At 37.1% G+C, this 57,671-nt stretch carries 57 protein-coding genes (1 of these 57 cut by a window edge); 21 read left to right on the top strand and 36 right to left on the bottom strand.

The window, feature by feature from the left end:
- Window positions 1-12: 12 nt before the first annotated feature.
- The 4 genes from A1704_RS14745 to A1704_RS14730 are packed head-to-tail and all read right to left on the bottom strand — an operon-like array spanning window position 13 to window position 2,765.
- On the bottom strand, window positions 13-693 hold the full coding sequence (locus A1704_RS14745; protein WP_062674641.1) for a response regulator transcription factor: 681 nt from the start codon (window positions 691-693) through the stop codon (window positions 13-15).
- Between the two features lie 8 nt (window positions 694-701).
- Window positions 702-1,451, bottom strand: a complete 750-nt coding sequence (locus A1704_RS14740) for a sensor histidine kinase (RefSeq protein WP_062674640.1) — start codon at window positions 1,449-1,451, stop codon at window positions 702-704.
- Window positions 1,421-2,026 carry a hypothetical protein gene (locus A1704_RS14735; RefSeq protein WP_062674638.1) on the bottom strand — a complete coding sequence of 202 codons (606 nt, stop codon included), beginning with the start codon at window positions 2,024-2,026 and terminating at the stop codon, window positions 1,421-1,423. The genes A1704_RS14740 and A1704_RS14735 overlap by 31 nt, the downstream gene beginning before the upstream one ends.
- A 25-nt stretch (window positions 2,027-2,051) precedes the next feature.
- Window positions 2,052-2,765 (bottom strand): hypothetical protein, encoded by a 714-nt coding sequence (locus A1704_RS14730; RefSeq protein WP_062674636.1) that lies wholly within the window; start codon window positions 2,763-2,765, stop codon window positions 2,052-2,054.
- 201 nt (window positions 2,766-2,966) lie between these two features.
- Here A1704_RS14730 and A1704_RS14725 point away from each other — a divergent pair, with 201 nt between their 5' ends.
- From A1704_RS14725 to A1704_RS14715, 3 genes are all read left to right on the top strand, one after another.
- On the top strand, window positions 2,967-3,602 hold the full coding sequence (locus A1704_RS14725; RefSeq protein WP_062674634.1) for a LysE family translocator: 636 nt from the start codon (window positions 2,967-2,969) through the stop codon (window positions 3,600-3,602).
- A gap of 175 nt (window positions 3,603-3,777) precedes the next feature.
- Window positions 3,778-4,641 carry a helix-turn-helix domain-containing protein gene (locus tag A1704_RS14720; protein WP_062674631.1) on the top strand — a complete coding sequence of 288 codons (864 nt, stop codon included), beginning with the start codon at window positions 3,778-3,780 and terminating at the stop codon, window positions 4,639-4,641.
- Window positions 4,642-4,731: 90 nt separating this feature from the next.
- Window positions 4,732-5,454 (top strand): siderophore-interacting protein, encoded by a 723-nt coding sequence (locus A1704_RS14715; RefSeq protein ID WP_062674630.1) that lies wholly within the window; start codon window positions 4,732-4,734, stop codon window positions 5,452-5,454.
- A 112-nt stretch (window positions 5,455-5,566) separates the two neighbouring features.
- Here the strand turns inward: A1704_RS14715 and A1704_RS14710 are convergent, their stop codons facing one another.
- The 4 genes from A1704_RS14710 to A1704_RS14695 all read right to left on the bottom strand — a co-directional run bounded on the left by A1704_RS14710 (window position 5,567) and on the right by A1704_RS14695 (window position 10,092).
- Complete coding sequence (locus tag A1704_RS14710; protein ID WP_062674627.1) at window positions 5,567-6,145, bottom strand: NAD(P)H-dependent oxidoreductase; 579 nt, start codon at window positions 6,143-6,145, stop codon at window positions 5,567-5,569.
- Window positions 6,142-7,164 (bottom strand): saccharopine dehydrogenase, encoded by a 1,023-nt coding sequence (locus A1704_RS14705; protein WP_062674626.1) that lies wholly within the window; start codon window positions 7,162-7,164, stop codon window positions 6,142-6,144. Before A1704_RS14705 ends, A1704_RS14710 begins: the two co-directional genes overlap by 4 nt.
- A gap of 53 nt (window positions 7,165-7,217) precedes the next feature.
- Window positions 7,218-7,784, bottom strand: coding sequence for a Crp/Fnr family transcriptional regulator (locus A1704_RS14700; protein ID WP_062674624.1), 567 nt, complete (start codon window positions 7,782-7,784; stop codon window positions 7,218-7,220).
- A gap of 538 nt (window positions 7,785-8,322) precedes the next feature.
- Window positions 8,323-10,092 carry an aminopeptidase P family protein gene (locus A1704_RS14695; RefSeq protein WP_062674622.1) on the bottom strand — a complete coding sequence of 590 codons (1,770 nt, stop codon included), beginning with the start codon at window positions 10,090-10,092 and terminating at the stop codon, window positions 8,323-8,325.
- Between the two features lie 215 nt (window positions 10,093-10,307).
- On the opposite strand from A1704_RS14695, the gene A1704_RS14690 reads away from it, so the two are divergent.
- Together A1704_RS14690 and A1704_RS14685 are read left to right on the top strand one after the other, a co-directional pair.
- On the top strand, window positions 10,308-10,745 hold the full coding sequence (locus A1704_RS14690; protein ID WP_062674619.1) for a DUF6526 family protein: 438 nt from the start codon (window positions 10,308-10,310) through the stop codon (window positions 10,743-10,745).
- Window positions 10,746-10,946: 201 nt separating this feature from the next.
- A complete protein-coding gene (locus tag A1704_RS14685; RefSeq protein WP_062674618.1) occupies window positions 10,947-12,053 on the top strand; it encodes a DNA topoisomerase IB in 1,107 nt (368 codons plus the stop codon).
- A gap of 131 nt (window positions 12,054-12,184) precedes the next feature.
- Here A1704_RS14685 and A1704_RS14680 read toward each other — a convergent pair whose 3' ends face one another.
- From A1704_RS14680 to A1704_RS14615, 13 genes are all read right to left on the bottom strand, one after another.
- A complete protein-coding gene (locus A1704_RS14680) occupies window positions 12,185-13,075 on the bottom strand; it encodes an AraC family transcriptional regulator (RefSeq protein WP_062674616.1) in 891 nt (296 codons plus the stop codon).
- Window positions 13,076-13,268: 193 nt separating this feature from the next.
- Window positions 13,269-15,515, bottom strand: coding sequence for a TonB-dependent receptor (locus A1704_RS14675; RefSeq protein ID WP_062674614.1), 2,247 nt, complete (start codon window positions 15,513-15,515; stop codon window positions 13,269-13,271).
- Between the two features lie 159 nt (window positions 15,516-15,674).
- Complete coding sequence (locus tag A1704_RS14670; protein WP_062674612.1) at window positions 15,675-16,562, bottom strand: urea transporter; 888 nt, start codon at window positions 16,560-16,562, stop codon at window positions 15,675-15,677.
- Between the two features lie 160 nt (window positions 16,563-16,722).
- Window positions 16,723-17,424 (bottom strand): hypothetical protein, encoded by a 702-nt coding sequence (locus tag A1704_RS14660; protein WP_062674608.1) that lies wholly within the window; start codon window positions 17,422-17,424, stop codon window positions 16,723-16,725.
- Window positions 17,425-17,587: 163 nt separating this feature from the next.
- A complete protein-coding gene (locus A1704_RS14655) occupies window positions 17,588-18,376 on the bottom strand; it encodes an urease accessory protein UreD (RefSeq protein WP_062674606.1) in 789 nt (262 codons plus the stop codon).
- Window positions 18,377-19,015 (bottom strand): urease accessory protein UreG, encoded by a 639-nt coding sequence (ureG, locus tag A1704_RS14650; RefSeq protein ID WP_047094673.1) that lies wholly within the window; start codon window positions 19,013-19,015, stop codon window positions 18,377-18,379.
- Between the two features lie 136 nt (window positions 19,016-19,151).
- Window positions 19,152-19,844, bottom strand: a complete 693-nt coding sequence (locus A1704_RS14645; protein WP_062674604.1) for an urease accessory protein UreF — start codon at window positions 19,842-19,844, stop codon at window positions 19,152-19,154.
- A complete protein-coding gene (gene ureE / locus A1704_RS14640; RefSeq protein WP_062674602.1) occupies window positions 19,837-20,346 on the bottom strand; it encodes an urease accessory protein UreE in 510 nt (169 codons plus the stop codon). The genes A1704_RS14645 and ureE overlap by 8 nt, the downstream gene beginning before the upstream one ends.
- Window positions 20,336-20,983 carry a hypothetical protein gene (locus A1704_RS14635; protein ID WP_062674600.1) on the bottom strand — a complete coding sequence of 216 codons (648 nt, stop codon included), beginning with the start codon at window positions 20,981-20,983 and terminating at the stop codon, window positions 20,336-20,338. Before A1704_RS14635 ends, ureE begins: the two co-directional genes overlap by 11 nt.
- 112 nt (window positions 20,984-21,095) lie before the next feature.
- Window positions 21,096-22,817 (bottom strand): urease subunit alpha, encoded by a 1,722-nt coding sequence (gene ureC, locus A1704_RS14630; protein WP_062674599.1) that lies wholly within the window; start codon window positions 22,815-22,817, stop codon window positions 21,096-21,098.
- Between the two features lies 1 nt (window position 22,818).
- Window positions 22,819-23,187 carry an urease subunit beta gene (gene ureB / locus A1704_RS14625; protein WP_034697259.1) on the bottom strand — a complete coding sequence of 123 codons (369 nt, stop codon included), beginning with the start codon at window positions 23,185-23,187 and terminating at the stop codon, window positions 22,819-22,821.
- Between the two features lie 11 nt (window positions 23,188-23,198).
- A complete protein-coding gene (gene ureA / locus A1704_RS14620; protein WP_034697260.1) occupies window positions 23,199-23,501 on the bottom strand; it encodes an urease subunit gamma in 303 nt (100 codons plus the stop codon).
- A 153-nt stretch (window positions 23,502-23,654) separates the two neighbouring features.
- Window positions 23,655-24,020, bottom strand: coding sequence for a hypothetical protein (locus tag A1704_RS14615; protein WP_062674597.1), 366 nt, complete (start codon window positions 24,018-24,020; stop codon window positions 23,655-23,657).
- A gap of 406 nt (window positions 24,021-24,426) precedes the next feature.
- Between A1704_RS14615 and pruA the strand changes: the two genes are divergently transcribed.
- The 3 genes from pruA to A1704_RS14600 all read left to right on the top strand — a co-directional run bounded on the left by pruA (window position 24,427) and on the right by A1704_RS14600 (window position 27,080).
- Window positions 24,427-26,052: an L-glutamate gamma-semialdehyde dehydrogenase gene (gene pruA, locus A1704_RS14610; RefSeq protein ID WP_062674595.1), complete on the top strand. Its 1,626-nt coding sequence runs from the start codon at window positions 24,427-24,429 to the stop codon at window positions 26,050-26,052.
- 365 nt (window positions 26,053-26,417) lie between these two features.
- Window positions 26,418-26,567 carry a hypothetical protein gene (locus tag A1704_RS14605; RefSeq protein WP_238590620.1) on the top strand — a complete coding sequence of 50 codons (150 nt, stop codon included), beginning with the start codon at window positions 26,418-26,420 and terminating at the stop codon, window positions 26,565-26,567.
- A 303-nt stretch (window positions 26,568-26,870) separates the two neighbouring features.
- On the top strand, window positions 26,871-27,080 hold the full coding sequence (locus A1704_RS14600) for a hypothetical protein (RefSeq protein WP_062674591.1): 210 nt from the start codon (window positions 26,871-26,873) through the stop codon (window positions 27,078-27,080).
- A gap of 317 nt (window positions 27,081-27,397) precedes the next feature.
- Here the strand turns inward: A1704_RS14600 and A1704_RS14595 are convergent, their stop codons facing one another.
- On the bottom strand, window positions 27,398-29,026 hold the full coding sequence (locus A1704_RS14595; protein ID WP_162268226.1) for an AraC family transcriptional regulator: 1,629 nt from the start codon (window positions 29,024-29,026) through the stop codon (window positions 27,398-27,400).
- Between the two features lie 301 nt (window positions 29,027-29,327).
- On the opposite strand from A1704_RS14595, the gene A1704_RS14590 reads away from it, so the two are divergent.
- Window positions 29,328-30,488: a thioredoxin family protein gene (locus tag A1704_RS14590; RefSeq protein ID WP_062674587.1), complete on the top strand. Its 1,161-nt coding sequence runs from the start codon at window positions 29,328-29,330 to the stop codon at window positions 30,486-30,488.
- 70 nt (window positions 30,489-30,558) lie between these two features.
- Here A1704_RS14590 and A1704_RS14585 read toward each other — a convergent pair whose 3' ends face one another.
- The 4 genes from A1704_RS14585 to A1704_RS14570 all read right to left on the bottom strand — a co-directional run bounded on the left by A1704_RS14585 (window position 30,559) and on the right by A1704_RS14570 (window position 34,297).
- Entirely contained in the window at window positions 30,559-31,251 is a 693-nt protein-coding gene (locus A1704_RS14585; protein ID WP_131797515.1) for a hypothetical protein, read from the bottom strand.
- 192 nt (window positions 31,252-31,443) lie between these two features.
- Window positions 31,444-32,136, bottom strand: coding sequence for a hypothetical protein (locus A1704_RS14580; protein WP_062674582.1), 693 nt, complete (start codon window positions 32,134-32,136; stop codon window positions 31,444-31,446).
- A 260-nt stretch (window positions 32,137-32,396) separates the two neighbouring features.
- Window positions 32,397-33,092, bottom strand: a complete 696-nt coding sequence (locus tag A1704_RS14575) for a hypothetical protein (protein WP_131797514.1) — start codon at window positions 33,090-33,092, stop codon at window positions 32,397-32,399.
- 182 nt (window positions 33,093-33,274) lie between these two features.
- The gene (locus A1704_RS14570; RefSeq protein WP_062674578.1) at window positions 33,275-34,297 is read right to left on the bottom strand and encodes a 3-oxoacyl-ACP synthase III family protein; all 1,023 of its coding nucleotides are present in this window, start codon (window positions 34,295-34,297) and stop codon (window positions 33,275-33,277) included.
- A gap of 73 nt (window positions 34,298-34,370) precedes the next feature.
- Here A1704_RS14570 and A1704_RS14565 point away from each other — a divergent pair, with 73 nt between their 5' ends.
- Together A1704_RS14565 and A1704_RS14560 are read left to right on the top strand one after the other, a co-directional pair.
- Window positions 34,371-35,270 (top strand): magnesium transporter CorA family protein, encoded by a 900-nt coding sequence (locus tag A1704_RS14565; RefSeq protein WP_062674576.1) that lies wholly within the window; start codon window positions 34,371-34,373, stop codon window positions 35,268-35,270.
- A 92-nt stretch (window positions 35,271-35,362) separates the two neighbouring features.
- Entirely contained in the window at window positions 35,363-36,949 is a 1,587-nt protein-coding gene (locus tag A1704_RS14560) for a patatin-like phospholipase family protein (protein ID WP_062674574.1), read from the top strand.
- Window positions 36,950-37,047: 98 nt separating this feature from the next.
- Here A1704_RS14560 and A1704_RS14555 read toward each other — a convergent pair whose 3' ends face one another.
- Window positions 37,048-37,578 (bottom strand): NAD(P)H-dependent oxidoreductase, encoded by a 531-nt coding sequence (locus A1704_RS14555; protein ID WP_062674572.1) that lies wholly within the window; start codon window positions 37,576-37,578, stop codon window positions 37,048-37,050.
- Window positions 37,579-37,669: 91 nt separating this feature from the next.
- Here A1704_RS14555 and A1704_RS14550 point away from each other — a divergent pair, with 91 nt between their 5' ends.
- Window positions 37,670-38,047 carry a winged helix-turn-helix transcriptional regulator gene (locus tag A1704_RS14550; protein WP_062674569.1) on the top strand — a complete coding sequence of 126 codons (378 nt, stop codon included), beginning with the start codon at window positions 37,670-37,672 and terminating at the stop codon, window positions 38,045-38,047.
- An 87-nt stretch (window positions 38,048-38,134) separates the two neighbouring features.
- On the opposite strand, the gene A1704_RS14545 is transcribed toward A1704_RS14550, so the two are convergent.
- On the bottom strand, window positions 38,135-38,689 hold the full coding sequence (locus A1704_RS14545) for a DNA-3-methyladenine glycosylase I (protein WP_062674568.1): 555 nt from the start codon (window positions 38,687-38,689) through the stop codon (window positions 38,135-38,137).
- On the bottom strand, window positions 38,689-39,006 hold the full coding sequence (locus tag A1704_RS14540; RefSeq protein WP_062674566.1) for a nucleoside triphosphate pyrophosphohydrolase family protein: 318 nt from the start codon (window positions 39,004-39,006) through the stop codon (window positions 38,689-38,691). The genes A1704_RS14545 and A1704_RS14540 overlap by 1 nt, the downstream gene beginning before the upstream one ends.
- Before the next feature lie 166 nt (window positions 39,007-39,172).
- On the opposite strand from A1704_RS14540, the gene A1704_RS14535 reads away from it, so the two are divergent.
- The 3 genes from A1704_RS14535 to A1704_RS14525 are packed head-to-tail and all read left to right on the top strand — an operon-like array spanning window position 39,173 to window position 41,550.
- Complete coding sequence (locus tag A1704_RS14535) at window positions 39,173-40,087, top strand: alpha/beta hydrolase (RefSeq protein ID WP_062674564.1); 915 nt, start codon at window positions 39,173-39,175, stop codon at window positions 40,085-40,087.
- Between the two features lie 38 nt (window positions 40,088-40,125).
- Window positions 40,126-40,482, top strand: coding sequence for a hypothetical protein (locus A1704_RS14530; RefSeq protein WP_062674562.1), 357 nt, complete (start codon window positions 40,126-40,128; stop codon window positions 40,480-40,482).
- Window positions 40,483-40,536: 54 nt separating this feature from the next.
- Entirely contained in the window at window positions 40,537-41,550 is a 1,014-nt protein-coding gene (locus A1704_RS14525) for a TQO small subunit DoxD (protein ID WP_062674560.1), read from the top strand.
- A gap of 298 nt (window positions 41,551-41,848) precedes the next feature.
- On the opposite strand, the gene A1704_RS14520 is transcribed toward A1704_RS14525, so the two are convergent.
- From A1704_RS14520 to A1704_RS14495, 6 genes are all read right to left on the bottom strand, one after another.
- Window positions 41,849-42,445, bottom strand: a complete 597-nt coding sequence (locus A1704_RS14520) for a hypothetical protein (protein WP_062674558.1) — start codon at window positions 42,443-42,445, stop codon at window positions 41,849-41,851.
- 395 nt (window positions 42,446-42,840) lie between these two features.
- On the bottom strand, window positions 42,841-44,418 hold the full coding sequence (locus A1704_RS14515) for a DHA2 family efflux MFS transporter permease subunit (protein ID WP_062674556.1): 1,578 nt from the start codon (window positions 44,416-44,418) through the stop codon (window positions 42,841-42,843).
- A 141-nt stretch (window positions 44,419-44,559) separates the two neighbouring features.
- Complete coding sequence (locus A1704_RS14510) at window positions 44,560-45,663, bottom strand: HlyD family secretion protein (RefSeq protein ID WP_062674555.1); 1,104 nt, start codon at window positions 45,661-45,663, stop codon at window positions 44,560-44,562.
- Between the two features lie 16 nt (window positions 45,664-45,679).
- Complete coding sequence (locus A1704_RS14505; RefSeq protein ID WP_062674553.1) at window positions 45,680-46,996, bottom strand: TolC family protein; 1,317 nt, start codon at window positions 46,994-46,996, stop codon at window positions 45,680-45,682.
- Window positions 46,980-47,606 carry a TetR/AcrR family transcriptional regulator gene (locus A1704_RS14500; protein ID WP_228432442.1) on the bottom strand — a complete coding sequence of 209 codons (627 nt, stop codon included), beginning with the start codon at window positions 47,604-47,606 and terminating at the stop codon, window positions 46,980-46,982. The genes A1704_RS14505 and A1704_RS14500 overlap by 17 nt, the downstream gene beginning before the upstream one ends.
- A gap of 327 nt (window positions 47,607-47,933) precedes the next feature.
- Window positions 47,934-49,052: a DNA polymerase III subunit gene (locus A1704_RS14495; RefSeq protein WP_062674547.1), complete on the bottom strand. Its 1,119-nt coding sequence runs from the start codon at window positions 49,050-49,052 to the stop codon at window positions 47,934-47,936.
- A gap of 397 nt (window positions 49,053-49,449) precedes the next feature.
- Here A1704_RS14495 and mdlD point away from each other — a divergent pair, with 397 nt between their 5' ends.
- The 4 genes from mdlD to A1704_RS14475 all read left to right on the top strand — a co-directional run bounded on the left by mdlD (window position 49,450) and on the right by A1704_RS14475 (window position 53,931).
- Window positions 49,450-50,769, top strand: a complete 1,320-nt coding sequence (gene mdlD / locus A1704_RS14490) for an NAD(P)-dependent benzaldehyde dehydrogenase MdlD (protein ID WP_062674545.1) — start codon at window positions 49,450-49,452, stop codon at window positions 50,767-50,769.
- A 197-nt stretch (window positions 50,770-50,966) separates the two neighbouring features.
- Window positions 50,967-52,283, top strand: coding sequence for a porin family protein (locus tag A1704_RS14485; RefSeq protein ID WP_062674543.1), 1,317 nt, complete (start codon window positions 50,967-50,969; stop codon window positions 52,281-52,283).
- 1 nt (window position 52,284) lies between these two features.
- Window positions 52,285-52,875 carry an LPS export ABC transporter periplasmic protein LptC gene (gene lptC, locus A1704_RS14480; protein ID WP_062674541.1) on the top strand — a complete coding sequence of 197 codons (591 nt, stop codon included), beginning with the start codon at window positions 52,285-52,287 and terminating at the stop codon, window positions 52,873-52,875.
- Between the two features lie 12 nt (window positions 52,876-52,887).
- A complete protein-coding gene (locus A1704_RS14475) occupies window positions 52,888-53,931 on the top strand; it encodes an anhydro-N-acetylmuramic acid kinase (protein WP_062674539.1) in 1,044 nt (347 codons plus the stop codon).
- A 59-nt stretch (window positions 53,932-53,990) separates the two neighbouring features.
- On the opposite strand, the gene A1704_RS25085 is transcribed toward A1704_RS14475, so the two are convergent.
- Window positions 53,991-54,125 (bottom strand): helix-turn-helix domain-containing protein, encoded by a 135-nt coding sequence (locus A1704_RS25085; protein ID WP_394361325.1) that lies wholly within the window; start codon window positions 54,123-54,125, stop codon window positions 53,991-53,993.
- A gap of 415 nt (window positions 54,126-54,540) precedes the next feature.
- Here A1704_RS25085 and A1704_RS14470 point away from each other — a divergent pair, with 415 nt between their 5' ends.
- A complete protein-coding gene (locus tag A1704_RS14470) occupies window positions 54,541-56,157 on the top strand; it encodes a T9SS type A sorting domain-containing protein (RefSeq protein ID WP_062674537.1) in 1,617 nt (538 codons plus the stop codon).
- A 6-nt stretch (window positions 56,158-56,163) separates the two neighbouring features.
- Window positions 56,164-57,671, top strand: the 5' portion of a protein-coding gene (locus tag A1704_RS14465; protein WP_062674535.1) for an RHS repeat protein. Its footprint extends 1,918 nt past the window's final position; the window shows 1,508 of its 3,426 coding nt (coding positions 1-1,508); its start codon is at window positions 56,164-56,166; the stop codon falls past the right edge of the window.

Raw genomic sequence — 57,671 nt, 5'->3', positions numbered from 1 at the left:
TTTTGGATCAAACTATTTATCAAATAATACAATCTCATCCGGATCTATCACCTTATTCTGTACGGCATAAATAACAAGTCCTGCCATATTTTTCACTCCGGTTTTGATCATGAGATTGGTCTTGTGAGTTTCTACCGTTTTGGGTGAAATAAACAGAGAATCTGCAATTTCTTTGGTGCTCAACTGCTGGCAGACCAGTCTTAAAACATCTATTTCTCTTTCTGTGAGTTCATTTCTGGAAAAAGCATGAAATTCCGGAAGCTTATTGGAAAGCTGGGTTCTCATAACATTAATCTGGTCATTGGAAAAATAATGTCCGGTATGATGAACTGTCTTGATTACGGATAATAATTCTTCGAGTTCAATTTCTTTGGGTAAAAAAGCATGAGCCCCCATTTTCAGCATCTGCCCCATGAATGAACGACGGTAGAAACTGGAAAGAACAATGATTTTTGTTTCGGTTTCTTTTTTGGCAAGTTCAGCCATGACTTCAAGGCCATCTCCATTGGTCATCCGAAGATCCAGAATCAGGATATCTAAAGATGCAGAATCCTGTTCTTTAAGAAAATGATATCCGCCTGTTGAGGTAAGCAACACCTGAAAGTCTCCATTATTTTCAATATAATTTTTCAAAAGCTGTACAAACAGCAGGTCATCATCTACAATTCCGATTTTAATTTTTGAGTGTTCCATGTTTATTTTTATTGTAATGCCAGACAGGCAATGAATTTTGTACCTTTTTGAGGCTGTGTCTTAAGTTTATAAATTGCTTTAATTTTTTGAGCTCTGGACTGAATATTCCTCAGCCCGATCCCTCCTGAATGTTTTTCTATGATAAATCCGCAGCCGTTATCTTCTATGGTTAGTATCAGATAATTCAGAGAGATTCTTAGGGAAACATCTACTCTGGTAGCTTCAGCATGTTTTAAAATATTGGCGATCAGTTCCTGAACAATTCTGAAAAGATTAAGTTTTACAGGATTACTGATGGCCGTCCTTATTGTCATATGACGGAAAATAACCTCTACATTTTTATTGATCTGATCAAGATAGTCTGCAATTAAATCTTCCAGTTCTATCTCATTGAGATCAGGTGGCGTAAGATTATGAGATAACTCCCGGATCAGCTGCATTGATTTTTTTAAATCATGATTAAGATCTTCCGGTCTTTTATCATTGATATTCAAACGGATAAGATTCAATTGTGAAATAATATTATCATGAAGTTCTTCTGCCAGCCTTTCTCTGTCCTGTTCCTGTACCAGCAGCATATTTTCCCGATATTCTTTTTGGGTATTTCGGACCAGCTTTGAAACCTTTTGTTTGTTTTTCTTTATACTTTTCAAATAATTAATCACCAATAACGTAACGAATAGCGTTGTTAAAAAAAACAGCCCAATACCGATCCATATCCATAGAACTATCTGATCCTGATTTTCCCAAAGCCACATCCCAGATTAATAAATGCTATATAAAAAGACAATAATAAGATCCCTCTAAAAAGCCAGATAGGTGCTACCCAGCTCAGGTGATTGCTGATTAAAAAATTAAAGGTAGTGGATATGATACATTCTATAGAAAAAAACAGGAAAACAAGAATGTTCACAATAAACATATTCCTGTCTGCCCTGCCCTGCCTGATGATTTTCATAAAATAAGAGGCGGCATAGCTACAAATAATAATACTGGTGATAATATTGGAATAAAAAGTAATCCGTGTATTGTCTTGCACATATAACAGATTAGTAATCAATGCCAATATAGCATAACAATAGATCATCCATCTTAATTTAAGGGAAAGCTGGATATAATAATGATTATAAATCACGGTAAGAGTCATCAAACCAAAAAACTGACTTAATGTATAATTGTAGATATTGAGTGTATTTAATTTCATCAGCCGGTCCGTTAAGTCCGTCAGCTCCAGCATCAATTCTCCTGTGAGCAGTATAATCACAGGAAGTTTTGTCTTGATCCCTTCCTTTATCAATACAATCAGCCCGATACATAAGACCAGATTAATCATAATTTGTAAATACAGGGATAGGCTGTTATACGAAAACACTGGTACTTTGCTTCAGAAGTTGATAATCATTAAGAGTATCAATAATCGTAAAAGGAGGCCTTGGGGTGGAATAATTTTCAGCAGTCTCGCTCATATGATTAATGGCCAGACTTTTCACTGTAATGATTTCGATATGATAAGGGAAGTCGGGATCTTTTTTTTCCAGATCATCTGTAAGTCCAAAGAAACTGGTACACGTCTGCCCACCTTTAATTCCAATATTCTCATAATCTGAAAACGGTATGGAAATCAATTGAAAGATATCTTCTGTTTTCTGAGCCTGCAGCCAGGAAGTCCCAAACATGTTCCATCTGAAGTTACGGTTAATGGCTGATTCAGCAGTAATGGGAGGAACATCTATTACAATATCATTGCTGCTTTCTATTTTTGATTCACTGAATTCTACTAAGAAATCTTTAACAAGAATGGTATTGAAATGAGCATCTTTATCACTTTTAGAATCAATCAGGAAAAATTTCAGCCGACCTTCATGAATTCCTACATAAGCATGAATCATTTTGAAGTCATCAGTTCCAAAATTTTTTTCCCACAGTGCAATGTCTTCACCTGAAACGCTGAAGTGAGTTCCCTGATTCAAATAATTCAAAATTTCTGCTCCATTGGTATCAATTCCGTTTTTGTAGGAATCAATAAGATGTTTCCATTTTCTGATAGCTTCAAAGATGTTTTCAGTAGTCATGATAATATTTATTTGTGAATGATAATTATTTTATGAGTTGAAATTTACAAAAAAAACAGACTGATCTATTTTTTAAATCACATTCAGGTGGAAAATAAAATATAATTTGAGAAAAAAATACTTTTTCTTCTATCTCTGATAAAATTAAACCGGAAACACCACTTATCTTTGTACCGGAAATCCCTTTAAATATGTACTAACATGATTCCATTTCACGAGCTTATATTTTTTATTCTAGCCGCACTTATTTTAGTCATCAGCCCTGGTCCTAATATGATTTATCTGATTTCAAAATCTATAACGCAGGGAAAAAAATCCGGATTTATCTCATTAGCCGGAGTCGTATGTGGATTTTTATTCCATATCATCATGGTTTCATTTGGTCTTACAGCTGTTTTGCTGGCTGTTCCACTCGCGTATACCGTTCTTAAAACACTGGGAACTATCTATCTTTTATATCTTGCTTATCAGGCTATTAAACCCAAAAGCAAAAATATTTTTGATGTTGACAAAAATGTTGCTCATGATAGTCCCAAAAAGCTTTTCACCATTGGTTTTTTAACGAATGTACTGAATCCGAAAGTGGCTGTGTTTTACCTGTCTTTCTTTCCTCAGTTCATCAAACCCGAGTATGGCTCAATATTTACCCAAAGTCTGGAACTAGGGATCATTCAGGTTCTGATCAGCTTCAGCATCAACTTTATCATTGTATTAACAGCTGCAAAAGTTGCTGTATTCTTTTCCAATAATCCGGTGTGGATAAAGGTCCAGAAATGGTTTATGGCCAGCGTATTAACGTATTTAGCTATAAAAATGGCATTTTCAAAAGCAAAATAAAATCCGGAACAGGTTCTCTTTCTGTTCCGAATTCCGGTGTATATTCATATAAAATCTGACTTGAAGAAGCATCATGGTTATGCACCGCGAATTTGAGATTAAAATCCGGGATGTAAAACCGTGAAAATACGTAATTTTGCTGTTCCGTATTATCCTCATCACAAAAGGTTTAAAGATGAAACAGACCATTCCCACCTATGATTTAAATGGTATTACCCATCATCAGTTCCATATCAAAAGGATGGATAAACAGCCTTATGATTCTGGGGATATTCTTCTGGATAAAGGAATCCATCGGGACAGTCATTATATTTTCACCTGCATGGAAAGCGGGCATGTAAGAATGATGGTCGATTTTAGAACTGTTGAAGCAAGAGAGTCTACTATTTTCTGCGTATTGCCGGGACAGGTACATCAGGGACTTTTAATGAAAAATGTCTGCGGATGGTTTGTGGCAGTAAAAGCAGAACTTGTTCCTGACACGGTACGTTCTTTTTTTGATGAATCTTTAGGTGAAATACAGCCTCTGTCTGTGGATAAGAACCTTGTCAAAAACCTTAATACGGCAGCCGGCCTACTTCATGCCTCATATACAAACGAAATGCTTTCCACTAAAGAAGGATTTCTCATCGTTCAATCGCTGCTTAATGCTTTTCTCGGAATGTTTGCTCTGATGTATTCCCGGAAGAATATTTCTCCGGCTTCAGATGAAAACCGTGCTTTACAGCTGTCAAGAGCATTCAGAATTTTGGTTCGGAAAGATTTTAAAACCATGAAAAGTCCATCTGAATATGCTGCAGCTTTAAACATTACAAGAGGATATTTAACGGAAACGGTTCGTGAAGTCACAGGAAAGCCTGTACAACATTGGATTCACCAGGAAATTCTGATTGAAGCCAAAAGATTACTGGTCTTTACCAATCTGAGTATAAAAGAGGTAGCTTATGAACTGGGATACAGTGATCACACCTATTTCAGCCGTTTGTTTTCAAAACTGGAAGACCGGTCTCCATCAGAATTCCGGAATCAGCACCAATAAATACTCGACCACGAATAGTCCAATTAATTCCCCGAAACCGCTATCGGTATTTTCTGATTTTGCAACGTCCTTTGCAATAAAAAATCACGTATGCCAAGCCTACCAAAATGGATCAATGACACCGTAGAAAATGTCTGGTCCTCCAAATTTAAAGAATGTACCGTTAGTCATATAGAACAAATTACCAATGATCTCCGACTGATACGCTTTGACACAGAATTAGAGAATGTTCCTTATGAACCTGCCTATGCCATCGGAATAAGAATCAACGACAGGGATTTCAGGAATTATTCTCCTTTTAATTTTAACAAAGAAGCAGGAACTTTCGATGTTTTGTTTCATTTGCATGACATGTCTGCTGCAGGAAGTCATTTTGTAACCCGACTGAGAGAAGGAGACTCCATAAAACTTTTAATGCCCAGAGGAAAACAATTCTTTACTCAAGGTGCCCGGATTCATTTTTCTCTGGGAGATGAAACATCATTGGGAAGTTCTCTTTCGATCAAGGAAGCTGTGGAGGAATCCGGTTCTTTGTTCATTTGTCTTCATGAGCTTGATGATTGTTCTGCTCTTGAAAAGCTTAATTTATATGGCTATCACTGTCCTAAAAACAATACCATGAGAATGATTGAAGCTTTGAATGATTTTCTGCGGGAAGAAAAAGAATCCATCTCTGATGATGAGGTTATCTTTTATCTCACAGGAAACGGAGAAAGAATGTCATTAATCAGAAAATTTCTTAAAGCCAGAGGAGTATCTCCAAAATGTATCAAATCACAGGCATATTGGATTGAGGGCAAAAAAGGACTATAAAATGGAGAAACAAACGTTTTTTCACTTTAATAATGAAACTTTATCTGATAATAAAAGACCCTATTACCAGATAAAGTTATCATTCTCCGTTACCAAAAAAATAAGGTGCAAACTATTGATGCTTCTTTCCTAATTCCTTCACTTTCCTAAGCCATTGAGCCCTCTGTTCATCTTTAGAATTTCTGATAATACCTACATAAGTCACTTTCACCGGTTTTACCCCACAGTATTCAAGGATAGATTTTCTAAGCTGATTTACGCTTGGTCTGCCAAAAAACAGACGGTAATACCATCCCGGTTGGTCCAATGTTGTTATGATATGTGCTGTTTTACCTTTTAAAAGCTTGTCCCACCATACCGAATTTTCACGGTATTTATAAGCCATTCCCGGTAAAAAAAGCCGGTCTATAAATCCTTTCATTATGGCAGGAAATCCTCCCCACCAAACCGGATGTACCCAAACGAGATGATCTGCCCACTGAATAATTTCCCAGGCTTTCAGTAAATCCGGCTCAAGCTCCATTCTTTTCTGATATCCAAACTGTAAATTGGGATTAAAGTTGAGATCCCGTATAACGATTTCCCGCACTTCTGTTCCTGCCTCTGAGGCTCCCAACCTGTAAGCTTCTGTTACCCCAAAATTGAACGAATCTTTATTGGGATGCCCGTTGATAATGGCTATTTTTTTCATGATTTCACATTAATATTGATAGAATCGTAGGCATTAAGCTGTGCCATTAATGATAAAGGCTCATGCAGCTGATGGCTGAAATACACCTTGTTTTCATGAGGATTTCTCAGCAGTTCTTCGGTGTGCAGAACAGCAGATAAAGCGGTTAATTCTGCTTGTCCTTTTTCACTCTGCAAACTCAGTTTCTTTTGTCCTGAATGATCATCAACTACAATTTCAAAGACCGACTGATCTCCGTTTCCACTGGACCCAAAAATCATTTTTCTTTCTTTTAAAGACAAAATATTGTAGATTCTGAGATATTGAAATGCTCCCAGCAGCCAGGTAATGAATTTTGAATTGTAGGTCATCTTCACAGTCACATCGGAAATTCTTTCTACTTTGTTGAAAATATACAGATCCGGCACATCAAAATTATAGGCACTTCTATACCCAATTCCAAAAGAGAAATTGAAGGTTTCCGTATCAAGAAAATGCCGTATTGAAACGGGTTTGTCGTTCTTATAATGAACAAAAGGAACGGCTACATTTTCTGCCATAAAGTGAGCTGAACTTTCACCTGCAAGATCCTTTACGGAATAATAGACAAAGAGTTTTACTTCATTAATATCTCCTGAGTCTGAAAGAATATTAGCCAACCCCGGGACAATCCCGCCCATCCATCCTGAGCTGAAGACAATTCTGCTGTTGATGTCTGATTTTCTGGCAATATCATAAGCTTTCACCAAAGCCGGAGTAGGCTTGGTAATATCCAGATAATCTATTTGATGATTAATGGCAAAACGAAGTACATGATCTTCTTTATCATTCACAGAAAGAATGATGAGTTGTATTTTTTTCTCAATGATCACTTTAAAAGAGGAAGGATCTGTGACATCGATTTTCAGGTCTTTGTCTGTTTTCCCCCCTTTTCTTCCTCCGATGAAAACAGTAAGATGAGGATTTCTTGATTTCAGAATACGGGAAATTGTTTTACCTACCAACCCATTTCCTCCAATTATAAGAATATTTTGCTCCATAACTTTTTTTGACAAAAGTAGAGTGCTGCTGTTTCAATAAGCAGGACAAATGTCTAAAAAGAAATTTCCTTTCTGATACGGCTCAGGTGACGTTGGGTAATGCCAAGGTAGGAAGCCAGATACTGCAATGGAATGTTTTGAATATAATCAGGATGATTCTTTAATAATGTTTCATACCGCTGGCCGGCACTGTCTCTCTGGAGCTGGAAAAACCGTGTTTCAAGTTCAAGATATTCCTGCTCTGCAATAATCTTTAAAAATTTCGTCCAGTTTACACTATTTTTTACCAGTTCATCTACCGCTTCTTTTTTAATGATAATCACCTCAGCATTGGTAATAGCCTGCATACTTTCTTTGCTTGGGCATCCGGAAACAAATGACGAATAGGCAGCGATCATATGATTGGGAAACCTGAAGCAATATGTCATATCTTTTCCCTCGTCAGAAGTATAAAAAGAACGGAAAATACCAGACTTCACCAAGCCTACTTCCTTACAAAGCTCTCCTTCCTGTATGAAATAATCATTTTTATTGATAAGTCTGAACTCAGAAAACTTCAGAAATTCTTCAATTTCATCTTCTGAAAACAGATTAAAGCTTCGAAAATAGTCACGTTCCATGATATCAAATAAGTTTCAGCGAAAATAAATAAAATACTTCTTTGTAAACGCAGCATTTTCATTTTTATAAAATTCTATTTTAAGAAAGCAAACACGAAGGAAAAATCTCATTAATAATCAGAATCGTGAGATTCTTCACTACATTCCTGAACTGCGTTCGCAGACTTTCAGTCTGTGTTCAGAATGATACTTTTAGACTTGGGATAGCTTCTTTTTAAGAGAAGGAATAGTCATACAAATTTCAATTGAAAACAAAAAAAATCATCTCAGGACGAGATGATCTACCGTTTTGAATTTACTTGAGTTATTTATGAAGATATGAATGATGTTTTGTTGTGACAAAGATAGGTGAACCTTATTTTTTATGCATCAGTGGAATCCCTAAAATTATATCCGTAAAAATACGGTTGTATAAAAAGAAAAGCCCTGAAGGAAATACCTTACAGGACTTTTGGATTATCTAACAATATCCAGTTTAATGTTTATCATTCAAGGTTTAAAGTGATGATTGACACCTGATTTCACCTTTGAATGTTTATTAAAGAGGGCTTACCAGTTGCAGGAACCATTCTTTAACTTCTCCATCCAGGTGTGGAGCAAGCTTTTCTTCACAAGTTTTATGGTAACCATTCAGCCATGCAATTTCACTTTCTGAAAGCATCTCTTTCACCACAGTATCTTTGAAGAACGGGCAGAATGTTAATGTTTCAAATTCATAGAATGTTCCGTGAATTGTTTTCTCTGCTTCTTTTACTGCAATCAGGTTTTCATGACGAATTCCATAGTGTCCTTCAAGATAGTAACCGGGTTCATTTGAACAAACCATTCCCGGAAGAAGTTCCTGAGGATTCAGATCTTTTCTGATGTTTTGCGGTCCTTCGTGTACATTCATAAAGCTTCCTACTCCATGTCCTGTTCCGTGGTTGAAATCTTTACCTTCCATCCATAGCGGAAGTCTTGCAATAGCATCAAGATGTACTCCTTTTGTACCTTTCGGGAATTTCACCATAGATAAACGGATCAATCCCTGTAGCACCAATGTTGAATTTCTTTTAAACTCTTCCGAAGGGGTTCCTAAAGCAAAAGTTCTCGTAATATCTGTAGTTCCTTCAAGGTACTGGCCTCCTGAATCTACCAGAATTGTTTCCTCGTTGGTCACTTCTTTGCTTCCTTCCTTTTTAGCAGAATAGTGCATGATAGCACCGTTATCTTTATATCCAACGATAGAACCAAAGCTTTCTCCGACAAAGTTTTCACCTTCTGCACGGAATCCTCTCAGTTTCTGCCCGATAGAATATTCATTCATGGCTTCTTTTCCTGCATTGTGCGTTAGCCAGTAAAGGAATTTCACCATTGCTACTCCGTCTCTTACCATTACTGTTCTGAAACCATTCAGCTCAGCTTCGTTTTTCTGAGCTTTCATCAGGTTGCCGGGAACCGGAGCTTTGATAAACTGATTGTCTGATTTTAATGTTTCAAAAATCTGTTGGTTGCTGTTCGGAGAAACCAAAACTTTTTCGTTTTTGAAAGTTTTCAGATAATTGTAGAATTCTTCGTAAGGCATCATTTTTACAAAGGAATCATCCATTTGTTTTCTTGCAGCCACTTCCATTTTCTCTAATCCTGTGAACAGAACAGCATCATTTTTAGTAATCACAATGTATCCTAAGAATACCGGATTGCTTTCTACATCACTTCCTCTCAAATTCAGTGTCCATGCCACATCATCCAGACTAGAGATAATGTGTACGGTAGCTTCCTGCTCTTCCATTTTCTGACGGATTGCAGCAATTTTATCGGATACTGATTTACCAGCTCTTTCTACCGGATGAACAAAAATAGGATTAGCAGACGGAGTTCCTCTGTCTTTCCATACTTCTTTTAAAAGCGGAGCATCTGCAAGTGTAATATTTTTGGAATTGAATTTCTGAGAAAGCAGTTCCCAGTTAGCATGAGAAGCTGCAACAGCATTTACCGCCACTTTACCACCAGCTGGAATTTCTGAAATAATCCAGTCGATATAATTAGGAGTTCCTTCCATTCCATCTTTAAAAAGATCAATTCCGGAACCTTCCAGTTCAATAGCAGCTTGTGTAAAGTATCTTCCGTCTGTCCAAAGTCCACCTTTATCTTTGGTAATCACCACGAAACCGGCAGAACCTAAGAAACCTGACAGCCAGGCTCTCTCCTGCCATTCTTCAGGAAGGTATTCGCTCATATGCGGATCTGCAGAATATACTATAAATGCATCAACATTATTTTTCTGCATTTCTTCACGAAGCGCAGCAACTTTTTCCTTTGAAGTCATTCTTTTTATTTTTAACCACCGAAAGTTACAAAAAATTTGATGTCTGAAGGTAAATCTACCGGCTATTTTGCTTAATAATTCTTTATTCTTAAAGTGTTCTGAAAAAAACTAAACAACTAAATATATTTAACAAAACAAACCATTTTTAAGTAAAAAAAACTACCACATTATTAAAATAATAAATTTTTGGAAGGATTATTGCTACATTTTATTGCATGAAACAGCAAAACTACAATAACCACAGGAAATTTTATCCGCCACATCATTTTATTTATCTTCCATTGCTCATTATATTGGAGATTTTAGGAATTTATAAAATCTGGGACGACCCCGGAAATCAACTGATCTGGATATTGTTTTCTGTCTTGATTTTTTTGCTTTTTTATCTGGCATTTATGACAAGGCAGCATTATGCACTGGGACTTCAAAACCGTATGGTAGTTCTGGAATTTAAACAGCGTTATTTTGAGATCTTCAATAAAAGGTCTGATGAAACTGCTGAGAAACTGAAATTCGATCAGATTGCTGCCCTGAGATTTACCTATGATGATGAATTCAAAGAGCTTTTATACAGAGCACTGCATGAAAACATCTCAGGAGATGAAATTAAAAGGTCTATCAAAAAATGGAGAGCTGACCGGCTCCGAATCTAGTACACCCACAAAAATTGACACCTATGAAAAAATGGAGCTTTTACAGTATTACAATATTAATGTTGTTGACACTCACAAGTTGTGAAGCCGTAGAAACGATTTTTAAGGCAGGAATGTGGTGGGGAATAATCTTAGTCTGTGTGATAGTAGGAATTCTTTTACTGATTTTTTCGAAGGGTAAAAACTCTTAACCATGTTTTTATGGAGAAGAATACAGACTTGGAGATGATTTCTCACCTTAAGCCTTCAAAAATTGTTAAAATAATGAAGGATCCGGAAGCTTCTGCAAAGGCGGTACATCTCGTATATACCACCGATGCGGAAACCGCCGGAATTACCCGTAAGAAAACCGGAAAGAAATATTCCTATTATAAGGACGGAGAAAAAATAAAGGATAAAGAAGAAATTACCAGGATCAATAAACTGGTGATTCCGCCTGCGTGGGAAAATGTATGGATCTGTGCTCTTGATAACGGCCATCTTCAGGCAACAGGTTTTGATGTAAAAAAAAGAAAACAGTACCGCTACCACCCTCTGTGGAGTGCTTTAAGAAATCATACAAAATTTTACAGAATGCTTCAGTTCGGGTATGCATTACCTGACATCCGTCTGCATATAGAACAGGATCTTGCCCTGAGAAATTTTGAGAAACGAAAAATCCTTGCCTTAATTGTAAGCCTTATGCAAAGAACCAATATCCGTATTGGAAATAATGTATATGAAAAATTATACGGTTCTTTTGGCCTGACCACATTAAAGGATAAACATGTAAAGGTAAAAGGACAAAAAATTTCTTTTTCTTTTAAAGGGAAGAAAGGTGTCATGCATCAAATCGACCTCAGGAGTCCAAGGCTGGCAAGGCTTATTCAGAAATGCAAGGATATTCCCGGGAAAGAACTTTTTCAATATTTTGATGATGAAGGAAACCGTCATTCTGTAGATTCAGGGATGGTGAACGACTATATCAAAGAGATCAGTGGTGAAGATTTTACAGCAAAGGATTTCAGAACATGGTCCGGAACCGTAAGTGCTCTGATCGCTTTTAAAGAAATCGGATATGCGGAAAATGACACTGAATATAAAAAGAAGGTAAAAGAAGCCCTGGATATCGTGGCAGAAAACCTGGGAAATACATCGGCTGTCTGCAAAAAGTATTATGTTCATCCTTTAGTCATTAACCTTTATGAGAATAATAGTATCAAAAAATATCTTGATGAACTGGAAGTGATAGAAGAAAATGACGGAAAAGCCGATCTTACAAAAGAAGAAAGACTGGTGCTGAAGATTCTGGAAAATGAAAAGATGTAAGGGAGACCAATCAATAGTGAATGGTGAATTTGCTTCGCAGTGAATTTTTTATTCTGTACTTCAGCATCATTGACTATTCAGTTGCGCAGCAAAAATTGACCATTGACATTACACAAATTCGATTCTTTATATCAGACTGAAATCCTGCTGTTATTCAAAAACTGAACCCTGTATTCCTTTGGCGTAATTCCTGCAATTTTTTTGAAAAGCTGGGTAAAATGGGATGCGGTATGGAAATTCAGTTCGTAGGCAATCTCTGCAATATCTTTACTGGAGTGAAGTAGTGCTTTGCTGTAATTGATATCAATCTCATTGATCCACTGTTTTGGAGATTTTTGAGTAACCCCTTTGACACACTTATTCAGATAACTTTCCGTAACGGACAGTTTATCAGCATAAAAAGCTACTCTCTTTTCCCCAACATGATATTTAAACAAAAGATCACGGAACTGAAGAGACAGTTCCATGGGACGGGTTGCAGATTTGTGATGAGTATCAGAATCTGTGCTCAGCATTTTGATGAGAATCAAATGAAGCATTGTCACAACGACATCATTCACATTGAGATTATTCAACCATAATTCCTGTTCCATTATCGGAAGAAGCTGTGTAATGGTTCCATACGTCAGGCTGTCCAGATTCAGGAAGGGAGTCATGAAGAAAATACTGCTTTTATGTTTGGGCAGTTCCTGCTCAGACAAAATATTATTTTCATAAGCAAGGAAGAAACCTTCAATATCGTCTGACAGCTCTACGGTTGCGGTAATTGTTCCTTGTTTGATAAAGATCACGCCTCCTTTTTCAGCATGATATTCTTTATTTTCAAGATATTGTCTGATATGGCCATTGGTAACGAAAATAATAAAATTGAATGTGGTACGATACGGAATCACCGGCATCAGAATACCTTTAAGATAATTTTCTATCCGATACAGCTGTATATCAGCATTATTAGCCAATATCTTATCCGTAATATTCGGAAGAAAGAGCTTTTTATATTGAAAATTGGATAGTACTTCCATATCCTTGTTATGATTATTTAAAGTTATACAAAATATTTTAAAGCAAAGGAGGTAAGTAAAAGAGTGAAAAAGCTAAAGTGGAAAGAGTAAAGACCCCGAAACACGTATCCCGAAACCCATAATTTACTCTCTTCAACCCTTCTACTCTCAAACTCTCTCACCCTCTCACTCTACTACTCTCCCACTCTCATGTTTAGAACTTATAATACACTCCTACTCTCACTCCAAAAGGACTTCCTGGTGTATAAGTAAGATCTGTAATGGGTTCTGCTTCTCCTTTTAACTGCGTTTCTGTGGCAAACTGAGCTTCATTCCATTTTACATTGAAAAGGTTGTTCATCTGAATATTCGCTCCCCATTTCTGACGGTTATAGGAAAGCATCAAATCATTCACAAAATAGGCTTTTGTTCTGATGCTGTTATCCTCAACAGCGGGTCTTGCTCCCAGATATCTGTACTGAAGTCCCAGAGAAAAACCATTCAGGAAGTCCCAGTTGACAGATCCGGTACTGGTAACTACCGGAGCCAGTGGAACGTAGTCCTGACCTTTTTCTTCTTCGGTAAATCTGGCGTGGGAATAATTGATATCTGCATTCAGGTAAAAATTTTCCAACGGCTGGAAACGAACACCAAGATCAGCCCCGAAACGTCTTGATTTGCCCGAAGGTTCTACTACTGCATCATCTCCTACATACACAAATTCCTGCTGAAGATCCATATACCATAATGCCGGAGTAATGATCAAGGATTTGAACGGGTGTAATCTTACCCCAAAATCCGCTCCGATGGAGTACGGAAGGGTGTTTTCGTTCTTATTGGGAACTACAACCCTCAGGTCATTGGAGTGGAAACCCATTCCTGTTTTCAGGAACCACATGACATTGTCATTCTGAGCATAGGAAAAATTCAGTTTGGGACTCAGTCTTGTTGCTTCTTTCGACTGTCCGGAAGGTAATTGCTCCACATCCAGCAGATTGTGCATATTAAATATAAAATGATCCACTCTCAAAGCTGGATTGATGGTCCATTTTCCTGTCTTCCATATCAATCCTGAATAGGCATGAAGATTGGTTTCCGTTCCTGTCACATCGGATAGTCTGTCCAGCAGAAGGTCTCTATGATAAACGTGATTAAGCTGTAAGGTATTGATATCATCATTTCTTAGTCCGATTCCTGAAGTCCAGTTTAAAGAGCTGTTGGCAAAAGAAAAAGTCTTTGTATACTTTACTTCAGCACCGTAAATATTTCTTCCATCCGTCTGCTGAATTTCGTCTCCATGCTCTTTATCCTTTAAATTAAAGGTAAAATCGGAATACAGGTTGAAATTGTATTTTGAATAAAAAGCCATCGCATCAATCTGCTCGGAAGAAGAAATAATATGCTTAAAATTCATCTGGAGGTTTGTTCTGGAAGTTTTCCCACCTTCAGTAGGGTCTATACTACCCCATCGGCCAATGATTCCTTCGTCTACAGCACGTTCCGGAATCTGTCCGGAAGCATTCCATGAAGAATTGAATGTTGAAAACTGGATATTGAAGTAATCTTTGTCAGTCAGCCATTGATTGTATTTACCGAAGATATTAACCCTGTTAAAATTCTGTTTTACATCAAAAGGTCCGTCGGTATAGTTGTATTCCGCTGCCACATACGCATTCTTTCTACCAAGATCATCATGCAGAATATTGAACATTCCCAATACTCTTTTGGAGTTGAAAGAACCTCCTTCCAGTTTAATCATACTGTTTTTCAAGCCATTGTAGGTCTGAAAATCAACATAACCAGCGGTATTAAAGTCCCCACGGTCCATGTAATAGGCTCCTTTTCCAAAATCGATATTGTTTACTGTTTCAGGAATCACAAAATGTAAATCAGAATATCCCTGACCGTGGGCGTGAGAAACAATGTTCACAGGCATTCCGTCTACATTGACGCTTACATCGGTACCATGATCCGCATCAAATCCTCTTAGAAAAAGCTGTTCTGCTTTTCCTCCTCCGGCATGCTGTGCAATAAATAATCCGGGAACTTTTCTCAACAGATCCTGCGCTGAATTGACCGGAAATTTATTCAGATCAACTTTTGTAATAGCAGACAGAAATGAACTGTGATTGATGGCTACTTCAGAAATCTGAAAGGGCTTATGCTGTAAAAAAATAACTTTATTTTTATCATCATCATTGGTCACCACCCATTTTACCTCATCGTATCCCTGACGGCTGATCACAAGGGTATCAGGAAGGAATTTTACAGGAACGGCAAATGTTCCGTCTGTTCCTGTGTGGGTATGGCTGTTTCCGTGGTCATATTTTACCAAAGCATCGGCAATGGGAAATTTGTCATCTGCATCTTTAATCAGCAACTGTTTTTCTGCTTCCTGCGCCATTACTTTTCCACTGAATGCCATAGCCAGAAATACGGCTGCTATTTTTGTTACTTTCATTTTTTAGTTTAATTATATTTTGATTTTAGAAACCAGAGGTTAGAAGTTAGAGGAATATCAATGGTGAATTTTGCTTCGCAAGTGAATTGTCAATCATTATGAAAAAAACCGTAAACATTGAACTGTCTCACTCTTAAACTCTAAGACTCTCCAACTTTTTTATTTTTTTGTTTTAAGAAATATTTTTTGAATCAAAAGCGTAATCCAAGTTCCGGCTACAAATGGGAAAGTAAATACTCCGCCCACCATATCCAGACAGTGATTGTCTATTAAAAGATCATCAATGGCAATGGTAATGAGAACGGCGATCAAGACCCATAAACCATCCGTTTTTTTGACTCCGGAAAAAACAATTGCGGAAAGCACTGCATTAAATCCAAATAATCCCATGTGAATTTCTTTGATGGGTTCGCCATTCAACTGTGATAATCCTGCACCCAAAATAGACGCTGCCAATCCATATAAAGCAGCTATCGGAGAGCTAATAAAAACAGCCAGAAAGAAAATAATCCCGGAAAGCACTCCTCCCTGAAATATCACTTCCCCAAAGCCATTGGTACAGGTAAGAAAGTCATCATATTCTGAAGGAACCACTTCACTGCTTAGCATTTCAGAAGGCGGAATATTGGTAAGATGATGGAGTACAAATACCAATATCCATGTAATAATGATAAAAGGAAAAGTAAACACCGGTATTTTCTTTTGGATAAAGAAATGCTGAATAACAGCCGCCAATGCACCACCCAAAACTATTAAAATCCAGATCAGTATTGTTGTCTGAAACAGAAATGCCAATGCTACCCCGACAAGAGCTGCACTGAAACCATAAAGTCCCGCATTGATTTCAGATTTGTCATAATTAAGCTTCATTGCGATAAAAGTTCCGGCTGCTGTTGAAAGCAATACCGCCACTCCGCACTGCCAGCTTCCCATAAAAATTCCTATTAAAAACAGAAGTCCTGTCCATCTGTTTTCCTGGAGCATAATCTGCCCGATTCCTTTTAAAATATTGTCTAAAAAAGGCAGTTTTTTGAAAAATTCGTCCATAGTTTTTTTAATTTATTAATAATGGGGTTGTTGTTTGTTTTTCGTTGCGGGTTGTTTTTTGTTACGGGTTGCGAGGTGCGGGTTTCGGAATCCACATCAAAACTCTCAAACTCTCTTACCCTCAAACTCTCCCACTCGAATCCCGAAACCCGAAACCCGTTTACCATCCAAGAAAGACCATTCCAACTCCGCAAACGGTTACTACTGCTCCGCTTACCACGCCCATATATCTTTCCAGTTTTTCGGTATTGAATAATGTTGAGTAACCATAACGCCCCAAAAGAACCATCCCAAGCATGGTTAATACTGTAGTTGCTGTGAAAGAACTTACCAGTACGGCAATTTCAGACATGGAATGTTTTACTCCTGAATAAAATAATAGGGGGATCAAAGGTTCACTTGGTCCCATCACGAAAATCATGAACAGGACAAGCGGTGTTACTTTTATTCTTTTTTGAGGCATTACGATTTCGCTGTGGTTATGTTCGTATACGTACACATCATCACCCATTACATCAAAATGCTTATGCGGTTTGTTTCTGATCGCCTGGATGAGGCCGTACACAAGGTAAACACCACCAAAGATCAGCAGTGCCCATCCTGAGAAATTCCCTCTCATATCCTGAAACCACGAGATTTTATTCAGCTGCCATCCGAGGAAAACGCCGATAAAACCTAAAATCAGAGAACTGAATACGTGTCCGAAACCGCAGACAACGGTTAAGATGGCTGTTTTCATGCCGCTCCACTTCTTAGATTTTGAGATCACTATGAAAGGCAGGTAATGATCCGGCCCTGAAGCGGTGTGTATAAAACTTATTGAAACGGCGCTTACAAGAAGTGCCCAAACTGTACTATCCATTTTTTATTAATTCTGTTATTTCAGATTCTTTATTAAGTTTTGACTGAAGCCAATGGAAGATTTCTTTTTGTTAAGCGGTCTAAAGCCCGCTTCTATTGAATATGCTTCTTTCAAATTTTGTAGACGAATCATCATGAGGTTGAACCTTGACAAGGACCTCTTTTCACTCCAACGACCAGAGAATCTCCTGAATATGCAGGAAAAAGTTGTACATCAACTCTCCTCCATGTCCCAAAGCTCTTACTACAAAACCATTTTCATCCATTGCAGAAACCCCTACTTCCATTTGCTCATGGTGCTGTGCGGCGGCTTCAACAATCTCTTCAATCAATCCATTTTTGTCTACATTTTCCTTTGTACTATAGAAGATCAGAGTTCCCTGGTGCGTATACTGTTCCAGATTTCCGATGCTGCTGATCGGGATCATGTCAGGTTGAATCAGAACGTTATCTTTCACTACAAGCTTGTTGTTATGATAGATTTCCATGATATTCTGAAAACGTTTCAGTTTAAAAACTTCTCCATAATGTTTTCTCCCACAGGTAATAATCTCGCTGATGATGATCTGACTGTTTTTACCGACATGAATATTGGCTTTACTTTTAAAGTTGGAATCCTCGTGAGGAACAATCGGATGAGGAACATAAGCGAAAGAAGTTTCATCCTCCATAGAAACATTGAGTTCCTGAAGCGCTTTGTTCTGCATGTTGAAAAGCCTTTGGTAGGATTGTGACTGCAACTGAAGCGCAGCTCCTTTTTCAAGTGCAACATCCAAATGATAGTGATCTCCATCCAGAATTCCCGGAGAGGAGCTCATCACCATCTGATAGAGCTTTTTGTCACTTTTTCGCTGCCCAACAGAAACTACTCTGAAAGGAAGCGAGACATAAAGGTCTTTCACATAGGATTCTCCTCCCTTAAATCCTGCAATAATTTTTAAATGACTATCCATTTATCTTACCAAATTCGGTTCTTCAATTTCTTCTAAAAGGGCATATTTTTTAATCCAACCAATTACTTTATCCAGTCCTTCATCTGTTTTGAGGTTGGTGAACACGAAAGGATTTCCTTTTCTCATTCTTCGGGCATCATTTTCCATCACTTCAAGGCTGGCACCTACGTAAGGGGCAAGATCAATTTTATTGATGATCAGTAAATCTGATCTTGTAATACCAGGACCTCCTTTTCTAGGGATTTTTTCTCCTTCTGCTACGTCGATGATAAAGATGGTAACATCTGCAAGGTCCGGGCTGAATGTCGCTGAAAGGTTATCACCTCCACTTTCAATCAAAACCAGTTCGATTTCCGGAAAACGTGCTGCCAGTTCGTCTACCGCTTCAAGGTTCATACTTGCATCTTCACGGATGGCGGTATGAGGGCAGCCTCCTGTTTCTACTCCGATAATTCTGTCATGAGGAAGAAGACTATTTTTCGCCATAAATTCAGCATCTTCTTTGGTATAAATATCATTCGTGATGACTCCAAGATCATAAGTCCCGAATAATTTTCTGCTTAAACGTTCCAATAATGCAGTTTTTCCTGAACCTACAGGTCCTGCTACTCCTACTTTTATATATTTTCTGTTTTCCATTTTATTTAAATTTTACTTTTTAACGCTATATGCGCTAAGTTTTTTTTTGTGAATATTTTTCGATCGCAAGGACGTTTCACTCAATGGGCAATTCGTCAATTTGCTCTTTTACCTTTTACCTTTTACCTTTTACCTTCTACGACATATAAAGTCTTGAATAAAGCCTCTCATGCTGCATACATCTGATATCAAAGGCCGTATTACAAAGTCCCACCATGTCTCTGTCCAGATCTATAGTTTCTAAAGCTGTTTTTTCCATGACGGGATATAGTGAAAATAGAATATCCTGTCCATCCAGCTGTCCAAGAGGAACAAGCTTTACAGCGTTGGTAATCATCCCGGCAACCGAAGTGTAATAAAATCCTAAAAGGGCTTCGAACAAAGGAATTTTCATTAAATAAGCATACACTCCGAACACAATACAGTAATGAGAATTGGCTTCTTTATGCTGAATGGCTTTCTCAAAAGCTTCCATTAAAGAAGAATTTTCTCTTCTTTTGAAGATTTTAATCAGTCTGAGACCCAGTTTCTGGCTCGCCTGGCGGATTTCCTTTGGACATTTTATCGCATTACATTCATTATCCAGTTCTAAAAGCTGCTGCAAATCTCCCTTTTCCGCTGCTTCATAAGCAAGTTTTACAAAAGCGCCGTCATTGAATTTAAGGCTGTACTGAAGCATATTCTGTACAAATTCTTTTGCAGTATCTACGTTGTGTACAATTCTTTCCTGCACATACGTTTCAAGTCCGTTGGAATGGGTATATCCTCCGATGGGAAGTGTAGGATCTGCAAGGTGAAGCAATCCTGACAGGAAATTTATATTATTCATCTTTCGGAGCCGCCATTTTTAAGATTTTTGTAAAGATTGTGGAGCCGAGACTTCCATGTCCATGAGGTTCTACATTAGATTTAAGAAGATTAAGCAGTTTCACAGATTGTTTCTCCGGTTTGAAACCACTTGCTTCCAGCCATCTGAACATCGGCATTTCAAAAGGGAGCAACACTTTGTCATTCTGAATAAAAAGCGGAATATGTTTGTTCCCGATCTCATAACATACAGTTCCCATTTCCAGCAGTGAAACTGGTGACATCACAATAGCTTCCGTTTCCAGAACGTTGATTGCAATTATTTTTTCGGCATCCTCAAAAAGAATATCTCCTTCACGTAATCGTTGTCCTTCTCTGAGAAATTTGATGGCAACATCAATTCCCTGTCTGGTTTTTTTACGCTGGATTCTTTTGGTGGTTTCAAACCATTCCAGATCAAGATAGTCTATGGCTTTCTCCGTAGGATTTTCAGCAAGATTGCCTATGATTTGATTAATGATCATTTTTGTTTTTTTTTCTGAAGTCTAAGTTTTTGGAGATTCCCACCCCGAATGTTGAACCGCTGATTCCTGCTACGTAGCTTTTCGTCCAGCCTTCTTCTTTTGTTTTGGTCTGAAGCATTGAAAGTTCTGCAAATTTGAATTTCAGGGCCCAGCCTCCTCCTAATACTATTCCGATCAAAGGATAGGCACGAAGACGGAATCCGTTAAAATTCTGCATAGCATCCGCTGCTGTTGAAAGTTGCTGTCCCCAAACATAGTGGGCATCCACCTGACCAATCAACATAAAATATTTTCCAAGCATTACTGAAGGACTATACCAGATTCCCGCTTCATTTTGCTTGTAAACTACATTGTGGTCCACTGTATTCTGCGAGTAAGCATAATTAACTCCGATAAGGTCATTATTATTGATGAAGTACCCTACTCCAAGCGGTGCACTGGAAACGGTACTGCTGCTGCTTGATGGTGTTGTAATTTTAGAATAGTCTAATGAACCGTACACCATAAACTGCCCTTTTGGTCCGTCTTCATCACTTTTAAGCCTGTGTCCGCCCAAAAACTGGGCACTTACATTACCGGAAAGTAATGACATTCCGGCTATCGCAAGAGAAACAACTGTTTTATTTAAATATTTCATTTTACACTTAGTTCTATAATTGTTTTACAATAGAGTCTGATAAATCTTTTTTTGTTGTTAAATAAACCTACCAGGTTTTTGAAACCTGGTAGGTTTATTTGTAAAATTTATCTTAGAACAAGTAATACAACTGTGTTAAAGGAAGTGTTTCTGCCGGTTCACAAGTGATGTATTCTCCGTCTACCGTTACTTTATAGTTTTCAGGATTCACTTCAATTAAAGGTGTCTTATCATTATGGATAAGGTCTTTTTTACCAATATTTCTACAGTTTTTCACCGGAAGAATCATTTTTTCAAGTTTGTAAGAAGCAATGGTTCCATTGTCAATTGAGATCTGAGAAACGAAGTTCGCACAAGTACCAAACTTAGCTTTTCCATGGGCTCCAAACATATTTCTGTAAATAATAGGCTGAGGTGTTGGAATAGAAGCATTAGGATCTCCCATTTTAGCAGCAATAACAAATCCTCCTTTTACAATCATTTCCGGTTTTACTCCAAATAAGGCAGGTTTCCAGATCACCAAATCCGCTAATTTTCCTTCTTCAACAGATCCTACATATTCTGAAATACCGTGTGCTATAGCCGGGTTGATGGTATACTTCGCTACATATCTTTTTGCACGGTAATTGTCATTTCCACTGTCTTTATCTTCAGTAAGATCACCTCTCTGCTCTTTCATTTTACTTGCCGTCTGCCATGTTCTGGTAATCACTTCTCCTGGTCTTCCCATCGCCTGAGAGTCTGAACTCATGATACTGAAAACGCCCATATCATGAAGAATATCTTCTGCTGCAATGGTTTCGGGGCGGATACGTGAATCTGCAAACGCTACATCCTCAGGAATGTTTTTACTCAAATGATGGCAAACCATCAGCATATCCAGGTGCTCATCAATTGTATTTACGGTGTAAGGGCGCGTAGGATTTGTTGAAGCCGGCAATACATTCGGATACATAGCAGCTTTAATAATGTCCGGTGCGTGACCTCCACCTGCTCCTTCTGTGTGGAAAGTATGGATTACCCTTCCGTTGATGGCTCTCATGGTGTCTTCAAGGAATCCTCCTTCATTCAGTGTATCTGTGTGGATGGCCACCTGAACGTCATATTTATCGGCTACTTTCAATGCTGCATCAATGGTTGCAGGAGTTGCTCCCCAATCTTCATGGATTTTCACTCCCAAAGCACCTGCTTCCACCTGCTCTTCAATGGGTTCTTCAGCGGAACAGTTTCCTTTTCCGAAGAAACCAAGATTCATAGGATATTCTTCTGCTGCTTCCAGCATTTTCTGCATATTGAATCTTCCGGGAGTAACTGTTGTAGCATTGGTTCCGTCATTGGGGCCTGTACCACCACCAATCATTGTGGTGATTCCGCTGTAAAGAGATGTTTCAATCTGTTGAGGGCAGATGTAGTGAATGTGAGTGTCAATTCCTCCGGCAGTTACAATATATCCTTTCCCTCCGTGAACTTCCGTTGAGGCGCCGATGATCATATTAGGTGTTACACCGTCCATCGTATCAGGGTTTCCGGCTTTTCCGATTCCTACGATCTTTCCGTCTTTGATTCCGATATCTCCTTTTACAATTCCCCAATGGTCAATAATTACCGCTCCTGTGATGCAAAGATCCAGAACGCCTTCGTCTCTTTTGGCCGTGACATTCTGTCCCATCCCGTCACGAACGGTTTTTCCTCCGCCGAAAACGGCTTCGTCTCCGTAATGGGTGAAATCTTTTTCGATTTCAATAATAATTTCAGTATCGCCCAGTCTGATTTTATCTCCGGCTGTAGGACCTAATATATTGGCGTATTGTTTTCTGTCTACGTGTAAGCTCATCTTAATGATTTTTAAAGTTTAACTCTTCAACTTTTGCAAGGCTTACTTTTTTCTGTTCTTCAGAATCTACCTGCCCATCGACAAGATTATTGAAGCCCATTGCTTTTTTGGTTCCTCCTATTTCTACCAATTCCACTTCTTTTTCTTCTCCCGGTTCGAAACGTACTGCAGTACTTGCTACAATATTCAGTCTCTTTCCGAAAGCTTTTTCCCGGTCAAAGCTCATCGCTTTATTAACTTCAAAAAAATGGAAGTGTGAACCTACCTGAATAGGTCTGTCACCTGTATTGGTTACTTTTATTTTCACAGTTTCTCTGCCTTCATTGCAGATAATTGTTCCTTCTTTTACAAAAATTTCTCCTGGTATCATAATCAGTAGTATTAGCGGATTGGATTGTGTACGGTGACCAACTTTGTCCCATCCGGGAAAGTGGCTTCAATCTGAACATCGTGGATCATTTCTGAAACGCCTGGCATCACATCTTCTTTGGTCAGAAGGTTGGCTCCTTCCTGCATCAGTTCAGCTACTTTTTTCCCATCTCTCGCTCCTTCAAGCAGAAAGTGGCTGATCAGAGCTATTGATTCCGGGTAGTTTAATTTAAGGCCTCTTGCCTTTCTTTTCAGAGCGAGTTCGCCTGCCAGAAATAGCATAAGCTTCTCCGTTTCTCTCGGTGTTAAGTGCATAATATTTTTTATTTAAAATTGGACAAACAATGTCCTATTCACCTCTCCGTAAAGGCAAACAGACATGTTCAAAAATGTAAATCGGGAATGATTTTTACGAGTCTGTACTCATGGGAATACAAACCATAGCGGATCATTAAAAATTAAAAAGAATTAGCAGCCCGCTATCTGCAGGGAATGATACAGAATGTACCTTGGCGCTGTAATGTAAATACGGTTTTGAACGGCCGCAACCCGTGTGTTGTAAGTATAATCTGCAAAGAAATAGTGTAACCACTGCTGTGCAAGTATTGAATAATCAAATTTTACTTTCTCCCAGTCATTGGAATCCTGTACATCCTGCGCATCTGAAAAACTATAGATTTCAGGCTGGGTCTTCTGATCAGATTTCTGTTGTAAAAGATGAATTTTTGAAAGGATATCAGAATATGGCTGAGTTTTCCCTTTATGTGCAAAAAGACCTGCACACAACGTTGAGAAAAATATCACAAAAGAGAAAAATAAGACTCTTTTTTTCATACCTGATAATAATGGTGTAAAATTAGAACAATCTTATCCCTCCGGGTATCAAAAAAATTATTTAAAATGTTCAAAATCGCAACAAAAGTGAATTTATATAATTTTAACATTCCATTATAAACCCCTTATTTACAGCCATTAATAGCTATTTTTAAACTATGACAAATATTTTATTGTCCTAATTCCTATAATTACAATAAAATGACGCATTTTTTTCTAAAAGCTAAAAAATCATCAAAACATCCCAGGATTTAATAAAATCTATCATCAAAAAAAGCTTAAATATCATCAGAAAATTCATTTTATATTTTATTTGACAAAAACAGATGTCATTTTTTCTTTCTTTATAATTATTGTAAATTTGTATACACATCTTATTTAATTTAATAAAATAATAAAACGTAATATGTCAAAAGCAATTTCGCAAGTACCATTAGCGGTAAACGAGCCTGTAAACTCATATGAACCGGGATCTCCGGAAGTTAAAAGCCTTATCGACACGTATAAAAAAATGTGGGCTGAAAAGGTAGAAATCCCAATGATCATCAACGGAAAAGAAGTAAAAACTGAAACAAAAGTACAGCTTCAGTCTCCACAGGATCATACGCATGATTTCGGATTCTACTATCAGGGTGGTATGCAGCATGTGGATGACGCTATCAACGCGGCATTGGCAGCTAAACAGGAATGGAATGAACTAGGCTGGGAACAGCGTGCAGCAATTTTCTTAAAGGCAGCTGATCTTTTGGCTGGTCCTTACAGAGATGTAATTAATGCAGCGACGATGATCGGACAGTCTAAAAATGTTCACCAGGCTGAAATTGATTCTGCTTGTGAGTTTATCGACTTCTTAAGATTCAACGTAGAGTTCATGACAGAAATGTATGCTGAACAGCCGGTTTCTGACAACGGAATCTGGAACCGTGTTGAGTACAGACCATTAGAAGGGTTCTGCTTTGCGGTAACTCCTTTCAACTTTACTGCGATTTCAGGAAACCTTCCGACTTGTATGGCCATGCTAGGAAACGTAGTGGTTTGGAAACCATCTGACAAGCAGGTATATTCTGCAAAAGTAATCATGGATGTATTAATTGAAGCGGGTCTTCCTGCAGGAGTTATCAACATGATCTTTACTGATGGAAAGGAAACTGCTGAAAAAGTATTAGCGCACAGAGATTTCGCTGGTCTTCACTTCACAGGGTCTACAAAAGTATTCCAGGGAATGTGGAAAATGATCGGTGATAATATCCACAACTACAGAACATATCCAAGAATCGTTGGAGAAACAGGGGGTAAAGACTTTGTGATTGCTCACCCTTCTGCTAACGTAGAAGCTGTAGCAACTGCATTGGTAAGAGGTGCTTTCGAATATCAGGGACAGAAATGTTCTGCTGCTTCAAGAGCTTATATTCCTAAGTCTCTTTGGGCTGATGTGAAAAAAGTGATGGAAGCTCAGATGAGCACCATCAAAATAGGTTCTCCGGAAGATCCTTCAAACTTCGTAAACGCTGTCATCGACAAGAATTCTTTCGAGAAATGTAAAGGATATATCGACAGAGCTAATGCTTCAGGTGAAGCTACTGTAGCTATCGGTGGTAAAGTAGATGATTCTAAAGGATGGTTTGTACACCCAACAGTAATTGAAACTACAAATCCTCAATACGAAAGTATGGTAGAAGAGATCTTCGGCCCAATCCTTTCTGTATTTGTATATGAAGATCAAGACTGGAAAGAGACCCTTAAGTTAGTAGATTCTTCTTCTCCATATTCATTGACAGGTTCTGTATTCTCACAAGACCGTTACGCAATTAACGAAGCTTACAAGGCTTTAGAGAACGCATCCGGTAACTTCTACATCAATGATAAACCAACAGGTGCCGTAGTAGGACAGCAGCCTTTCGGTGGTGGTAGGGCTTCAGGAACTAATGATAAAGCAGGTTCAAAAATGAATCTTCTAAGATGGACGTCTGTAAGAAGCGTAAAAGAGACTTTTGTTTCTCCAAAAAACTACAAATATCCATACCTTGGGTAATTAATAAATAATGAGTAATAGGCAATGAGTAATTGTTGTCAGTTCTTTGAATACAGCCTCGGAATTTCGGTTTCGGGGCTTTTTTGTAGCGTTTGGGAGTTTGAGAGTGGAGAGTATGGTGGCAATAAAGTATTCCGGATTATCACTTTAAACTTTAAACTCCTAATATCTAATCTCTGTTACCTGTTACCTAACATCTTTTAACAAACTTTACCTATATTTTACGATTCTTCAGACCCTGTTAGGAATAATTGTTGATTTTTCATTAATACAACACCACAAAATAGAAGAATATGAAAAAGTTATTGCTAACAGCCGTCGGAATAGGAATATTTGCAGTGAGCTGTGGAACCAAAGAATCGACAATGTCTACAAGTAGCCGGGATTCAGCGACAGTAGGTAATACACAAAAAAGTATACCCCCTACTACTACTGATACAACGTCTACAAAAATGACGAATCCTGATACAATGAAGATAAAAAGGGATTCTATGGCAACGTCTCCTGTAAAATAGTAATTATAACATTCAATCTAACATGGAAATCTGCAGATGAAAGCTCTGCAGATTTTTTTTGTTGAAAGATCAGAAATTCAAATGTGAAGTGATAATTAAGTTTTGTTTTGAAAGATGCTTATTTTTTTAAGTTTTCCTAAAACAAATGGATGGATTATTTATGGTTAGCCAGGTTAAGCCCAGCCCTATTTGAATCTTATTAAAACATCTTTTATCTTTTATCTTTTATCTTTTATCTTTTATCTTTTATCTTTTAATTAAATCCTTATATTTGATTAACATCAACAATAAAAATTAACTATTATGAGAAAATTATGGATAGGAACAGTTCTTGGACTTCTTTTCCTTGGAAGCTGTGCTCAAAACAAAGAAAAAAGAGAGGAATATAAAGATGCTCACGATAAAGATTCTTTAAGAAACAGAATGGGTGATTCTGCCGTAGCGAACTCCATACCTTCACCCGCAACCTCCGATACTTCAAAAGTAAAAACCGACAGTATAAAAGTTAAATAAAATCACAAATCCACAGAAGTTCTGTGGATTTGCACTTAAAAAAACTTGACTGAAAAAAAACCGGGCAATCAACCCCGATTATAGCATATGGCAGATATTCTGATCAGAATATTTCCTTTAAAAATTTAAAAATGGGAATGCAGTTTCTCTTATAATGATCTTAGTTCAGAAATGAAATAAAAGCGATAAGCTGTAACAGAATTGTCTTGTGCACTGCGAAACTGGCGCAAAGATATGATAGCAAGGCTTTCCTTTAAAATAATAGGTTGTTCATTTTCATGAAAATAGCAATATAGAATTGAATAAAATGCCCGTTTTTAATCATTTTCGGGAAAATGACTACTTTTATATGATCCGGGTTCATTATCCAGATATTTAATGTAAGCTGATGGAGAATAGTCTGTGACCGCCTTAAAGACTGCAGCAAATTTACTGTGGGAAGAAAATCCGCATTCATCAGCAAGGATACTTATTTTATACTGTCTGTACTTCTCATCATTGATCAGTTTGTCTACAATATAATTGATTCTTAAACGGTTGACATAGGTTTTGAAATCCGCATTTTTATGCTGATTGATTACATACGAAAGATATTTTGTATTGGTATTCAGTTCACCTGCAAGAAAAGAAAGGGACATGCCTTTATTGTTATAAAGATCACCTTTTTCAAAATCCTCAAGCAGTTCCAGCAGTTTTGATTCTGTTTCAGGGGTCATCAGAGAATCATTTCTTCTTCTGTCTGTCTCTGAATCTTTCTCATCTATTTCTTCCACAAAAATATTGGAAAACTCAAAATCACCAGATTGTTTTAAAGGATAGTGTGTCCTGTTACCGATCATGTTAAACTGAGTTCTGATGATATTTCTAAGCTTTGACCGCTGTTTCTTCTGTTTCCTTCTAATAAAAATAAACAGACCAACCAATGAAATGGACAGAATGACAATAGCGGCATTCTTTACTCCATTCATCTGCGCATTTTTTTTGTTAGCCCTTCCTTTTGGATTTTCAAAATCTTTTATGGCAAAACTCTGGTTACGGGCTGCAATACTATCATAAGCACGTATATATTTCACCGCATATAATGAAGCTTTAAAATTGTCTCCAATTCCTTCGTAATAATCATTAATATTGGAATAAACAGCTTTTTTAAGCTTAAGGCTCCTGGATGTATCTGCAATTTTTTCTGCTTTTTTAAGATATAGCTCAGCATCTTTCCAATTTTTCTGCTTCAGGCGAATGCCTCCTAATCCATTATACACCAACCCCAGTGTACAGCTTCCATTGTTCAGCAGGCTTTCTGCTTTTCGATAATAGTCTTCGGAAACAGCATAATCATTAAGCTTGAAATAGACATCTCCCAGCAGCTGATAAGAAGCTGCGGCTGTTCTGTTTCCGTTCTGGCTGTTTATTTTTCCAAAATATTTCAGAGAAGACTCAATATTACGTATTGCATTGGGAAAATTTCCCATTTCCATTTCATAGAAGGCCATTTCCTGATTCAGCAATCCTGCAGCTTCACTCCTTTTATGAAAATCAACAATCTGACCTGAAGCCTGAAGTCCTTTTACAATATATTTTTTTGATCTTTCATATAACCCTACCTGTCTATATTGCCGCGCAAGTAATCTGGTCACCACAGCCATCCATTCCGGGTCATTGATCTGATTGATTACCGAGTGGGCATTTTCACTGTAACAGATTGCTTTTTTAAGTTCACCTGCATGATGGTATAATTCTGAAGAAAGTACCAGGCATTTTATTTTCTCTGAAGGTTTTTGCGCCTTCATATAGAGCGAATCTGCAGTTTTGATTGCTTTGGGTAAATCTTTATACGCTGTAACAGAAGAGGTCTTCTCACAGATAAGATCAAAGTTATTTTTTTTCTGAGCGAATATGGGAACTGCTGTTGCCAGCAGAAATAAAAATTGCAAAAGACTTTTAGGCATAGAAAAATAAATTATTATTTTGATTTTATAATAATTCATCATTGATTTCACGGAGTGTCTTTTTGTTTTTTACAAAACTAGTGATATTTTATTTTTTATTAAAACATTATATTGAAATTTAATCATTTAACCCAGAATAGCAATTTACATTAATTTTAATAATAAGACTAAAATAATAGATGATTATCTTTTATATAATCTGATGCCTGTTTTAAAACCAAAGTTCCTGTATAATTATTTTCAATATGAACGGCTCATGTGTCATCATATTTATTACATTTGCATGGAATAAAAAGTTTTTATGAAAAAAATAGCAATACTTTCCTCAATCTTTATAGGGGTGCTTGCGTGGGCACAGGGAATTAAATTTGAAGAAGGCAATTTTGCCTCTATTCTGGCCAAAGCAAAAAAAGAAAAAAAACTGGTCTTTATTGACGCATATGCCTCATGGTGTGGACCTTGTAAACTGATGGTTAAAAATATTTTTCCACTTCAGTCTGTAGGAGATTATTACAATTCTCACTTTATCAATGCTAAAATTGATATGGAAAAAGGAGAAGGAATTGAGCTGGCCAAAAAATATAATGTAAAAGCATTCCCTACTTACCTGTTTATTGATGGAAATGGTGAAGCTGTACACAGAACTTTAGGATATGTGGAAGAAAAAGACTTTATCCAGTTTGCAAAAGACGCGGAAGATCCAAACAAAAGACTGACTTCTCTGAAGCAACAGTTTGAAAAAGGAGAAAAAGATCCTGAGTTTTTAAAGAATCTTGCGGGCCTTACCATGTATAACGATGCTGAGTTTGCCGGGAAAGTTCTTAACCGTTACTTTCAGCAGAAAACAAGTTTAGACCAGGAAGATATCCAAATGCTTCTTTCAGGAGTACAAACTACAGATAGTCCTTTGTATAAAATTTTCCAGGATAAGAAAGCTGATATCGTTAAATTCTTCCCGGAAGATAAATATGAAAAGTTTGATAAAAATATTAAACTGAATACTGTTTCTAAAAAAGCCTATAACCCGGATACAAAGAAATGGGATGATAACTATTTCATGGCTGAAACCCAAAAATTTCTAAGCAAAGAGGAAGCTGACAAGATCTTAAAAAGAATGAAAGCCAACAGAGCTTTGAAGAATAAAGATATTCCTGAATACGAAAAACTAATTCTTGACCTTTACAAAGATTATTCTGCAGTTGGCTCTGAAGAACTGAATTCTCTTGCCTGGAACTTTTTTGAAAATGTGAGCAATAAAGCTTCTCTGGAAAAGGCCATTGCATGGGCGCAGGAATCTGTAAAGAAAGACCAGAACTTTGCCAATACAGATACCTTAGCTAATCTTTACAATAAGGTTGGTGATAAGAAAAATGCAAAAATGTGGGCCGAAAAGTCTATTGAACTGGCAAAAAGCACAGGACAAGATTCTTCCGACACAGAAAAATTATTAAAAAGCCTTTAATAAGACTCTGTTTATAATACAAAAAACCGCAGAACTGAGGTCCTGCGGTTTTTGTTTATTTTATTAATACTTAATTATTATAGACTAAAACCTGCATCTTGGTAAGCATTGATTCTACGTCACCATTATATCCAGAGTAAGTAGTAGGATTTACATTTACTTTTGCAAGACCTGACCAGGCAGCATACTGAACTTTAAAAGTATATGTACCCGCAGGAAGCGTCACCGATTTTAGAAAAGTTACCGGTGTAGGAAGATCATTCAAACCTCCTCCAGCTCCTATTTTAGTGGTATAGGCTGATGATATTTTAACATTATTCTGTGCTAAAATAAAAACCCCCTGACTGGAAACGCCACCACTAGGGAAATTAGTGGCATATCCAAGAATGGTAAACAGAAAAGTTTGGGTACGTCCTGTTGGCACTGTTAAGGTAATTGTTACTCCAGGTACGTCAATTGTTGTTCCCTGAGCTGCGGTTGCTTCGGTAGTTCCCTGCACATAATAAGCACTGTTAATGGTTCCGCTTATCGTATTCAGGGTTTGCCATGAAGGAGCTGCCGCTGCACCATTAGAAGTTAAAATCTGACCGGTGGTTCCTGCTGAACCTGCAGTTGTGGCATTTCCTCCTACATTTAATTCATTCACTACCTGTAATGCACCGTTAACGTGCAAAGTTTTCTGAGGAGTAGAGGTCTGTATCCCCACCTGCGCACAGAAGGATAAGGGAACTAAAAAAGTTCCAAGTAATAAATAGTTTTTCATTTCTTTGTTTTTAGAATTTTTAACAGAATAAAAATACAATAAAAAATAATCGAAAAAATTATAGTATAATAAATATTTTCAATCAAAAACAATAAATTATATTACAATCTCTATAATTTAAAACTAATAAAAAGTTAAAAGCTTTATATAGCAAAAAACCCTAAACTAAAGCCTATGGTTTTTATTTTGACCTTAATTATTATAGACTAAAATCTGCATCTTGGTAAGCATAGACTCTGTATCCCCATTGTATCCACCGTAAGTAGTAGGATTTACATTTACTTTTGCAGTACCTGACCAGGCAGCATACTGTACTTTAAAAGTATATGTACCCGCAGGAAGCGTCACCGATTTTAGAAAGGTTACCGGAACGGGAAGGTCTACTAATCCTCCTCCATTTCCTATTTTGGTGGTATACGCTGACGATATTTTAACATTATTCTGGGCCAGAATAAAAACCCCCTGACTGGAAACGCCACCACTAGGGAAATTAGTGGCATATCCAAGAATGGTAAACAGAAAAGTTTGGGTACGTCCTGTTGGCACTGTTAAGGTAATTGTTGCTCCAGGTACGTCAATTGTTGTTCCCTGAGCTGCGGTTGCTTCGGTAGTTCCCTGCACATAATAGGCACTGTTAATGGTTCCGCTTATCGTATTCAGGGTTTGCCATGAAGGAGCTGCCGCTGCACCATTAGAAGTTAAAATCTGACCGGTGGTTCCTGCTGAACCTGCAGTTGCGGCATTTCCTCCTACATTTAATTCATTTACTATCTGTAATGAACCGTTAACGTGCAAGGTTTTCTGAGGAGTAGAGGTCTGTATCCCCACCTGTGCACAGAAGAATAAGGGAACTAAAAAAGTTCCAAGTAATAAATAGTTTTTCATTTTTTTGTTTTTAGAATTTTTAACAGAATAAAATTACAACAAAAAACAATTGAAAAAATTACAATACTATAACTATTTTCAATCAAAAAATAACAAATTATATTGTAATTTCTATAATTCAAAACTAATAAAAAGTTTAATGATCTTTTTCATATTCAAATACCCAAACCAATTATTACAGTTAACATAAAAAAGTTAAAAGCTTTATATAGCAAAAAACCATAAACAATAGTTTATGGTTTTTTGACTTATTTTTTATCCTAGTTATTATATATTAAAATCTGCATTTTGGTAAGCATACATTCTGTATCCAGATCATATCCTGAATATGTAGTCGGATTTACATTCACTTTCGCAAGACCGTACCAGGCAGAATACTGTACTTTAAAAGTATATGTACCCGCAGGAAGTGTTACCGATTTTAAAAAAGTTACCGGAACGGGAAGATCATTTAGCCCTCCTCCACCAACTCCGATCTTAGTTGTATAACCTGACGATATTTTAACGCCATCCTGTAACAAACTGAAGACCCCTTGTGAACTATTTCCTCCAGAAGGATAATTCGTAGCATATCCCAAAATAGTAAACAAAAGTGTCTGTGTTCTTCCTGCGGGAACTGTAATGGTATAGGTAACTCCCGGCACATCAATAGTAGCGCCCTGTGCTGCAGTCGCTTCTGTAGTTCCCTGAACATAGACTGCTTTACTGACACTTCCGCTTATTGTATTCAGAGTCTGCCATGAAGGGGCAGCCCCTGCTCCCTGAGAAGTCAAAATCTGACCGGAGGTTCCTGCTGAGCCAGCTGTTGTGGCATTACCTCCAACATTTATTTCATTCACTACTTGTAGCGAACCATTAACATGTAAAGTTTTTTGGGGAGTTGTCGTTTGTATTCCAATTTGTGAAAACAAGGATAATGGAACTAGAAAAGTTCCAAGTAATAAATTCTTTTTCATCTTGTTAAATTTAAAGTTAATATATCTTATAAATCATGTCAAATGTGCAACATAAATTTAAATAAAATATTGACACCATAAACAAAAAAAGAAATAAAAATCAAACTCATAATAAAGTGAATTATAAGCTATTAAAAAAGTGAGCCGGACTCAATATCCGGCTCACTTTTTATAATTCAAAATTAATATTCAAAAAGAACACTCCCCCATGTAAATCCACTTCCAAATGCTGAAAGAAGTACAAGATCACCTCTTTTTATTTTTCCCTGTTCAATTGCTTCACTTAAAGCAATGGGAATAGAAGCTGCTGTTGTATTTCCATATTTCTGGATATTGTTGAAGACTTTCTCATTCGGTAATCCGAATTTTTCCTGTACAAACTGGGCAATTCTCAGGTTCGCCTGGTGCGGAATAAACATATCAAGATCTTCAACCGTCTTTCCTGCTTTGTTCAAAGCTTCCATCATGGTTTCAGGGAATCTTGTTACCGCATGCTTGAATACGAAGTTTCCGTTCATGATCGGATATACTTCTTTGTTCGTTACATTTTCAGGATCTTTTCTCATTCTGTCACTCCATCCGAATTTTGAACCCGGGAACTGGGTACAAAGATCGTCAGCATATTTTCCTTCAGAATGCATATTCATCGCTAAAATATCTCCTGCATTTTCATCTTCTGATGCAGAAAGAACGATTGCTCCTGCCCCATCACCAAAAATAACCGACACTCCTCTACCTTCGTCAGAAAAATCCAGTCCGAAGGAGTGAACCTCTGCTCCTACCACAAGAATATTTTTATAGGTACCTGATTTGATAAATGCATTGGCCACACTCATAGAATACACAAATCCTGAACACTGATTTCTTACATCCAATGCTCCAATCGTATCACATCCCAGCATATCCTGAAGCAGGACACCACATCCCGGAAAATAATAATCCGGTGAAAGTGTTGCAAAAACAATGTAATCAATATCTTTTGAGGTAAGACCAGCATTACGGATGGCTTTTTCTGCAGCTTTAAAACCTAGATAAGCGCTGGTTTCCTGAGAGTCATATCTGTTTTTTCTGTGTCTTCTTTCCTTGATACCTGTTCTTTCCGTAATCCACTCGTCATTGGTAGTCATTAGTTTTGCTAAATCATCATTTGTAACAACGTTATCTGGAACATAAAATCCCACACCTTTTATTGTACTTTTAATCATATAGTTTTTTAATTTTGGCAAAGATAAAACTTATTTAACACATAGTTTTTCAAAATATTAGTATTTTTACTTTATGCCAATTGATACGATATACAGAACCTCCCAGTGCGAATGGGTAGATGTAGAGGCTCCTACTTTAGAAGACCTGAAATTTCTTCATGAAAGATATGAAATCAACAACCTTCTTCTGGAAGATACGATGGACCCTAATCACCTTCCGAAATATGAAGAAGACGGGAATGTAAAATTCTTTTTACTCCGTGAAAGTACCGAACTGGAAAGAAAGAATTTGAATACCATCAGTGATATCAGCACCAAAATCGGAATCTTTCTTGTGGAAAATACCATTATTACTATCCACAGGATGAAAACCAGAAGTATTTCCGAGACCAAGAAAAAAGTGTCTTTGATTCAGGAAGATCTTAAACCTCAGCAAATCATGCTGATGATTGCTATATTGATCATGAAAAGTTTTGATGATGAATCTTTAAGCCTGTTCGAAACGATGGACAATATTGAGAATGAGATTTTCCTTAAAAATACCAATCATACCAGCCAGATCCGCCGTCTTTACAAGCTGAAAAGAAAATCTGGATTAAACTCCCGCGTACTGGTAATCTCCACGGATGCTATTGATAAATTTAAACTGCTGAATTTACAGGACTCAGAAATTGTCGATTTGAAAGATAAGCATAAGGATGTTGTTGCCGATTTTGATCATTTAAACATTCAAATTACCAACCTTATTTCCATGTTCCTGGCACTTTCGGACCAAAAAGCCAACCAGGTGATGAAGGTGTTGGCCATTTATTCTGTTTACTTTTTACCCATCACTTTCATTGCCGGGGTTTATGGGATGAATTTCGATAATATGCCTGAGCTTCATCATAAGTATGGCTATTTTATAACATTGGGAGCGATGGCTACTGTTGTGATCAGTACATTTATTTATGTAAGGCGAAAACAGTGGTGATTCATTTTTATATCAATACAAAGGCACAAAGATTTTGATCACCCAATTGATCATCTTTATCTTTTACCGGCACATCCTCAAAACAAAATACCATGACTACCGAAAACCTCAACAAAATTCTGGAAGATCCTTCTCTTTCACAGGCATCCAAAGATAAATTGCTTGCCTTACACGGGAATATAGCTGCCAAAGAATTCTCTGATCTTCTGGATCAGTCCGGTAATCAGTATATAGAATTTGTACAGGAAGGTGGCGGTGTCTGGGGAAGTGCATTGGTAGGCTATCTTTATGGACTGGAAATATTCGGGATCCGTTTTCTGAAAGTAGCAGGAACCAGTGCCGGAGCTATTAATACCATGCTGATTGCGGCTTGCAAAACCAAAGAAGAAGCTAAAAGTGAGCTTATAAAGGATATTCTTTTCAGCTGGAATTTTGCAGATTTTATGGATGGGAAAACGTATGTAAAAACGACGCTCCATGCTATGCTGAACAATAAGGATTTCTTTAAGATCAATGCTGTTATTGCCGTTATCCTTTTTATAATTCTGATCAGCATTCCTTTTCTGGCACCTTCAACTACGATCCAGAATGCCAAACTGATGTTTCTGATTCCCTTGATTCCGGCTGTCATCCTCTTTTTCTGCATCCAAAAACTGTATAATAATTTCAGGAAAGAAAACAGCGGACTGAATCCCGGAAATATTTTTCAAAATACCATGCAAAATGCTCTAGATCAATTTGGAATAAAAACAGTTGCCCATCTTAACGAAAAATTCATTCAGAAAGAAAAAGACCTTAATCTCAGCTACCGCTATGGGAACGGGCAGGAATATTATCTCATGGCTTTGCAAAGCATTGAAAAAATTAAAGTCAAAAATCAGGAACATATCGACCAAACCCGATACAGAATTTTCTACGAAAGCGCCGTCAACAATGATTATTATAAAAACAATCCCTTCTACCTTCTGAAGTCTGAATATGTAATTATTACCACAGATATCAATGCTAAAATTAAAGTAGAACTTCCTACGATGGCTAATCTCTACTGGTCTGAAGAGGAACTGAAGCACATCAGCCCTGCTGAATTTGTAAGGGCTTCTATGGCAGTTCCTTTTTTCTTTGAACCTTTCCAGAAACAAATCAATAAAGATGATGATTCTGTAAAATATGCCTGGAGGTATTGGATGAATACCCAACCGGAAAATATAAATCCAGCAGGAGTTTTCATTGATGGCGGCAGTATCTCCAACTTCCCTATTGACCTTTTTCACGCTGATGAAGTTTTTTATCCGAGAATGCCTCTTTTTGGGGTACAGCTAACCAGTGATTCTGCCATTCTTTCTGAAAAAGGGAAAACCAGTGAAGAAATTCTTAAAACACCGTTCAGCTATGCTGGAAATATCATCAGCACTCTGAAAGGGTTTAATGATAAAACATTCCTTACCAAACATACTTTTTATAAGCTATACAGCATACAGACCGTTAACTGTGGGACCAGCAGCTGGCTGAATTTCTTTATGAAAAGAGAAGAAAAGGAAGAACTCTTCAACAGAGGTTTTCAGGCTGCCCTTGATTTTCTCAACACATTTGATTGGGAAAAGTACAAATATGAAAGAATGATGCTTACGATGAAGGAGAAAAAAATACTCAAAGAAGAGGATACGCCTACGGTGGGATAAGGGTTTTGAAGTATTTTTTGTAGGTGTAAATCTTTTTGAATACATACAAAAGTAAGCTGAACCTGTTTTAATTCAAGTTCAACTTTACTTTTATTCAGTTATAAATTGTCCAGAAACTCCAGATACATCGGAACACTTCTGTTGATCCATTCATCGGAAGAATCTCTTTCAATTCCATAATACACAAAAGGTTCTTTATAATCGGCTTTTATATAATCGAAAGTCAGTTCATAAGGTCGGAAAAGTTCATTCATCGTGTATTTATATTCCCCTGTTTCAGAATATCCATCTTCATCTATTCCTGCGGTAACAGCCAGTGTCATTTTCTTTCCGGCCAGTTTGAAACCGCTGTTGCTTCCATACGCCCAGCCGTATAAAACGACTTCATCCAGCCATTGTTTTAAAAGCGGCGGGCTGCTGAACCAGTAAAAAGGAAACTGAAATACAATCTTGTCATACGATTCCATCATCTTCTGCTCTTCTGCCACATTGATTTTTCCATCAGGATAAGCTTCGTACAGTTGATGAACCGTGTATTTTTCAGGATATTTTTTTAACTCGTCAATCCATTTTTTATTAATCACTGATTTTTCAATATCAGGATGGGTAACAATTACTAAAGTCTTCATTCTGTTTAAATTTCTGTTACAAAATTACAACATGTAACTTACATTTTGTACATTAGCAACCTATTGTATGGTACTATAAAAAATGTAAGTAATGACTAAAATAAAGGAAACCTCTACCAATTTTGCCAATAAGAAAGCCCTTGCTGATGAATGTCCGGAAATCTATGCCTCCAACACTATCGGAGGGCAATGGGCATTGGCCATCTGTTGTTATCTGATCAACGGGAAAATGAGATTCGGAGAACTTAGAAAAAAGCTTCAGAATATTACTGAACGTATGCTTACACTTCAGCTCCGCAGACTGGAAGAAGACAAAATTATTACAAGAACCGTATATGCAGAAGTTCCGCCAAGAGTAGAATATGAACTTACAGAAATTGGCTATAAGTTGAAGCCTATCATTCTCGAATTTGAAAAATGGGGAAATGAGCATAAGGAACTGATGAAACAAGCATCAAAAGATAATTGAAAAATGAGATTCCTACGGAATGACTGAGTGTATGCATAATGTTAAATACTTCTATCTGTCACTCCGTAGTAATCCCTATATATTATTTCACTGTTTTTTCTTCCATAAAGGCTTTTGAGCTAATACTTTTGCGTGAATCGGGCAGCTTTCATGATGAGCGCCTTTTAGATATCCGGTGCTCATAAGAAATTCGTTTACAATTTCTCCACCAGTGAATTTGAATGTTTTTTTGAAAAGCTTCATCCATTCCTGCAAAGTCAGTGGATGATGATGCTCCAGCCATTTTTCAAAAGAACCAAATTCCTTTTGTAATGCAATGATTGTTTTAGCATTTTCAATGGCAGCATTTACTTTTAGCTTATTCCTTATAATTCCCGGATCGCTCAATAATCTTTCACGGTCTTCTTCTGTATAATCTGCTATTTTCTGAATATCAAATTGGTCATATGCTTTTCTGAAACTCTCTTCTTTTTTCAGAACCGTTTCCCAGCTTAATCCTGCCTGATTGATTTCAAGAATCAGTCTTCCAAACAATTCATTATCATCATGAATAGGAAACCCATAATAATGGTCATGGTAATTTTTGTGCAGTTCTTTTCTACTTTCGGGCTGCATTCCTTCTATTGCTAAACAATAACTCATTACAATATATTTTCTGTTTTCGTTAAAAATTTGTCCACGGCTTCGTTAATATTAATTCCTGTACGGTCTGCCAGAACAATCAGCCACCAGATATTTTCGGCTAATTTATGCTCCAGTTCTTCTGCTGAATCTTTCTTCAGCCATGTTTTCTGATGGGACATTACATTTCTCCCTACCAGTCCGGCATCGGTAAGATATGCAAGTGCATCTTCTTCCAATGACCATTCTTTTCCGTTGCTTTTTATTTCCAGCTGATGATACTTCTCTCTGATGTCTAAAGAACGTTTGACGATGGTATCAAAATTATTGGTGCCCATATTTCTTTGTTTTTAAGTAAAGACTTTCAAAGGGTAAAAATAAACCAGAGTTGTGACAACTATCCGTCAGTAGTGATTTCAATTTTTAAATGTAATCATAATTCCCTTCATTTGATCTTCTTTTACCCAGAATATTTAGTAGTTTTGAGAACTTAAAAACGACATCATGAAATCTGTGTTTTTCTTTCTTTTTATTATATGTTCGATCTTCTTCAAAGCACAGAATTTATATTCAAAAGCGTATGGAAATCCCCAAAACCCACCTGTTATTTTTATCCATGGCGGACCAAGCGGAAATGCTACTTTGTTTGAAGGAACTACCGCTCACATGCTTGCCAATAAAGGATTTTATGTGATCGTTTATGACAGACGCGGTGAAGGGCGCTCAAAGGATGAGAATGCTACCATGACATTCAAAGAAAGTTTTGAGGATTTAAAAGATATTTACACCACTTATCACCTCCAAAATGCAAATATACTTGCCCATAGTTTTGGTGGGATCATCGGGACTTTATTTACAGATCAGTTTCCTCAAAAAGTAAAAACACTTACATTGGCAGGAGCTTTATTTACCCAACAGGAAACCTATGATCATATTTTAAAACAGGCTAAAGAACATTTTAAAAATGATGCTGCTCAGCTTCAAGAGATTTCACAAATAGAAAGTCTGGAGAAAAATTCTGCTGCTTACAGAAAAAGATGCTATGATATGGCCGGGAAACTTGGCTTCTTTGATATGCCTCATCCTACTCCTGAAAGTGAAATGCTGAGAACGGAATACAAAACAGGCGAATTTTACAAAAACAATATAAGAAATGCTGAGTCTCCTATTAAATTCTATCAAAATGAGCCTCAGAATAATCTGGATAATACCTCGGTTTTAAAAGATATTCGAAAAAAAGGAATTCCCGTTTTTGCAGTGTATGGTAAGAATGACGGCATATTTTCAGAAAAACAGATGAATGATCTCAAAAATATAGTTGGAAAGACAAATTTCAGACTCATTGATAACTGTTCCCATTACTTATTTGTTGATCAGCAAAACGATTTTTTAGAATTTATTAAGCTTACATTGAAATAAAGTGTAGTTTTGTAATCATGCACACTTCAGGAGTCCATATGAAAACCTATAAAGCAATCATTACGATGCTTATTTTGGTGTTTTCATTATCTCCTTGTTCTGTAAAAAGAAATGTTCTTGATATTTTTGACATTCAGTTCATAAGCGGACTGAATAAGATTAAAACAACCTCTTCAATTTCCTTTAGCTGTGATGTGGCATCTGCTACTTCCGGAATTTCGGTTTCAAAAAACAAAACTCAGAGCCAATACAAAAATTCTTTTCCTGGTTTTTCTTCAACAACCGGAAATTCTGTCGAAAAAAGGATTTCTTTCAATAACTACTCAGGGCATTCTACAGGTAACAGCCCACCGAAATATATTTTATTTAAAAGGCTGAAGCTTAATCTGGTTTAAACTTTTTTTAAATCGAATTAAAAATCAGTTTTTTACAATACAATAGTAATTTCAATGAAACATATCTTAAACCGTCAGTCTTCAGAGCTGGCCGGATTATACACTTTATCCCTCCGTATGGTTATCGGATGGACTTACTTTTCAGCGTTTTGGCGCAGATTGATCCTCGAAAACAAGCTTATTCCTGATGAAAAGGGATATATCGGGGAAAAATTCAATCACTTCTTACCCAATGCCCTGGGAATAAAACCAATTATTGAATACCTGGTAACTCATCCTGATGCTTTGCAACGCTCTATGATGATTTTTACCATTATCGAAGCCATTGTGGGTTTATTCATCATCCTCGGATTATTGACCCGCTTAATGAGTATAGGAATTTTCAGTCTTGCTCTAGGAATTTTACTAGGTTCCGGATGGCTGGGAACAACTTGTCTTGATGAATGGCAGATTGGTGTTTTAGGTATTGCAGGCGGATTTGTACTGTTTCTTACAGGAAGCGGATCTTATTCTCTGGACTATTATTTCATAAAAAACAACAAAAATTTCACCCAGAAAAGATGGTTTCAATGGTCGGGTTCAGGGAGTTTTCCTATTTCAAACCCAAAAGTTCTTGTACTGGCAGGCTCAGTGATTATATTCGGACTGACTCTCTTTACCAATCAATATTTTCATGGAGGTGTATGGGGAACACTGCATAATAAGTCTGTAAAACCTAAACTTGAGATTTCAAATATTTCTCATAACAATTCGAAGCTGACATTTGAAGTCTACAGAACAGAAGGTGCTGATGTGTACGGTTCTTTTCTGATAGGTATTCATGTTCTCGACAAAAACGGAAAGATTTTAAAGGAACTTGATCATAAAGAACTCTCCGGAATTTCAAAAGAAAATATAAAGAATCATTATGTTGCCAAAGTGAAACCTGGAAAACACAGTCTTGTGATTCCGTTGGGAGCCAAGGCTGATATTACTCTGAATATTGATGATATTTTTCAAAAAAATGATATCCACACTTTGAAACTGATTGATGTAAGTGGTATTGAGTGGGTAGAGAATATTGAATAAGGTTTGGGATTCGCGATACGAGGTTCGGGGTTCAGGGATTGGAGTTTATTATTATAACGTTTTATGATTTGGCTAAAACCGTTGGAAGATATTTTTTTTGTAAATGGGCTTTCTTCGTCTACGCTCTTGATGATAGCCCATCCCTAATTAATTTTTCCTCTATGACTATAATTTTGTTAAATTAAAATCTGCAGAATCAACAAAATCTGCGAGATGCTTTATACATTTCGGGTAAAACCATTGGATATTCATTTACACAAAAAAGCGGACTTTAGTCCGCTTTTATTCATATCTGATGTTACTTTTCTGAAATAAAAACATGATAACTGCATGAGCTATCCGGATCAAGTTTGAGTACTTTTATATCCAATAAAACATCCAGTCCCATAGTGTCGCAAATGCCCTGTATAAAAGGTTTTATGACTGGCCATTTCAGCAGACCTGCAATTTGCAGGCTATGGGTGATTTTGTGGTAACGGTCTACTCCTTTAATGAGCAATTCGCATTTGTAGTCATTTAATTCTTTAAATTCAAAATTATATTCAGGACTGGATGTAAAAACTGCTCCCATCAATATTTTTGCAACGGCCGGAATTCCAGGCTGCAGATTGGGTTTTGCTTCAAGATTCCTCAGTGTCATTCTTGATCCCAGATCGTACATAAAAGTACTAGAAAGCTGTTCAATAGCTTCAGCTCCGTAAAGTTTTCCAATCTGTTTGAGCATGCCTCCATAAAAAGCCCCTGTAATATCAGAGAGGCGCTGGGTAAGCTCTGTAAAAGTTCCGGGAAAGAAATCTGCAATAAGCTGAGCCTGATTCATTTCAGGAAGATAGACGTCATTTTTTCTGAAATCTGATAATGCCGCATAAGTTTCCGGCAGTTGAATTTGATTCATATATAATAAGTTATTAGTGGCTTGAAATCATGATTTAGCTAAATAATAAAACGGAATACAATACTTCATACCGTTTTCGGATATTGGGAAATTGTCTTTATGAACTATAAAAAGCAAGTGAAGAACAGCCAGGTCTTTCAGTTCAATAACCGGAAATCAGATAAAGTATGAGGCAGCATTCCGACAAATCCTTTTTGAATGTATTATTACAAGGTGAGGGAATTTATTCATATTTTTTTCATTTGGTGATGTAAAGCTAGAAAAAATAAATAAACTCTCCAATAAGTGATATTATTTTTTATTTAACAAAATGAAAACAGAAAGTATTGTCTCTTATCATGTTAAGGCAGATACAACAAAAAAGACCTTCGAAATTTCGAAGGTCTTTTTTAAATCTAGTGCATGGCTTCACTCAAATCTATTTTTTCTTTGCTCTTTCTTTCTTTTACGAGTAAGATAAACGGAATACATATCAGGAATACGATTCCGAGGTAAAGAAATACATCCATATAAGATAAAACAGTGGCCTGTTTTGTTACAGATAAATCGAGCATTTTATAGGCGGCATTCATTGCTGCATCAGGAGTCATCCCTTTTGCTATAAAATTGGCTTTCAATGCTGCCAGTCTTTGCTGAACATCAAAACTGTTTTCGTCCAGATGGGAAATTAAGTTATTTCTGTACTTCTGTCCTGCATTGGCAATAAAGGTCGTGATCGCCGCAATCCCGAAAGATCCTCCCAGCTGTCTCATCATCCCTGTAAACGCTGCTCCCTGACCAATCTCCTGCCCTTTTAGTGTACTTAATGACAAAGAGGTAATCGGAATAAATAATAATCCCAGCCCCGCACCTCTTACAATAAGCATCCAGAAGAAGGCATCTTTACTGGTATCCGGTGTCAGAATTTTGTATCCCCAGAAACTGTACACAAAGAAGATAAATAGTCCTAATGAAACCAGGATCTGCTGTTTTGCTCCTTTTGCCAGTAGTCTCCCAATGATAGGCATCATAAAGGCTGTCGTTAATGCAGCCGGAATCATCAAAGCTCCTGACTGAAGTGCTGTCCATCCCAAAATACTCTGGGTGTACAAAGGAACGATGAATGTAGAACCATACAATCCGAATCCAAGAACGAATGACATCATAGTCCCGATTCTCAGGTTACTGTTTTTAAGCACTCTGAGCTCAACAATCGGGTACTTAAAGGTAAGTTCCCGCCAAAGGAATAGTATAAATCCTAAAATTGCTGCTACAGTGAAGGCTACGATCATTCCGCTTTCAAACCAGTCTTCTTCATGTCCTCTTTCCAGAATAAACTGTAATGAACCTACTGTTACTGCCAGCAGAGCAATTCCAAGCCAGTCAACATCTGAAGCTTTACGTTTTTCTGCATATTTCGGGCTTCTTACAAACTGAAGAGTCATCAGCGTTGCTGCAATCCCAATCGGAATATTAATATAGAAAATATAGGGCCAGCTGAAGTTATCAACGATGTATCCTCCAAGAGGCGGACCTAGTGTAGGACCGATAATTACCCCAAGGCCGTAAATAGCCTGAGCCATACTTCTTTTTTCAATCGGATAAGATTCCGTAATAATCGTTTGTGAGGTTACCAATAAGGCTCCACCCCCGATTCCCTGCATCAATCTGAAAAACACGAGTTCCCAGATATTGGTCGCATTTCCACATAAGAATGAAAATACGGTGAATATAATGATGGATGCCGCAAAGTAATTTCTACGCCCAAACTGCTGTGAAAGCCAGCTCGTCATCGGAACAATGATAACATTCCCGATGGCATACGCTGTAATCACCCACCCTACTTCTGAAAGCGTAGCTCCAAGATTCCCCTTCATTTCATTCAAGGCAACATTGACAATCGTGGAGTCTACAATTTCAAGAAGGGCACAAAGGATAGCCGTAATCGTAATAATTACTCTCCGCGCTCCATATTCTACTAATGAATCTTGCATAAGTTTTTTTCGATGTGAAAAATCAATGGCGAATTTTGCTTCGCAGGTGAATGGTGAATTGTAAAGCCTGCCGTTTTAATTGACAGCAAAGCTGATTCACTCATGACAACGAAGTTCATTGATTTTTAACAATTTTAAATGTTATTTCAAAGCAACTTCTGCCTTTACGTTCATTCCTGTTCTTAATCTTTTGGCAATATTCTTGTCAAGATTTACAAAATCAATTTTTACAGGAAGTCTCTGAACTACTTTTACGAAGTTACCACTCGCATTATCCGGAGGAAGAATAGAGAAAGTAGCTCCAGTAGCAGGAGAGAATGAGCTAACTACTCCTTCAAATTCTTTATCAGGGAAGGCATCAATCTCAATTTTCACTTTCTGCCCTTCTACCATTTTATCTACCTGCGTTTCCTTAAAGTTAGCTACCACCCATTTCTGGTCATTTTTAACCAAAGCAAACAACTGTGCCCCAGCCTGCAGATACTGACCTGCCTGTGTAGGTACTTTTCCTACGTATCCATCTTCAGGAGCAAGGATTACAGTATAGGATAGATTCAATTTTGCATTTTCTACATCTACTTCTCTTTGTTTAGCAACAGATCCTGCCACACTGATTTGTTGTGAGCTTGCAGCCGTCTGAGAAGAAGCGATGTGAGTTTGCTGAGCAATTTGGTTTCTCTGATCCACTAAAACCTGCAACTGTCTGTCTGCAGATTGTTTTGCAGCCAAAGCCTGCTCATATTGTTGTTCTGTAATAGAATGGTCTTTTACAAGATTAGCATATCTTTTCAAATCCTGAGAAGTTTTCCAGACATTTACTTTTGCTGCTTCTATCTGAGCATTAGCAGTAACTACCGCTGCTTCAGAAGAACCGATATTTTTTGAAGTCGCTGTGGTAGTAGCTTCTGCATTGGAGATATTACTTTTAGCTGTAGATAATGCTGCCTGAGCCTGATCAAGAGCCATTTTCTGATCTCTGTTATCCAAAATCACCAAGGTATCTCCTTTCTTCACAAACTGGTTGTCTTTTACTTTTACCTGAGCTACATAGCCGGAGATTTTAGAAATTACCGGGGCCATATTGGAAGCAATCTGAGCATCATCAGTCTCTTCGTGATACTGTCCGTAAGTAAAGGCTCTGTAACCGTAGATTCCTCCTCCGATTACTACTGCCGCTAAAATGATAGGAAAAACTAAACTTTTTTTCTTTTTAGGTTCAGCTGCCTGTGTATTATTATTTTCCATTTTGGTTTCGATCTGATTATTTAATTGTTAAAGTTCCTGTTGTCTGTAATAGTTTTCTGTATGCCAGTGCAGCATCTGCCTTGGCATTGATCACGCCAACATTGGCGGCAATCTGAGCTGCGTCTGCATCCAGCAATTCAGTCATGGTTGCCAACCCGTTGTCGTATTTATTTTTGGTAATTCTGTAATTTTCATTAGCCTGTTCCGCCGATTTTTCAAAAACAGCAATTCTCTTTTTCGAATAGTCTGTGTTCTGATATTCTCTGTTGACATCAAGCTTGATGTTATCATTCAGTAATTCATCAGTTGCCGCAAGCTGTTTTTCTCTCGCCTGTGATTGTCTCAATGAAGAATTTTCTTTCCAAAGATTAGACAGGTTATAAGAAACCCCGATTCCTACATTGATGGCATTGTATACCGTAAGAAACTTAGGGATATCTGCTGCTACATAACCTCCTGTAAATGCGATGGAAGGAAGATTTTCTGCTTTTGCTGCTTTCGAACCTAATTCCGCTGCTTTTCTCTGCTGTGCCAGAGCCTGTAAATCCTTACGGTTTTCTCTGGCTTCGGTAACATAATAATCAACAGGTTTTACGTCTGATCCTTCTTCAATATAATTTTCATCTACTGTAAGTTCTGTAGTTTCAGGAAGCCCCAATAAAAGATCCATATTGATGTTGGCAATATTATAGTTATTCTTAGCTTCCAATAGTTGAAGTTCAATATTTGAAGTCTGAAGGTTCGCCTTTAATCTATCATTTCTTGCGATCAAACCATTATTTTCCATTTTAAGGAAGGTTTCATCTCTTTTTTGAGAAGCGGCAAGATTTTCTTCAAAAACTTTGATAGACTGGTTAGCTTTAAACAAATTGTTATAAGCCTGGGCAACGTTGTAAGCAATAGCAATTTTATCATTCTCAGTGCTTAGTTTAGACGCCTCTACAAGATATTTAGCGGACTGAATCCCATATTTGATTCTTCCGCCGCTGTAAATAGGAACGCTAAGGTTAGCAGAACCGTAAACTACCTGATGTATTTCAGGCCCGCCAGCTCCGCCTGCAAGACCAGGAAGTTTGATATCAACATTGGGTTTTATCGGAAGGTACATATAGCTACCTGACACTTTTAATTCCGGTAGCTGTCTGTTTTTAGCCTCCAAAAGATCAGCTGTAGCCTCTTCGATCTTGGCTGCATCGATCTTGAGATTCTTGCTGTTCTGGATTCCCAGCTGCACGGCCTCGTCAAGAGTAAGTGTTCTTTTCTCCTGAGCATTCGCATTTGCTATTCCTACGAATAGTGATAATGCAATCACTGAGTTATTTATTCTCTTCATAACCTAAAAGGTCTTTTAGTAAATATTTAATATGTTTATTAAGTTCTGTGTAGTATTTTTCATCAAAAGCTTCTTCATCTTCTGTTTCATTCAGGAACTCTTTATACATTTCTTTCGCATTAAATGCATAAAACAAAGTTCCGCTTACGGTAGAATGAAGGAGATAAATAGGTGGATTTTTGGTGAAAATTCCATTTTTAAGACCACTTTCCAATATTTGTGAATACATGGAAAGGAATCCCATTTTGGTTTGCTTCAAAAATTCTACAATCTGAGGATTTTTAGTATGCAGCTGCTCTCTCTGCATAATCCTGTAGAAGCACTTTTGAGTCCGGATCTTGTGAGAAAACTGATCGATTACTCTTTCAATCTTCTGCCATTCGTTGATGTCTGTTCTTCCCAAAAGATCTTTAGAAAAAAACTGACCTTCATTCATTCTGTATTCTACTAATTTCTCATAAAGTTTTTCTTTAGAGCCAAAATAATACGAGATCATAGAAATATTAACATTCGCATCCTTTGCAATTTCTCTGGTGGAAGTTCCTTCGAATCCCTTTTCTGCAAAGAGCTTCTCAGCTGCGAATAATATATTTTCTTCTTTTGAAATCATGTTAGTGTTCATTTTTCAGGGCGCAAATGTACACAAGTTTTAACACAAATCAAACGATTGATTGATTTTTTAATATAGATTTAATTTATTGCAAAGAAAAGACGTTTTCTATAATATATGCTGAATACGCAACAGAGGCAGTTTTTAATGGAAAACAATAAAAAGAGAGCTCATTTTTAATTCATATATGGGAAATATTTCAATGATAATTTTAATTATTTCCAGCCTATATTCAATTAAAGTATACATAAAAAAGGCAGGAAAGTAAAGCTAAAATGATAATCTCCAGAATAAAATAAAAACTCCGGCGTTAACCAGAGTTTTTATTTATGTACTTTTATGAATATATCTTGATAGTTTAATTCCCAGATCGGTCCAGACAATTTTGGGGTTTCCGTTTCTGGTAAGGTGAAGATCGGCTGTATTAATTTCTTCCAAAATACTCTCAATATTAGCCCCACTGATAAATTTTGAAAAGCCGGCCCAATTGAAACCGTTCGCATTGATCTTTTTGTAGACCAGATTTTCAGATTGATAGTTCTGAAGCAATGCCAGTCTGAAAATCTCAGAACAGTAATTAAGAAAATTTTTCTGTTTTTCCCTGTTCCATCCTGCAATTTCTCTTGCCCAGACAATAATGCTTCTGAGATATTCCGGTTTCTTCTTTACCATAAATGCATCTCTCACCCATTGTACAAAAAGCTTTTCAAACTCGTTGCTTTTATCTCCGGAATTCAACAATTTTATAGCCTCATTGAGATCTCCCTGAGCTTCATGAACAATCTCTCTCACTTTTTCTTCTGAAACAGAGAAATTCTTTTTAAGATAACTTTCTATATCTTCATCATTAATTCTCGGAATTTCTACCATCTGTGTTCTGGAAAGAATAGTTGGAAGAATATCGTTTGTACTTTCAGCTGTAAGAAGAATGACCGTTTTTGCTGGTGGTTCTTCCAAAAATTTCAAAAACTTATTAGAAGCGGCGACATTCATTTTATCTGCTCTCCACACGATAAGAATTTTGGTTCCTCCTTCATAACTTTTTAAAGAGAACTTCTGATTCTGGTCATCCACTTCATCCGCAGAAATAAATAACTGTTTATTTTCTGATTCTAAAAAAGCGGTCCAGTCATCATAACTTGCATAGGGTGAAGCCAAGATCATTTCTCTGAATTCATCAAATTTATTCTTGCTTAATGAGTTTTTATTGTCTGTAAAAACCGGAAAGCTGAAATGCAGATCCAGATGATTGAGATGCTCAACCTTCGCAGCAGCATGTTCGTTTTCCTGACTGAAAATTTCCCTTGCATAGGCCAGTACCATAGGCAGTGTTCCGTATCCCTCTTTTCCTACAAAAAGTTGGGCATGGCTCACTCTGTTTTCAGCAATGCTTTCTCTAAGAAGTTTTTTCAGATTCGTCTGTCCGGCGATGTTCTCCCAATTCATGTTTCAAAGATAAAAAATCTTATTTCATTTCATAAAATTAAGTCAGCTTAAAATGGATAAAAATGCAGATCCTACCTTTTGAGTTTCTTTAAATCTATAAAAATGAAGGATGCAGTCAAACCATTAAGAAGGATTGAAGAAATAAAGAATTATTAAGATGAATTATTCTGATTTTAAACTTAAGCGAAGCTTATCTTAATATCTTCATACAATCTCAATAACTCAAAATAAAAGTTTATAAAGAAATACATTATAGGTAATATCAATAACAGGATTAGAATAAAATATAAAATTAAATTTTACGCAATTTAATTTTAAGCAATACATTTGTTCAGTGAAATTATTCGTAAATTTATTACAATTTCACACCAATTTCAAATATTAAAATTGTAAACCAATGGATACTAACCTGGAACAAAAAATCAAAGGCATATTTCAACAGCAGAAAGCCTTTTTCAAAACCAATCAGACAAAAAATATTGAATTCAGAAAAGCACAACTAAAAAAATTCCGGGATGTTTTTCTTCAGCATACCGATGCACTTTGTGAGGCTTTGAATACAGATTTGGGAAAAAGCAGAAAAGAAGCGGAATATGTGGAGATTCAAATAGTGATCAGCGAACTTGATTATTTGCTTGAAAATATTGTTGAATGGGCAAAACCTACTTCCGTCCCCTCAAAACCACATCCTTCAGGCGCTGAAGTTGAGAGCAAAATAACCTATCAGCCTTATGGGGTTACCTATATTATCGGACCTTTCAACTATCCAGTTCAATTGACGTTCAGTCCGCTTATCGGAGCTTTGATCTCCGGAAATACAGCAATCATAAAACCATCCGAAAATACACCACATGTCGCGCAGGTGCTTGAAGATATTGTGAAAGCATCTTTTGATGAATCTTATGTAGCCGTTATTCAGGGAGCTATTGAGGAAAATACTCTTTTACTCAGCTTACCTTTTGATTATATTTTCTTTACAGGAAGCCCGAATGTCGGGAAAATTGTGATGAAAGCCGCTGCAGAACAATTAATTCCGGTTACCTTGGAACTTGGAGGAAAATCTCCTACCATCGTTCACAAAGATGCTGATCTTGATAAAGCTGTAGCCAGAATATCTTACGGAAAATGGATTAATTGCGGACAAACCTGTGTGGCTCCTGACTATATTTATATCCATAAATCTGTAAAAGATGCATTTATTGAAAAATTTAAAGCTCATTTAAATGCTGCTTATGAAGGGAATTCTTTGGGAAAAATCGGGAAGATTGTAAGCCAGAACCAAATTAAACATCTTGCAGGTTACCTTGAAGCAACGCCGGAAAAAGTAATTTATGGAGGACATTATGATCTTGAGACCCGTCACTTTGAAGCCACTTTAATGGATAATGTGAACTGGGATGATCAGGTGATGCAGCAAGAGATTTTCGGCCCTATTCTTCCTATTATGATCTATAATGATATTGAGGAAGCGTTGGAGGAAATCAATAGCCGCCCTAAACCATTGGCATTATATGTTTTCACAGAGGATCAGGAATTTGCCGATTATGTTTTAGACCACACCACAAGTGGAGATGCTGAGATTAACAGCGCTATTATCCACGTGGGGTCACATTACTTACCTTTTGGAGGTGTAGGAACTTCGGGAATGGGAAAATATCACGGAAAATTCAGTTTTGAATGTTTCAGCCACAGCCGTTCTGTTCTCCAGGTAAAATAATAGTATAAATGCTTATTCATATAAACCGGGACTGTTCATCATAGAACAGTCTTTTTTTACAAAACAGAATTGATATTTTTATGGCGGAAAAATTGCATTTTTCTTTTAAAGACAAGCCCTTAACAAACTTTAACCACATATAATTTTTACAATTCATTAATATTTAAGATATTTGCGCATTGTTTTAAAAATAAAGAATGAAAAAAATCTTTGTAGTATCATTCATATCAGTTGGATATTTTCTGAATGCGCAGAGTCTAAGCAACTCTCCTTATGCAACTTATGGAATTGGAGATGTGAAATATGATAATACGATCGAAACTACTTCTATGGGAGGTATATCTACTGCTTTTATTAGTGATTTTACCAGTAGTTTCAATTTTGCCAACCCGGCAAACAACGCCAATTTTGAACTTACGAGTATCAGACTGGAAGCTACCAACGAAAACAATTATTTCAAATCGAACTATAACGATATGAAATCTACAAAGCATTCTACGTATCTTTCCAATATTTCGATTGCATTTCCATTATCTTCAAAAGTGAAAATGGGGATCTCTTATCAGCCATACAGTTCTAAAAGCTACGACATCGTAACAGAACAGCTTGCCAGTGATAACACGACTCCTCTTTACAGAAATAATTTCAAAGGAAGTGGAACTTTGAACACAGCACAGCTTGCAGTTTCTTATAAAATCAATCAGGAATTATCAGTAGGAGCAAAAGCAAACCTTTATTTTGGAGATCTTAATGACCTAAATGAATTCCGAGCTTACAACAGCAACCTTGGTACGTATGCAGGTGAATACGTTAATGGATATGAGACTAAAAACAGAATCAGAAACTTTAATTTTACACTGGGAACAAGTTACCAGACTTTAAATACACGTACTGATAAAAAGTTCACGGTAGGAGCTACCGCTACTTTTGGTAATACAAGTAATATGACTACTCAATACACCAATAGTACGTACAGATATTCTGATGCTCAGGAAACGACTAAAGTTAGCGGATCAGAAACAATCATCGAACAAAAAGAAACGAAGTCTAAAAATCTTCTTCCATTACAGGCATCCTTAGGGGTTGGATACGGAAGTGAGAACCATTGGTTTGTATCAGGACAGGTAGATTATAAAAAAGGAGAAGATATCTCTTACTTTGGTAAAGATTTCAGTTTCCAGGATACGTACAGAATTTCTGCAGGGGGATGGTACCTTCCCAATTATAACAACTTCAGAAGCTACTTCTCAAGAGTAATCTACAGATATGGAGCATTTTATGAAAGAGGAAATCTGAATCTGGAAGGGAACAGTATTAACAAATTCGGTATTTCTGCCGGAGTAATGTTACCATTCAAAAACAGTAGTATCACCAGAATGAGTGGTCTTGAAATCGGATTAGAAGTTGGTAAGAGAGGAACTCTTAAGAACAACCTGATCAACCAGAATTTCATCAACCTGAGAATCGGCTTTAATTTTGCTGATAAGTGGTTCAGAAAGACTCTTTATAACTAAAATGAACTTTTCAAAAAAAATATCATATAAAAATATAGCATGCCTTTTTAGTTGTGCTATATTTTTTATATTGACATCCTGTGAGGAAGATCTTACCAAAAGAAATGGCAGTCAAAGCAAAAACTTTCCTTCACAGATCATCAACAACGCTAATATTATACAGCGTGATTCCGGCTTTATTACGTTAAAAGCCAAAGCACCCATCATTGAAAAATACGAACTGATTGACAGTCCATATGTAATAGCCAGAAAAGGAATTGACATTGAGTTTTTTGATAAAAAGAAACCTAAAGTTCCAGGAAGAATTACCGCTAAATATGCCCGTATTTTTGAATACAAAAAATTCTATGAAGCTAAAGGTGATGTAAAGATAAAAACCAATGAAGGACAGAGATTTGCCATGCAGAGTATTTATTGGGACCAGAAAAAAAACAGAATCTATACCAAAGATACGGTTTATGTTACCATGGAAGACGGTTCTACACTGGTAGGTGCCAACGGAATGACCGCCAAGGATGACTTTTCCGAATACACATTCTATAACAACTCCGGAGATTTCAGTTCCAAAAGAATTTCTGAAAATAAAAAATAAATCCAAAAAATAATGAAAGCGCTGGCTATTGGGTTGATGTCCGGGACAAGTCTGGATGGTTTGGATATCTGTCTCGCTGAATTTGAAAAGCAGGACACATGGACCTTTCAAATCCTTAAAGCTGAGACACTCTCCTATTCTGAGGATTGGGAAACTCAACTTAGAAACTCTATTCATCTTTCTTCTGAAGATTTATTGGAACTGCATTCAGGCTATGGTTTTTATCTTGGACAACAGGTTAAAAAGTTTATTCATCAACATCAGCTTGAAAATATTGACCTGATTGCCTCTCATGGCCATACTGTTTTTCATCAGCCTCAAAAAAAATTCACATTACAAATCGGCGACGGCAGAGCTATAAAACTGGAAACCGGACTTCCTGTTATCTATGATTTCAGAAGTCAGGACGTGCTGATGAAAGGAAATGGAGCACCTTTGGTTCCTATAGGTGATGAATTGCTTTTCTCTGCATACAGTGCTTGCCTGAACCTGGGCGGATTCTCCAATATTTCTTTACGTTCGGAAGGAAAAAGAATTGCCTTTGATATCGCCCCGGTAAATATTGTTTTGAACCATCTGGCCCAGCAACTGCATAAAAATTTTGATGAAAACGGAGCATTGGCAGCAAAGGGAAAAATAGATGAAACCCTACTGAATCAACTTAACGCCCTGGATTTCTATCAAACTTCACATCCAAAATCTTTGGGAATAGAATGGTGCCATCAACATATATTTCCACTTCTTGAAAATATTGAAACACTGGATGCACTGGCTACTTTTACGGAACATGCTGCCCAGCAGATTACCAATGTCATCAATCAATATAGTATAAAAGATATTCTTATCACCGGAGGAGGCGCTTACAACACGTTTTTAATTGAAAAAATAAGAGCGAAAACAAAAGCCGAAGTCATCATCCCTGAAAAAGAGATCATCAATTATAAAGAAGCCCTGATTTTTGCCTTTATGGGTGTTTTAAAAATGAATAACGAGATCAATGTGTTGTCTTCTGCGACTGGAAGTACAGCAGATCATTGTTCGGGAGTTATTGCTTAGATATTTTCATACTTGTATGTTACCGATCAGCTCAGCCAATGAAATATCTAATGCATAGGCTATAACAGAAATAGTGAAAATACTGGAAGTACCTTTCCTTTTTCAATTTTATAGAGATACTGTCTATTCCTCCCTATTATCATAGCAAGATCTGTTTGTGAAAGTTTTTTCTTTTCACAGAATGCCCTGAATATAATTAATATATAAAAATATCACGACATGTTTGTTCTGTCGTTTCAAGAGAATATTTTTGTATTAAATCAAATTAATACTCGCTAAAACATGTTAAAAAATGTTAAATTCACAAGATTTCTATAAACAAGCGATTATAGCTAAAAAACAATAACTATGAAATTTTTATTCAATTATATCCATTCGCTGTATATTCTTCAACTCCTTTTTAAATATTTAAAAATCAATTTCATATGTACAAATTCAGATCAGTTTTGATGCATAAGAAATACACTATTTTTTGTACCAAAAGAATATTATATTTGAAATGTTTTTTGCCCTATAAAGGCATCTGATTCTCAGAAACGGATAAGGATAAAAAACTGGATCTAACCATGATCTATCATAATAACAATGTCAACTTAAATAAACACGGGAATGAAAAAAATCTCTCTCAGTGCATTCATTCTATGCACAATCCTTGGAATATCTGCTCAGGAAGTAGTGTGGCAGAAAGATATAAAATCCTCTACCCAGGATTTTCTAAGCCAGGTCACCACAACCATAGATCAGCAGTATTTGATCACAGGAAGCTCTATTCAAAGCAATAAGCAACAGGCTTCAGGCAGTAAGCAAAACAACGGTTATGATTTTCATTTGGTAAAACTCAATCAGCAGGGAGAAGAAGTCTGGGAGAAATATTTTTCTGGACAAAATCATGATTATCTTTCTGCTACCGTTACCACTCAGGATGGAGGATTTCTTTTGGCCGGAACATCTTATTCCGGAAAAGGATTAGACAAAAAAGACGATTCCAAAGGAGGCTCTGATATCTGGCTGATCAGAATCAATGAATTTGGAGATGAACTATGGCAGAAAACTATTGGGTCGTCTGCCGATGAAGAAGCAAGAGCTGTTATCCAAACTACTGATTTAGGATTTTTTGTAGCCGGAAATGTGCAAAATTCATCCAAAGGCTATGGTTCAAAAGACGTATGGATTACCAGAATTGATAAAGACGGAAAAGAACTCTCCCAATTGATCTTAGGTGGAAAAGGGTTAGACGAAGTAGAGAAGATGATTCCAACGAGAGATGGAGGAGCGTTGCTGGGGATTTATTCAAGGAGTTCCGAGGTTCGTGTTGCAGGTTCTGAAATGCAAAGTGCAGATTCTGCATCAAACGTTCAAAACACTCCCCCCGTATCCCGAAACTCGAAACAAACTGAAAACTTTGGTGAGGGCGATTACTGGATTGTCAAGTTGGACAAAAACGGGAAAGTAGAATGGGAAAAGAACTTTGGAGGCAAAGGAGATGACCATTTGAGAACTCTGGCTTTAACTTCCACTGGCTTTATCATTGGCGGAGAATCCAGATCAGAAAGATCAGGAAATAAAACCGTAGGTATTGAAGAAGGAACTGACCTTTGGTTAATTGCTTTAAATGAAAGAGGTGATGAACAATGGCAGAAATCCTACAATTTCAAAAACAGAGATATTTTGATGAGTATGAGTGTTCTTCATTCTGCAGATGATAAATCTTCTAAAGGTATTCTCTTGGGAGGTTACACCCAGGCTGAAGGAAGAATCCAAGCTGATGATGAAACCTTCTGGATGCTTTATCTGGACCAGAATGGTAATGAGCAGTGGCGAAAACACATAAAAGGAGAATCCAGACAAAAAGAAGAAAGACTTTCTGATTTAAAACTCAACAGAGACGGTTCCATTATTCTCGCTGGAACCAGTGCAGAAGAATTGGGTAAAGAAAACTGGAAAATTGTAAAGCTGGGCGACAAACAAGTTGATCAGCTGATTGAAAAATACGATATCAAGATCTATCCAAACCCTGTTTCGGATTATGCTTACGTAGAAATCGGTTTTGATTTTAAGGATGCTGATATTCTGTTGTATGACATGAGCGGAAGACAGCTTCAAAGTATAAAAACCAAAAACAGAGTGACTAAGATTAATACCCAGGCTTTGGTGCAGGGAGCTTATCTGGTGACAATAAAAACAGATACCAGTAAAACTGCGAATTCCAAATTAATTAAGAAATAAAAACACATGAAGAAAAATATAACCAGTTTGTTTTTTTGCCTGTCCTTTGGAACAGCATTAGCACAAACTACAGGCAGCAAACCGTCCACCCTTCCAAATATTATTCCTCCATCTGCAGAGTCTTACAAACTGGGCTCCTTTGGAAACCTTCCGATAAGTTTGTTTACAGGAAATGCCAATGTAGATATCCCTGTGACGTCCTTTTCGGCCGGAAATATTACTATACCCATCAGACTTAATTATTTTTCCAATGGAATAAAAGTAGATGATATGAACGGCTCTACTGGTTTAGGCTGGAACCTTGTTTCAGGAGGTGTAATTACACGAGTTATAAGAGATCTCCCTGATGAGGACAACCAATCTAATATAAATATTCCAACTAATATTGGAGATTTAGGAGCTAATACTACAGCGGCTATGCAATTTTTCCAGGATGCTTCCTTCGATGATATAGATACAGAGCAGGATTTATATATGGCGAGCTTTGGAGGCATGCAGATCAAATTTGTCTTTGATAAAAAAGGAATACCAGTGATTTATTCCCAAAAAGATGTTGTCATTGAAGGAACAAGCGGTGGAAATTCTTTTACTATAACGGTAGATAATGGAACCAAATACTATTTTACAGATAAAGAGACGACATCTAACCGCACCGCTGGTGCAGGACATTCTCTTATATCCATTTCTACCACAGCCTGGTATCTTACAAAAATTGAGGATATTACCAGCGGAGAAACAGTATTTATTGAGAATGTAGATGGTGGTTATACCAACACGATGAGCCAGTCACAGACCTTATCTTACACATCACCTAACGCGGGTCCAATGACATCAAGTTGTGGAAATCCTGCATTTATCCGATACCCACAGGTCAGTGAGCTGATCAGCCATAACCAGACCGTTGCCGGAAAACAGATCAAGAGAATATACAGTAACAATCCTTCTTATGGAGAGATTATATTTGATTACCTAGAATCAGGAGGCAGCAGTGATTATAAACGATTGCAAAAGGTTACTAAAAAAGTTAATGGCAGCATTATTAATGATGTTACCCTTAATTACAACCTTACAGCCAACAACAGATTATTTCTCACTTCTGTAGTAGACGGTATTTTAAACACTACCTATGGGTTTGAATATAATTTACCGGATGTATTTCCTCAAAGACTCTCCTTCAGTAGAGATAGTTGGGGATATTATAATGGTGTAACCGGCAACACCAATCTTGTCCCTTCCATATATGAGGTAGCTTTGTGGAGCTCATATAACGGAGCTTCGCAGCCAGTCAGCCCACAACATACACCTATAGGGATACTTCAGAAGGTTATTTACCCTACTAAAGGCTCTACTGAATTTTTTTATGAAAATAATACTGCGATTGAGAAAAATGTGATGTTGAGCCCATCAGAAAGAACGGGGGTTCAAATCAAGGCAACTGCGGATGATAATAATGCTCATGTTGAAAATACAGTGGTTTTTACTCCACTAAAAACAGAAGAAATAAGCTTGGGAGG

The sequence above is a fragment of the Chryseobacterium cucumeris genome (assembly GCF_001593385.1).
In the GTDB taxonomy this organism is placed as follows: Bacteria; Bacteroidota; Bacteroidia; order Flavobacteriales; family Weeksellaceae; genus Chryseobacterium; species Chryseobacterium cucumeris.
This window is presented reverse-complemented; position numbering and strand designations above follow the sequence as displayed.

What these genes read in the sequence shown, in the direction of transcription:
- A1704_RS14745 (WP_062674641.1), bottom strand. Translation starts at nt 693, where the DNA reads ATGGAACACTCAAAAATTAAAATCGGAATTGTAGATGATGACCTGCTG.
- A1704_RS14740 (WP_062674640.1), bottom strand. Translation starts at nt 1,451, where the DNA reads ATGTGGCTTTGGGAAAATCAGGATCAGATAGTTCTATGGATATGGATC.
- A1704_RS14735 (WP_062674638.1), bottom strand. Translation starts at nt 2,026, where the DNA reads ATGATTAATCTGGTCTTATGTATCGGGCTGATTGTATTGATAAAGGAA.
- A1704_RS14730 (WP_062674636.1), bottom strand. Translation starts at nt 2,765, where the DNA reads ATGACTACTGAAAACATCTTTGAAGCTATCAGAAAATGGAAACATCTT.
- A1704_RS14725 (WP_062674634.1), top strand. Translation starts at nt 2,967, where the DNA reads ATGATTCCATTTCACGAGCTTATATTTTTTATTCTAGCCGCACTTATT.
- A1704_RS14720 (WP_062674631.1), top strand. Translation starts at nt 3,778, where the DNA reads ATGAAACAGACCATTCCCACCTATGATTTAAATGGTATTACCCATCAT.
- A1704_RS14715 (WP_062674630.1), top strand. Translation starts at nt 4,732, where the DNA reads ATGCCAAGCCTACCAAAATGGATCAATGACACCGTAGAAAATGTCTGG.
- A1704_RS14710 (WP_062674627.1), bottom strand. Translation starts at nt 6,145, where the DNA reads ATGAAAAAAATAGCCATTATCAACGGGCATCCCAATAAAGATTCGTTC.
- A1704_RS14705 (WP_062674626.1), bottom strand. Translation starts at nt 7,164, where the DNA reads ATGGAGCAAAATATTCTTATAATTGGAGGAAATGGGTTGGTAGGTAAA.
- A1704_RS14700 (WP_062674624.1), bottom strand. Translation starts at nt 7,784, where the DNA reads ATGGAACGTGACTATTTTCGAAGCTTTAATCTGTTTTCAGAAGATGAA.
- A1704_RS14695 (WP_062674622.1), bottom strand. Translation starts at nt 10,092, where the DNA reads ATGACTTCAAAGGAAAAAGTTGCTGCGCTTCGTGAAGAAATGCAGAAA.
- A1704_RS14690 (WP_062674619.1), top strand. Translation starts at nt 10,308, where the DNA reads ATGAAACAGCAAAACTACAATAACCACAGGAAATTTTATCCGCCACAT.
- A1704_RS14685 (WP_062674618.1), top strand. Translation starts at nt 10,947, where the DNA reads ATGGAGAAGAATACAGACTTGGAGATGATTTCTCACCTTAAGCCTTCA.
- A1704_RS14680 (WP_062674616.1), bottom strand. Translation starts at nt 13,075, where the DNA reads ATGGAAGTACTATCCAATTTTCAATATAAAAAGCTCTTTCTTCCGAAT.
- A1704_RS14675 (WP_062674614.1), bottom strand. Translation starts at nt 15,515, where the DNA reads ATGAAAGTAACAAAAATAGCAGCCGTATTTCTGGCTATGGCATTCAGT.
- A1704_RS14670 (WP_062674612.1), bottom strand. Translation starts at nt 16,562, where the DNA reads ATGGACGAATTTTTCAAAAAACTGCCTTTTTTAGACAATATTTTAAAA.
- A1704_RS14660 (WP_062674608.1), bottom strand. Translation starts at nt 17,424, where the DNA reads ATGGATAGTACAGTTTGGGCACTTCTTGTAAGCGCCGTTTCAATAAGT.
- A1704_RS14655 (WP_062674606.1), bottom strand. Translation starts at nt 18,376, where the DNA reads ATGGATAGTCATTTAAAAATTATTGCAGGATTTAAGGGAGGAGAATCC.
- ureG (WP_047094673.1), bottom strand. Translation starts at nt 19,015, where the DNA reads ATGGAAAACAGAAAATATATAAAAGTAGGAGTAGCAGGACCTGTAGGT.
- A1704_RS14645 (WP_062674604.1), bottom strand. Translation starts at nt 19,844, where the DNA reads ATGAATAATATAAATTTCCTGTCAGGATTGCTTCACCTTGCAGATCCT.
- ureE (WP_062674602.1), bottom strand. Translation starts at nt 20,346, where the DNA reads ATGATCATTAATCAAATCATAGGCAATCTTGCTGAAAATCCTACGGAG.
- A1704_RS14635 (WP_062674600.1), bottom strand. Translation starts at nt 20,983, where the DNA reads ATGAAATATTTAAATAAAACAGTTGTTTCTCTTGCGATAGCCGGAATG.
- ureC (WP_062674599.1), bottom strand. Translation starts at nt 22,817, where the DNA reads ATGAGCTTACACGTAGACAGAAAACAATACGCCAATATATTAGGTCCT.
- ureB (WP_034697259.1), bottom strand. Translation starts at nt 23,187, where the DNA reads ATGATACCAGGAGAAATTTTTGTAAAAGAAGGAACAATTATCTGCAAT.
- ureA (WP_034697260.1), bottom strand. Translation starts at nt 23,501, where the DNA reads ATGCACTTAACACCGAGAGAAACGGAGAAGCTTATGCTATTTCTGGCA.
- A1704_RS14615 (WP_062674597.1), bottom strand. Translation starts at nt 24,020, where the DNA reads ATGAAAAAAAGAGTCTTATTTTTCTCTTTTGTGATATTTTTCTCAACG.
- pruA (WP_062674595.1), top strand. Translation starts at nt 24,427, where the DNA reads ATGTCAAAAGCAATTTCGCAAGTACCATTAGCGGTAAACGAGCCTGTA.
- A1704_RS14605 (WP_238590620.1), top strand. Translation starts at nt 26,418, where the DNA reads ATGTCTACAAGTAGCCGGGATTCAGCGACAGTAGGTAATACACAAAAA.
- A1704_RS14600 (WP_062674591.1), top strand. Translation starts at nt 26,871, where the DNA reads ATGAGAAAATTATGGATAGGAACAGTTCTTGGACTTCTTTTCCTTGGA.
- A1704_RS14595 (WP_162268226.1), bottom strand. Translation starts at nt 29,026, where the DNA reads ATGCCTAAAAGTCTTTTGCAATTTTTATTTCTGCTGGCAACAGCAGTT.
- A1704_RS14590 (WP_062674587.1), top strand. Translation starts at nt 29,328, where the DNA reads ATGAAAAAAATAGCAATACTTTCCTCAATCTTTATAGGGGTGCTTGCG.
- A1704_RS14585 (WP_131797515.1), bottom strand. Translation starts at nt 31,251, where the DNA reads ATGAAAAACTATTTATTACTTGGAACTTTTTTAGTTCCCTTATCCTTC.
- A1704_RS14580 (WP_062674582.1), bottom strand. Translation starts at nt 32,136, where the DNA reads ATGAAAAACTATTTATTACTTGGAACTTTTTTAGTTCCCTTATTCTTC.
- A1704_RS14575 (WP_131797514.1), bottom strand. Translation starts at nt 33,092, where the DNA reads ATGAAAAAGAATTTATTACTTGGAACTTTTCTAGTTCCATTATCCTTG.
- A1704_RS14570 (WP_062674578.1), bottom strand. Translation starts at nt 34,297, where the DNA reads ATGATTAAAAGTACAATAAAAGGTGTGGGATTTTATGTTCCAGATAAC.
- A1704_RS14565 (WP_062674576.1), top strand. Translation starts at nt 34,371, where the DNA reads ATGCCAATTGATACGATATACAGAACCTCCCAGTGCGAATGGGTAGAT.
- A1704_RS14560 (WP_062674574.1), top strand. Translation starts at nt 35,363, where the DNA reads ATGACTACCGAAAACCTCAACAAAATTCTGGAAGATCCTTCTCTTTCA.
- A1704_RS14555 (WP_062674572.1), bottom strand. Translation starts at nt 37,578, where the DNA reads ATGAAGACTTTAGTAATTGTTACCCATCCTGATATTGAAAAATCAGTG.
- A1704_RS14550 (WP_062674569.1), top strand. Translation starts at nt 37,670, where the DNA reads ATGACTAAAATAAAGGAAACCTCTACCAATTTTGCCAATAAGAAAGCC.
- A1704_RS14545 (WP_062674568.1), bottom strand. Translation starts at nt 38,689, where the DNA reads ATGAGTTATTGTTTAGCAATAGAAGGAATGCAGCCCGAAAGTAGAAAA.
- A1704_RS14540 (WP_062674566.1), bottom strand. Translation starts at nt 39,006, where the DNA reads ATGGGCACCAATAATTTTGATACCATCGTCAAACGTTCTTTAGACATC.
- A1704_RS14535 (WP_062674564.1), top strand. Translation starts at nt 39,173, where the DNA reads ATGAAATCTGTGTTTTTCTTTCTTTTTATTATATGTTCGATCTTCTTC.
- A1704_RS14530 (WP_062674562.1), top strand. Translation starts at nt 40,126, where the DNA reads ATGAAAACCTATAAAGCAATCATTACGATGCTTATTTTGGTGTTTTCA.
- A1704_RS14525 (WP_062674560.1), top strand. Translation starts at nt 40,537, where the DNA reads ATGAAACATATCTTAAACCGTCAGTCTTCAGAGCTGGCCGGATTATAC.
- A1704_RS14520 (WP_062674558.1), bottom strand. Translation starts at nt 42,445, where the DNA reads ATGAATCAAATTCAACTGCCGGAAACTTATGCGGCATTATCAGATTTC.
- A1704_RS14515 (WP_062674556.1), bottom strand. Translation starts at nt 44,418, where the DNA reads ATGCAAGATTCATTAGTAGAATATGGAGCGCGGAGAGTAATTATTACG.
- A1704_RS14510 (WP_062674555.1), bottom strand. Translation starts at nt 45,663, where the DNA reads ATGGAAAATAATAATACACAGGCAGCTGAACCTAAAAAGAAAAAAAGT.
- A1704_RS14505 (WP_062674553.1), bottom strand. Translation starts at nt 46,996, where the DNA reads ATGAAGAGAATAAATAACTCAGTGATTGCATTATCACTATTCGTAGGA.
- A1704_RS14500 (WP_228432442.1), bottom strand. Translation starts at nt 47,606, where the DNA reads ATGATTTCAAAAGAAGAAAATATATTATTCGCAGCTGAGAAGCTCTTT.
- A1704_RS14495 (WP_062674547.1), bottom strand. Translation starts at nt 49,052, where the DNA reads ATGAATTGGGAGAACATCGCCGGACAGACGAATCTGAAAAAACTTCTT.
- mdlD (WP_062674545.1), top strand. Translation starts at nt 49,450, where the DNA reads ATGGATACTAACCTGGAACAAAAAATCAAAGGCATATTTCAACAGCAG.
- A1704_RS14485 (WP_062674543.1), top strand. Translation starts at nt 50,967, where the DNA reads ATGAAAAAAATCTTTGTAGTATCATTCATATCAGTTGGATATTTTCTG.
- lptC (WP_062674541.1), top strand. Translation starts at nt 52,285, where the DNA reads ATGAACTTTTCAAAAAAAATATCATATAAAAATATAGCATGCCTTTTT.
- A1704_RS14475 (WP_062674539.1), top strand. Translation starts at nt 52,888, where the DNA reads ATGAAAGCGCTGGCTATTGGGTTGATGTCCGGGACAAGTCTGGATGGT.
- A1704_RS14470 (WP_062674537.1), top strand. Translation starts at nt 54,541, where the DNA reads ATGAAAAAAATCTCTCTCAGTGCATTCATTCTATGCACAATCCTTGGA.